A 57,671-nucleotide genomic window follows, 5' to 3' on the forward strand; every position below is an offset into this window, starting at 1 on the left:
GTAGAGACGAGCTCAGATATGCCAAATTTCACACAAGAACAGTTACAAAAGATCACTGCCGATATTTTTGAAGCACGGGGTGTTCCGAGGGCCGAGGCAGCGATTATCGCCGAATTGCTCGTCGCTTCAAACCTCGCGGGGCATGATTCACACGGCGTTCTCCGCATTCCGCAGTATATGAGTCTCATTGAATCCGGTCTAATTCAGCCGGGTGCTGCAATGGAAGTCGAGCGTGAATCCACCTCACATGCCCTCATTAACGGCAATTGGGGGTTTGGGCATGTTATCGCACAGAAGGCGATGTCGCTCGCGATTGAGAAGGCGAAGTCAAGCACGATTAGTGCGATCAGTGTCTATAACTGCAATCATATCGGGCGGATCGGCAGTTATCCAATGATGGCAGCCGAAGCCGGTATGGTAGGCATCACGATGGTGAACGCTGGAGGGACTGCGCTGTACGTTACGCCATTCGGTGGACGAGACGGAAGATTGGCAACGAACCCCATCGCAATCGCCACCCCGACACGCCAAGGACAGCCGATCCTGCTTGATATCACAAGCAGCGTTGTTGCGCAGGGAAAGATTCGGGTTGCCCTGAATCGCGGGGACTCCGTGCCACTCGGTTGGCTCATCAACAGTGAAGGTGAACCGACATCAAATCCACAAGACCTGATGGCATCTCCACCCGGTGCGTTGTTACCGCTCGGTGGGATTGTCGGACATAAGGGGTACGCCCTCGCCCTGCTGATTGACATTCTTGGCGGTGCGCTGTCTGGGGCGGGCTGTAGCGGTTCAGGGAACACACGGCTCCAGAACGGTGTCTTGATGATTGTACTGGACATCGCCAATTTTACGCCACTTAATGACTTCTATGATCATGTTGAAGGACTCGTTGCCCACGTGAAAGCCTCACCGACTGCACCGGGATTCGAGGAAATTCTGACCCCGGGTGAGATTGAGGCACGCCAAACGGAGCTGCGTTTACGCGAGGGGATCCCTATTGACGACGAAACGTGGCGACAGATTCAAGAAACAGCAGCGGAGGTCGGGATACCCGAACTTGAGTTTTGAGACAATTGAAACCGCCCGTTCAAGCCATCATCTTCGACTTTGACTATACGCTGGCAGACTCTTCTGAGGGGGTCATTGAATGTATTAACTTCGCACTTGACAGACTCGGTCTTCCACTCGCTGGGGATGCCGAGATTCGGAAGACAATCGGTCTATCACTACCCGATGCCTTGGTGATGTTAGTCGGGAAGGAATACATCCATCACACTGATGCGTTTATACGACTGTTCGTTGAACGCGCTGATGAAGTGATAACTGACATGACGGAACTCTTTGACATTGTTCCAGAAACAGTCGCAGCGTTGCAGAAATTAGGGATCCGACTCGGTATTGTTACACTGAAGTATCGTTACCGTATCGAATCGGTGCTCAGACGGGAGCAGCTGACGGACGCGTTTGAAGTCATCATCGGTTTTGAAGATGTGTCTGAGCAGAAACCGAACCCAACGGGTTTGCTGACAGCAGTTGAAAGATTGGAGTGTGTCCGCCAAAATTGCTTCTATGTTGGGGATAGTGTAACCGATGCCAAAACCGCACAGCAGGCTCATATAGACTTTATCGCTGTGCTGTCAGGTGTCACGCCACGCGCAGTTTTCGAGGATTATGACGTTTATGCTGTTCTTAAAGATGTGTCTGAGCTGCTAAATTTAGAGTCGGTGAGAAGAGAGCAACGCCGTTAACAACCAAAAAAGGGGCACTAATAATGCAAAATGGACAGATCACTATCGGTGAGTACCTTCTGAGAAAATTGCAATATTACGGTATTGATCACATTTTTGGTATTCCGGGTGATTATGTAGTGCAGTTTTTCGATATGATCGAGAAAAGCCCTATTCAACACATCGGTACGACACGAGAAGAAACTGCGGGATTTGCTGCAGACGCCTATGCCCGGACAAAAGGCATCGGCGCTGCATGTGTGACGTATGGTGTTGGTGGGCTATCGATGATCAACGCTGTTACTGCCGCCTACGCTGAAAAATCACCTCTCGTTGTGATTAGCGGAAGCCCGGGGATAGAAGAGCGTAGCGAAGAGGGACTTTTGCACCATAAAGGTAAAGATTTCTACACACAACAACGTATTTATGACGAGATAACCGTTGCATCCGCACTCCTTGATGAACCCTTTACCGCCTTTAACGAGATAGATAGAGTGCTCGACGCTGTGTATTGGCACAAGCGTCCGGGCTACATAGAACTGCCACGGGATAGAGTCGGTGTGCTCGGGACACTCTTCCAACGTCCTTCAACGAGAGACCGCCAGAGTGCCCCTGAGACATTAGAGGCCGCCTTAGCAAATGCAATTGCCTTCATAAATCAGAGCGAAAATCCTGTCATTTTGGCAGGTGCGGAACTCCACAGATTCGGCTACCAAAACAAATTACTCCAGCTTGCCGAAGAAAAACAGTTTCCCGTGGTGACAACGCTGCTGGGCAAATCGGTAATGCCAGAGGCTCATCCGCTCTACTTAGGTATTTACGGCGGCGCGATGAGCAGGGAAGAAATCACAGTACTCGTTGAATCTTCCGATTGTCTTATTACCCTCGGTGCATTTATGACCGATGTCAACCTCGGCATCTACACGGCAAACTTGGAGCGCAGTCGCCAGGTGTACGCAACCTCGGATAAAATCTCGGTCGGCTACTCTACCTATGAAAATGTCACCTTTGAAGATTTTATTGATGGCTTGTATTCTCCGGAACTCCATGAACGGGGGAACATAGATTTGGAATGGGTCATGGAAGTGCCAGAACCTTTCGAGATGATGCCCGACCAGCCGCTGACAATGCAACGCCTGTTCCAACAACTAAATCTACTGCTGTCTGAAGACATGATAGTTATCCCTGACATCGGTGACAGCCTCTGGGCGGCTTTAGACTTACGGCTTCCGGCACGTACCGATTTTATTGCGCTTGCCTACTACACCTCAATGGGGTTTGCAGTTCCCGCCGCAATCGGTGCCCAACTCGGCAAACCCACAGCCCGACCACTTGTCATCGTAGGCGATGGGGCATTCCAAATGACCGGCACCGAACTCTCAACGACGATTCGCTACCAGCTCAATCCGATTGTTCTGATTTTAAACAACCAGGGATACGGCACCATCCGTCCCTTTATTGAAGGCCCCTTTAACGATATAGAAAATTGGAACTACACCCATATACCCGAACTCTTTGGCGCAGGACGTGCATTTATTGCCCGTACCGAAGGCGAATTTGATGCTGCCATGAAAGCAGCACTTGCTGAGACGCAACATTTTGTCTTGATTGAGGTGGAACTTGACAAATTGGACATTTCGCCCGCACTTATGCAGTTGGCAGAACAGGTGTCTAAGAAAGTTTAAATCTGCCAGTGCGAGGTACTACGTTTAGAACCGGTGAAAAAATTGTAACAGCGTTAACAACCGTGCATTAGCAAAGGAGCGAGTCACACGATGAAAACGATGATTTTATCTATCCTCTTCGGGTTTCTGCTCGTTTTTACAGTCAATGCAGACTTTCTTCCAGAGGACAACAGCGATGCGTTTGGGTTGGAATATGGAGAATCCATCGCGGGGTTTATTCCGAACGCCCCCAAGATTGATGGAAAACTTGATGATTGGAAGTATGCCATCTGGGTCGCGTTTGACTCAGAGGATGAGCTGCTTCGGGGACAAGGCGCGTGGGAAGGGAAAGATGACCTGACGATGACTTGGTCGACCATGTATGACGCGAAAACTTTTTATTTTGCAGCGGCGGTGCGCGACGATATTTTCGCACCAGCGGCGAATGCCGGACAACCTTGGGTAGGCGATACAATTTTTCTGTACATCGACTGGGAGCAAGTCGGCGTCGGAGCCCCTGCGTGCAAGCCGAATTTCGCTTTTATTAACAAGAAGGCACTCGTTACTGATTTCAGTGCGATCAAAAATCCGGATCTCCCAAAATCCGATATTGCGATCGTGCCGACACCTGAATTGGGTAAAGGCGGTATGATTTATGAGGTGGCGATGCCGTTTACGTCGCTCACGAAGGTAAAAGTCAAGGAGGGAACCGAAGTCGGGTTTACACCCGGATATGAGGAAGGCACGGATGATCCGGAGAAGAAGGGTGGACTTGTGTTTATGGATTGGCACGGTCTGAATCCGGACGACTCCGCGAATCTTGGCACTTTAACGTTCGGCGGTCCCCTCGCCGTTGATCCAACAGGCAAGTTAACACTAACGTGGGGACAGTTGAAGAAATTTTCTCCATAATTTTGGTATGTCCACTTCGGAAGCGGGCATGATCATAAATAAAACTCACAATCACATAAGGAGGGTAACAATGGGCGGACCAGGCTTTGGAGAAGTCATATTATTGATGCTATTAGTATATCCGTTAGGGGCTATGTTGGGGGCAGTCATGATTGGTGTGGGTATTGCCCTGGGTTTCAGATGGGGTGGTAGATGGTTTTTGAAAATCATTTACAGCGATCCTGAATTTGAAAAATGGCTGAGACGGGTTCTTAACGCCTCTGAAAAATAAGATTATATTGATATAACTGAATTCTCCGTTGACGTTTGCAGACAAGTATCTATAGCACGCTGCCTTGTCAAAATCCTATAGATTGATTTGACAATCATCTACCGAAGTTGTTAAACTATCTAATAAGTCTGGCGTTCAGAGCAAGATTTGAAACTTAATGGGAGCAGATCAAATATGGAAGGATTAATAGGTGTAATAATAACCGTTCCTCTGGGAATAGCAGTAGGCGCGGCGACAATAGGACTCGGTATCAAATGGGGCGGCACTTGGCTGTTGAGAGCGATTTCCAATGATCCTGTGCTCGAAGATTGGGTAAAACGGGTTTTCAACAGTGAAAAATAAGGCCATAACCTAATACGCAACACCTCCGCTGATATTTTAAACCAATCCAATTAAACTATGTCTAAGAAGAACAAGGAGATGGAAGGCATCTTCCCACTCTTTACGGAATTGCTGGAAAAAGCCGATAGTCTACTAAACCGCTTGGACGCGCGTACGACGCTCACATCAAGTGAGTGTCTCAACGACTACATCGCCTTTCAGTGGCGAGCACAGAATGGAACAGGATATCTCATGCCTGTTAAACACCCGCATCTTGTTGATAGTACGGATCTCATCGGCATAAACTCACAATGTACAGCGTTAGATCGAAACACGCGGCAATTTCTACAAGGACTGCCCGCGAACCACGTCTTGCTATGGGGCGACCGTGGCACTGGGAAATCCTCGCTTGTTAAAGCGATGCTGGAACGTTACGCTGACGAAGGGCTTCGACTGGTAGGTGTTGGCAAAGAGGGACTTATCCATCTACAAGAAATTGCGGAGGTATTGTGGGAACGTCCGGAGTACTATATCCTTTTCTGTGATGATCTCGCATTCAACGAAGATGAACCCGAATACCGTGAGCTCAAAGCGATGCTCGAAGGCGGTATCTCCGCCTGTCCAGACAATGTTCTCATTTATGCCACTTCAAACCGTCGGCACTTGATGCCTCGACAAGTACGTGAAAACCAATATCCTCAGAACGATGAAGATGAGTTGTATCCGCGCGAAGCGACGGAGGAAAAGGTCTCGTTGAGCGACCGTTTCGGTTTACGCCTCGCTTTCCATCGAATTTCACAAGATACTTATTTAGAGATTGTCTCCCACTATGCGCGAAAACGAGGACTCTCTGTTCCAACGGAGACGCTCCACCGAGCAGCGTTAGAGTGGGAGGCATCCTCAAGTGGACGGTCTGGACGTGTCGCCTATCAGTTCGTTGCAGACCTCACAGGACAATTAGCACTCGAATCAAACACACACGGCAAAAAGTAGATACATCACGCGTGCCGTAACAAATAATCCGTACGGTTTTAACCGTGCATCTATGGAGGTTTTTATGAAAACCCGATCAATGCTCTACTTAGTACTCGCGATCTTTCTAAGCGGTGTACTTTTGATACAAACGACAAATGCTGTGCCGAAAAAAGGCACATTGCGGGTCAGCGGTGATAATACATGGGTTGCGTTTATTAACGGCGAAGAGGTCGCTGCAAGCGGAAATTGGCAAGCCCCCACGGTCAGTGAATTTAAACTGGACAAAGGCTTTGCCCAAATTGCCGTCTATGTCCACGATGCCGAACCCGGTGCCGCCGGTAGAGGCGGGTTCCTCGCCGATATTATCCTTGATGCCAAGCCGGATTACATCGGCACAGGCGAAGATGGCTGGCGATGTGATACCGGCAAACTCCTCGCTGATCGGAAAGATGGCTGGGAAAAGGTCGATTTCGACGACAGCAAATGGGAAGATGAACTCGAAATCTACGAAAAATTCGGGGAAGGTATTTGGGGATTTGGTGCTGCAATCATGGCACAAATTCTCAAAGACCCGGATTGTGAAGCAAACTGGGTGTGGTGCGGTCCCAACGATGCCGAAGATGATATCTATTTCCGATATACGATCGGCACACTTCCCGTTGAGCCGCAAGACAAACTCGCCACCACATGGGCGCGTATTAAAAACGACGCTATGTAACCGCGCGTGCCTGTCATAGCGTAAAAAAAGGAGAACACAATGAAAAAATTTCTTACCCCAACAATTTTGGTTTTAGTTTTTGCCTTAGTTGCTTCAGTGACCTGGGCAGCGACACTCCGTATCAATGGTGACAACTCTTGGGTCGGTTTCGTTAACGGCGAACAGGTTGCCGAAGGCAATAACTGGCAACAAGCCAGCATTACCGAATTTGACATGCCGGATGGTTACGCCGTTATCGGTGTCTATGTCCACGACGCGGAACCCGGTGATACCGGGCGCGGCGGTGCACTGTTTGATGTTATCCTTGACGACGGCACCTATATTCCTTCCGATGACACTTGGAAAGCGGATGCCGGTGCACCACTTGCAGATCGCAAAGACGGTTGGGAACAACCCGATTTCGACGATAGTGGTTGGGATAATGCGACACAACTTGATCAGTTTGGTGAAGGTATCTGGGGCTTCGGTGCAGACACGATGCGTCAAACTTTGAAAGATCCTGACTCAACGGCATACTGGGTCTGGGCGGGTCCGAACGATGTTGAAGATGATGTCTATTTCCGAAAAACCGTCGGAGACCCACCAACTACACCTGTTGAACCCGGTGGGAAAGTCACCACTACATGGGGTGCCTTGAAGGCAGCACAATAAATCTAACGCCTATAGGGAACAGCTTTCGCGCTGTTCCCTACACCCCTTCAATAACCCTCGCAATCTTCGCAAATACCGTCTCGATATCTGATTCATCAAGACATGAGTAGGCAATTCGCAATTCTGTTTCACCAAGTGCGATTGTGCCGATGCCGTGTTCAGCCAAAAGCCGCTGTCGAATGGTTTCCGCGTTCCCAGATTTAAGGTTCAGACACGTGAAATAACCTGCATGACTCGGATATACTTCCCAAAGCTTCGCATACCGCCCATCAGACGCGACCGCTTTCACTTTCAACGCACGTGCCTTAAGGGTTTCATAGTTGTGCTGTTTCTGCTCAGTATACCTCGATGCCTTCATCGCTTCAAGGATCAGCGTTTGGGAGACCTGTGCCGCGCCAGAGGTATTCGCTCGGATGAGTCCACTCAATTTTTGCGCGAGTGGCTCCATTGCTGTCTCTTCAAGTCCAAAGGTGATAAACGCCACACGTATCCCCCATGCGTATTCCTCTTTTGTGGCACCGTCTATTTTCACTGGCACCACATTCGGGTGGCACCCGACTAATAACCCGAAAAGCGATTCTTGCATGACCGTTGTATCGTACCACAAACCGGCGTAGGCATCATCAATCATAACAAGGATATGGCAGCCCGTCTCCGCCCGTGCCACAATCGCGTCCACAATCTGCTGTGCTTCTACGCGGGTAACCGCATAACCGGTCGGATTGTGCGGAAAATTCAGGAGGATTAGCAATTTTTCAGCAGTAGCGTTGGCGAGTGCCTCACGAAATCCGTGTGTGTTAAAATCGCTCGAAGCGTTGCAGAACGGGTAACTCTGGATATTCGCGCCCGCTTTGGTTTGGAAGATGAGTCGGTAATTTCCCCAGATCTTATCTGGTAACACAAGGGTGTCCCCACTATCTACGAAGAGTTCCGCGAGTAGACTAAATCCGTGCGTCATACCGCTTGTCACAATTGGAAGACTGAATGTTTTTCCCGCGAGTGCCGGATTCTCTTGCAAAAGATGCGCTTTCCACGCTTCCCGTAATTCTTGTTGACCGAGTACGGGCGCGTAGCCGTAGATACTTTCCAGTGTGAGTTCCGGTACCAGTTCCCGCGAGACCGGTAGGTGCATCATGTCGCCCGCATCCTCTGAAAAATCTAAGGCGATCGCGCGCGTCGCGTTGAACTGGTGTGCCTTCGTGTTTGCCTCTGCTGTCTGGCTCAAAATACCTTTCGGGAGGTAGATGCGTTTCCCTAACTCAGAGAGAAGTGCGAAAACCACTGGTGAGGCGGAGCGAATCTGTTGGTTTAAATCGGCTGCTAATGGATTTAAGTCTTGCATAGTTCCTAAAGCCGCGGAAAATGTAATTTCTGAAGAATTAATGACGTTTAAGTATCTAACAAATCAATAACAGGTGTATGACACACCGGATTTATAGTTGTGCGATGCGTCGCACGTTCAAAACCAGAGCATAATTCATCAGGACTTACGCAATTTTGACGATATGATGCTCTGTTAGCGGGCAAACTCTGAAAAAACAGAGACGTTCTCAGTGCACAGGCTAACGGTCTCCTATGCTACAAAAGAGCAACCTGCGTAAGTCCTATTCATTAAGCATCGCCTTCATGGTAGGGCAATCTATCACGCGTTGAACATAATTCGTTACCAATTTTCCTGTAATTGTGGACTGCTACCAACTTAATGTCAACAATTTTCCGCCAAGACTCGTTAGGTATTATACACGACGGAGTGGCGGGAATATAGTTCAGACAGGTTCAGCAGCGGAAACCAAAAGGAGCTATTTCTCATGAAAACTGAATTTAAAATGGTATACCCGTTAAGCGTTGTCCTTGCGATGTGCGGGCTGATGCTTTTTAGCTACACGGGCTGCGGCGGTTCTGATAGTGCTGACGAAGCGGAGAGTGCGTATGCTACAGACGGGTATACTTCGCAAGGCGGCACATCTTTCGGATTGCCTCCTCCGAGTGGTGCCGTCTTTAAGGATTACGGTACGAATCAATTTATTGATACAAGAAATGATCACCTTTCGACATTTGGTATGGATGTCGATACCGCCTCCTATTCCATCACGCGCAACTATCTTCGGGATGGATATCTTCCGCCCCCGGAAGCTGTTCGAGTAGAGGAATTTGTTAATGCTTTTGATTACAATTACCGCCCCCCATGGGGTGAAGCCTTTGCTGTGCACGTTGAGGGCGCGCCATCCCGATTTGGTGAAGGCGGGCACCTCCGATTGCCGCAAAATCGCAGACGGCTCCGAGTTCCCCAAGATGACGAACAACTCCAGTTGCTCCGAATCGGTATACAAGGGCGCGTGGTTCCCGACGAAAACCGAAAGGACGCGATGTTGACTTTCGTCATTGATGTCTCTGGTTCAATGGCCATCGAAAACCGGCTGGAATTGGTCAAAGGTGCGCTAACGCTTTTGGTTGAAGAGCTCCGTCCGCGGGATAAGGTGGCTATTGTCGCTTACAGTAACCGAGCGCGGATCGTCCTTCCGCATACCGGTATTGAGGGACGTGAGGGGATCCTGGCAGCAATCCATTCGCTTGTCCCAGAGGAGGCAACCAATGTTGACGAAGGACTCCGCCTTGGGTACAGCCTCGCCTTGCGCAATCCAAAGATTGACGGCATCAACCGTGTGATCCTCTGTTCCGACGGCGTTGCCAATGTTGACGCAACAGACCCTAATGTCATACTCAGAAAAGTTCGCGGGCATGTTGCGGAGGGGATTACCTTAACAACAATCGGGGTCGGCATCGAGAATTTCAACGATGTCCTTCTGGAGCAACTTGCTGATAACGGCAACGGTAGTTACGCTTATGTGGACACCCTCAATGAAGCGAAACGTGTCTTTGTTGAAAACTTAACAGGGACCCTACAACTTATCGCTAAAGACGCAAAGGTCCAAGTTGACTTTAATCCGCAAGTCGTCAGTCGTTTTCGACTGCTAGGCTATGAAAACCGTCGGCTCGACCATGCGGAATTTCGGGATGACAGCGCAGATGGCGGAGAAATCGGTGCAGGTCACAGCGTCACAGCACTTTATGAAATTAAACTCACTGAAGGTGCGAGAGGACATTTGGCGACTGTCTCTATACGTTACGAGGATCCGGATACCTATCGTCCCTCCGAAATTAGCGAGGAAATTTTCACAACACAGTTGAAGCGGACATTCCAAGCGGCATCCGCTGAATTTCAACTCGCAGCGATTGTAGCGGAATTCGCAGAAATTCTGCGCGAGAGCTTTTGGGCAAAAGATGGAAATTTGGCAGCCGTATCGCAAAGCCTTAGAGAGATCGCACCGCGTATCCACAATGAACAAGTCGATGAACTTAGACACTTGGTAAGCAGCGCCGCGCGCTTTAAGGCATCAGACCTTGACTAAACCATAGGGCTTACCCGAATCGGTGAGGCACCAAACTTCGTTAATCGTGTATGGGTAGGCATCCGAATTTTGCGTAAGCCTTAAAAAAAAACAGGACACACGGCGGCAATAGGAGCAAACATGAAAGCACTTCTGAAAAGCCTGACATTTATCATTATCTTTGTCGTTTTCGTCGGTTTCGGCTTTGGCGTTTATGTTTTTCAAGCACCACCCGTTCAGCAGACGAAGGTTCCAAAATTTCAGATTCACACGCGTACAGCAGTGCGCGGAAGACCAGTAGTCACTTCAAAACCGCTTGCCTACACTAAAGATGTATATCGCTTCAATTTGGATAGGCAATATATCAGCAACCTGAGCAGTGGTAAATTGGGACGTGAACTTCTGTTTAGCGCGGCATTGACACATCGTGCGCGTCTCAAAGGAGCCGCTCTGGACAAGGCGTTGAGAACAGAGATCGATTGGCAAAAGATGTTCGCGAATATGACAGAAAATATCCGCTTTGGTCCGAGTGCGCCGCGCCTTGAAGTTTTGATAAGCGGTGAAGAGTGGCTGCTCAGGAATGCGCCGGGTGCTGGGTATATAGTCACCAGAACAGATAACCAGATTGATGTCTATCTCCCTGACCTAAAGAACGCGTTTGACACAAACAAACTGGAACTTTCAACGGATATGGAAGTTTCTACCGGACAGACAAACAAACAGTGGTTCATTAAAGATAAGAAACACGGTCAGACTTATCGGATCACGAACGGTAAGGAAAACCTTATTGTCTACCAACAGTCCAAGTATGAAATTCTGACGTTGCTGTTTGAGGTTAGTTCAGCAGCGCAGGCTTCTCTCATCGAAGGCAAATTGTCTCAGGAACTGAGCCAAGGATTCAAAACAGCGAAAATACCGCTGGCGGGACGCGCAGAAGTATCAACAATCGAAGAGGGAGTCAGCTGGGAGGTAACCGACCTTTCGATGACATATAACATCCGAAGTGAGGACGATCGATTAAAGGTCTACCTTGATCTTGAAAGCAGATGGCTTCACATTAGGGCTGATGACAACGTAAAAGGTTGGGTACAAAGTGAGCGAGGTACTATTTTTGAACCACCGCCACCAATACCGAGTTCACGTCAGTTAGTAAAAAAACGGTTGCTCACATTCATTGAGACCTTAAAAGAGAAAGTCGGGATTTCAAATGAAGAAAATAAAACCCAAAATACTGCGTCCCGGTAGCCGTATCGCAGCGATCTCACTTTCTTGGGGAGGTCCGGGGACTGTCCGGTACCGGTACGAGATAGGGAAACGGCAATTTGAAGAAGAATTCGGCGTAACGGTTACCGAAACAGCACACGCATTGCGCGATGCGGATTGGCTTGCCAAAAATCCCGAAGCGCGTGCCGACGATTTGATGGCAGCCTTTGCCGATGAGACAATCGACGGAATTATCTCAACGATCGGTGGTGAAGATTCAATCCGCACGCTGCCCTACATCGACTTGGACCTGATTCGGAAGAATCCCAAAGTCTTTATGGGGTTTTCGGATACGACTATTTCGCACGCTGCTTGTTTTAAAGCGGGGATCGTTTCATTTTACGGGCCCTCGTTTATGGCAGGATTCGCTGAAAACTGCGGGATGTTTCCGTATATGGTAGATTCCGTTCGACGCACCCTCTTTTCCGCCGAACCGATTGGCGTTATTGAACCAAATCGAAAGGAATGGACGGTTGAATATCTGCCCTGGGAGAACCCTGAAAACCAATCTATTCGCCGGAAACTGAACCCGTGTGAGGGTTGGAGATTTCATCAGACAGATGGGATCGCTGAAGGTGAACTTTTTGGCGGCTGCGTTGATGTTTTGGACTGGCTTCGCGGCACTGACTATTTCTCCGCTGCTGGGGATCTTCAAGGTGCTGTGCTCTTCTTGGAAACCTCTGAAGAGGGGCTTCCGCCCTCATTTTTAGCACGGTTTGTGAGATGCCTCGCAGCAATGGATATTCTTGACGGACTTAGCGGTATTTTGCTTGGGCGCCCCGGTGGCGGTGTTGATCCTGATACGTTTGCTGAATACGACGATGCGCTCTGTAAAACAATCCGCGAGGAGTTTGGGTTAAACGACATGCCCATTGTCACCAATATGGACTTCGGGCACACGGATCCGATGTTCGTCGTTCCGATCGGGACAAAGGTGCGTATCGATTCTGCCAAGCAGGAGATCACCATTGACGAGGCAGGTGTCACTAAAAACTAATACAGATAGATCCTTGTACTGCTATTACCGATTTTCGGAAACCGGATAAAGTGTGAGTCTCGCTTTCTTACCCGACCCTTCGTCTGCAATTATGAGTGTGCCATCTGTAGTGAAGGTGATCCCTTCAGGTTGACGATGCCATTGGGCAGGAAACTGCCTGGCTGCAACGACCTGCCCCCACGGGGTAACCTCCGCGATTGCCCCCTGACGCGCAGCGATGACAAAGTAATTTCCTGACACAGGGTGTCGTTCAATGCCGGAAGGCTGAAATTCCTTCCCCTTAATATGACGTGTGAATTCAATGACAGGTATGACTATATGTGCATCTTCAATGAGTTGTTTCTTGTCAAGTGACCAACGGTATAGAACCAACTGTTCTTTCAGGTCTGCTTTACGAGAGCCTTTGCTCATCAGTAAGAGTGCCTGTTGACTTGCGTCGTACGCTAAACCCTCTATTTCGTAATCTCTACCGATGCCAGTAGTATAGCTATTATAAAGGACGGATTCCGCATCAGTTCCCCTATTGCCTTCGTATATGCGCCCTGAACTTGTGACCAAATAGACCTGATCGTTAACTATCGCAATACCCTCAAAATCACCGTTTACCGGGTCCTTCATATCCGCTAATTGGAATGCTTTTACGATTTCCCCATGCCGATAATCTATCTCGTAAATAACCGCCTTTTCATCATTGTGAGCCATGAGTCGATTGTCCAGAGTCATTGCTAAGCCAGAAATCTCATAGAGACGTCCGGGCAGCTTCCAATGCGTCGCGGTCTCTACTTTCAGGTCATAACTTTCAAGCGATATTTTCCTTTGTCCTACCGCCTTCGTGCCCGCCGAAAGGTGGTCAAGTATAGCGTTTGGATTCATATTTAGCAAATCTTCACTCAAACCCACTGGTGGATTCTCTTTATTCACTTGCTCTTCACCCAAATCTGTTGGTGAATTCTCTTTATTCACTTGCTCCCCATTCAAACTTGCTGATGGCTTCTCTTTATCGACCTTCTCTTCACGCAAACCTGTTGACGGATTTTCTCTATAAACCATCGACACTAAAAGGATAAGAAGGCTAAAAACAAGGAATCCTAACAAAAGTTTATTTCCGCGATTCTGCATGTGTGATTATCCTCCCCCGAGTTCTTTCCCCTTCAGTTTTACGTCGTTGATACACCCTCTTCCGTTTTCTTCAATATCCTGTATAAAGGAAGGCAAAGTGACAGATTTTTTTAGCCAAGCATCAAATACAACGATTGAAGTCCCATCTGTGTTTTCGACCACACCTGCTACCTGCCACCGTTTGGTACTGGATTCAAGAATTTGCACAGTTGATTTTTTGGCTACATTCACCTTCGTCGTGTACACTTCAATCTGAGCATTATAAAGGTTTTCGGTGGCAATGCCTCTTTCTCCAGGGGCTGGGCCCCATTTTCCAGAATTATCGATTCTCCAGCCAGAGAGTACTTCCGGTTGCGCGCCAAAATTGCTTTTCCATACAGCCAGAGTAATGATGACAAACACCACGGATGCCAGGTAAGCCACTAAAATAAGTTGCGTCCCCGCCGCGAGCCCTATCCCGATAGCCATAAGCATATATACGGAATCCATGGGTTCTTCAAGTGAAGTACGAAAACGGACAGCGGCCACGATGCCCGCTAAACTGAACGCAAGGGCAATACTATCCTTGACCAAAAAAACGACTAACGATATGGCAATAGGTATAACGAGCAAAGTGTGTGCGAAGGATTGACTGTATTTCTTGCGCGGTCGCGTCCACCGATATAACCACGTAATCGGGAGCGTAACCCAAAAAGCCATTGCCAGAGCAACCATAACCGGAATGGTACGCGCTGGATCCACAAATGTAACCATGAGCAGGACTTCTTTGATATTGCCTTCAACAAGCGTGGCAACCCCCTCTTTGATTTTCTCCAGATCACCTTGTTCTCCTTCAAAGAGGCGTTCACGCCCTTGGACCCGTTCACGCTCTTGCGAGACATAAATGAGAATTTGCGGGAAGAGGTGAAAAATCCCGCCGAGTGCTAAAAGCCAGGCAAGATAGTAAACAACGAGGCGTATAATTATGTTGTTGAGTATGCCATATATCTTGTTGAGCATACGCTATTTCTCCTATTTGATTGGCTAAAACATGAAGCCAGCGCGCAGATACACGCCCGTCAAGTCATCGCCATTAATGATCGCAACGCTCAAGGTCTGCTTACGTTTGAGAAAAGAGAGCCAGAATCCGCCACCAATACCCGCGTGCCACTTATCGGCATCGTTCGGATCTTCAGCGAAAAAGACCCTGCCGACATCAGCCGCAATGAACGCGCCGAACTCTCCGGGCACTATGACGTTGATGGGGAGCAGCACAAGTCGCAGTTCGGCATTCCCATACACCGAGGTGTCTCCAGCGAACCGATTTTTTCGGAAACCGCGTATATGACTATCCGATAGACCGGTAGCAGCAAAGCCGGGCCCGCCGAGGAAGGCACTTTCGTGGAAAGGAAAAGTCCCCCATACTTTCTTGGCACCTACCCTCAGAGCCAGGGTCGGGTTCGTCGGAATAGGAGCAGTAAGGTAAGTGTGCACTCTACCGTCTATACTGCCAAAGGGAAACTCCACATCCCAAGCTTCAGGGTAGACAGCTCCAGCAGCCCTGATCAAAAACCCACGAGTGGGATATGCGGGATTGTTTCGCGTGTCGTACTTGATTTCACCCGACGCGCCTACCTGACCAAAGTACCCTGTGCCATAATACACCGGACGATCCGGCGAGTAGATGAATCTGTCCTCGTTGGCATCTAATGGCGTGCTTGAATACTTGATGATCGGCCCCAGATGCCCGGTCAATACCGAGCGGAGCGGTTCCGCAGGTCCCCCAGGCACATCTTCCTCATGCGCTTTCTTGCGAAAATAGAGAGAGGGTGTGAAAGCGACATGACTCTGTTCCACCTTATAGAAGGATGACGATTCTGAAATCTGAGTGTCGTTGCCGAATCCGTTGAATCGGATTGTCTGGATACCAGAATACTTGAAGCGAACGCTTCCGTCAAGATTGGGCAGTACGCGGCGAAAGTCCCCGGTATAGGAGGCAAAAGGCTCGAAACCATTCGTGGCAAGTCCAACGCTGAAAGAATGCCGCGAAGCGAAAGGGGCTTTTCGATAGCCGAAATACATCCGGCTGTGGTGTGCCCTCAAGAACAGACCCAGATCCGGATTTACTGTAACGCTCGGATAAGTAAAGGTGTGCTTCCCCCAGTCCAGGGCATACCGGGCAAGTAAAATAGGGATCCATCCCGGAGGACGTGTGTAGGAAGTCGTATCGACTTTCGCGCCCTTGCCTTTGACAAACTGATTTTTTCCTCGAAAATCATAGAACCGAGTCTTTGAGGCACCAGCCTCGGAGGCGTTTGTAAACGTGTCGTCCCCACCGCCGCCATCTATACGAACGGTAATGCGCCCGGTTGTGCCTGATATTTCCGCACGGTCATCTCCACCCCGAAGGTATATTCGAACTTCTCGCGATTCTTTGGCAGCGAAGGTCCTCTGGAAATAGGGTGCCTTCCTTTCTCCATCGGGACCTTCTATGAGACCGATACGGACGACCAAATCACCACTCGGCGTATGCTCACATACGACGTACTCGTTCTGATCCGTCGCCTTGATTTCAGGCTGGCGGGTAATCAATGCATAGTACCTGCTGGCAAATTGCGGCAATGCGTCCCGTCTCGATTTGAGTGCCTGCGTCAGAGCCTCTCCAACGATGTCGTAATACGGCTGTGGAAGCCGCCTTACCGCTGCCTCTATAAGCGGGTCGGGTAGATCCTCGCAAAACGCTGTTACCACCGAGTCCCATGCAGCCTTATCGAGTTCAACAAGGAATTCGCGATCGAGTTCCCAACCCGTAATCGTCAAGCCCAACAGACTTGGATACTTATCCTCGAATTCCATGAAAACGGGGATACCTCTCCGCGCGACTGCCATGACGACCCCGTCAAGGTCGCTAAGAGCGTGGTCGCGATCCTCCGGTATCGGGACCCAGATATGCCCTTCACCATCGGGGAACCGCGCCCATCTCCATTGACCATCATGACGGTCTTTGTCGCCGATGAGAAAATCCATCAATCTCGCCTTTAGAAAAGCGGGGGCATCAACGCGGTTAGAAGGCGTTTCTTCCAAATGCTCCCACAACTTCTCGGTACCGCTGATCTGCCGGGAACCTGCAAAGCCGGGAGTGTTATCAACCCCTTCGGAAGGGTGTTCCTGTAGTGTTCCTATAAGACCAGCAAATTGCTCGCGGTACTCCTTGAGCCTCGGATCATCTGGAATAACGACAAGCGTATGCTTGGAATGGAGAATGCCGGTGGCTTCCATCAGCGGATCAATTACAAGTGCGCCTGTCGGCAGAAGCGCACTCACCATGTTCTGAAGGAAGTCGTCGGCAATCGTTCCCTTGAGGACTTCCCATATCCGTTTGGTGGGATCTTTGTCCAAGGAACGAACCGTATACCGGCGGCCATCCTCACCTGTGAAATGAAGGGATATGGACTGTCCGAATCCGCCAGTCCGAAGGGGTGTCAGCCCGCCCCCTACGCTGTCGAGGTCGAGGACTGCAACTTCGATTGGGGTGGTCCAGAGATCCCGATAGTCGCTGCCGTAGATCCAACGTTTGAACCCGCTGGCACTAAACCTTTCCCCCGGGACGACTACGTGGGTCCTGGCACCCTGTGGCGGAATAGATCGATGAATCCGGTATCCTGGAGGAGGTGAGTCCTTCTCAGATGCCGATACTGCTGGCACAGAAAGCGCAAGCACCAACGAGAGTAAAAGGGCATTCCCTTTAGAAAATATCATTAATAATATGCCTCCGTCTCTGTAGAAAGAAGAAAGGTCCATCATGCTTAGGCGCAGTCTCGGGAAACACCCAAGCAAAACACCTACACAACTCAAGATATTTTATCAAACTCATGTTTGCAAAAACCGTGCCAACGCTTCTAACCTTCCGATTTGTCATCGTGTTTCTACGGGTTCACATACCATACACCCTTGTAAAATCAGGGTTTCTAACATCTTATTAATTTTAAACCCAATGAGAACTCGTTTCGCTAACCCGTGTAAAACCGCAAAAATTTTTGTGGGACTTGCCAAAGTTTTTAACTTCAGAAAAGATTTTGGTTTTGCCAAAAGGAACGTTCCACATATTGGTTCACGAAGGCACCGAGAAGACAAATAGCACAAAGCGTTATAATAGGGCTATTTTAAATATTATTCAAGTGAAAATAATCAAGCCTATACCCAACTTTATACTATACGATACTTTACGACAAAAGCAAATTATACAGAACTATTTAGTTTTCGGTTTTTTCCTAATATTTTTCACATCTGTTAATATTGGGACATAAATAGATACAGCGTGACTTTTCACGCTGCATCAACTATAATTCACCGTAAAAAAATCTCCACATTTTTTGAGGTGAATCATGACAAGAAATGCCTCTGGTTTCCACTTACTTGATATATTACCAGAAGTGCCGGATCCACGCAATAAAAAAGGTGTCGCTATTGATGGAAATCAAGAGTTATGCGGTGTTGAAGACACAAAAACCAGATACAGGACACATTTACTCTCCGCTATAACTACGCCCTTTCGCGTCACCCTATCCATCGCGAGAAATATGAGTTCTGAATCTTCGTCCTGATTTTTTCATTGACTTGTGTATCTAAAACCTGTATCCTTATCAAAAACCAACAGGACTTACGCAAATTCAGCACGCGCTGGTAGATTTTTAAGTTTTTAACCCCCTAAATCCCCCTTATCAGGGGGACTTTAAGAGGTAGTGCATAAGTCCTAACCAACATGCTTCTCCCCGGAGGGTGCTATGAAGCATTACCCAAGAAGTCAACATACTATTTCGTCAGTTAAGCGATACCCTCATTAAAAAAATGAAAATCCTTTTCCTATCGCCTACTGTGCCGTTTCCACTCACCGATGGCGGACGTATTCGGGTTTTTAATCTCCTTAAACAGATTGCAGCGAAAAGCGATGTGACACTGCTCGCTTTGGAGACACAACCGACAGATGCGGCCGGGGTTGCCCAATTGCAGCAGTTAGGCATTCAGGTTCACCTCGTCCGCAACGCACCGACACTTCCACGCGTATCGTTCGGTACACTCGTCAACGCCTTCCTCAAACGGCAACCGATTACTATTGCCCGCTATGCCCTACCTGCCTATCGTCAGAAATTTAGGGAGTTAGTCGCGACGGAAGACTTCGATCTCGTCCATTATGAGATGTTCCATACAGCACAGTTTCGGACGGACACCGACCTGCCCGGTGTGCTTTCACAACAGAACGTCGACTCTGCGATCTGGCAGCGACTCTGCGATGAAACGACCAATCCGTTCTATAAATTCGCGTATTGGACGCAGCAGCTTGCATTCCAACGCTATGAACGCGTGCTAAGCCCAAAGTTCGACGCGGTCACGTGTACTTCTGACATTGATGCCGCCGTTTTTCAACGACACTGCGCGGCGGATACCATTGAGATCATCCCGAACGGTGTAGATGTCACGCATTACCAACCTGATTTTACGTCTGAAGCCTCTGCACACCTCATTTATATTGGGAGTATGGATTGGTATCCGAATGAAGACGCTGTCGCCTTCTTTGCCGATGCGGTATTACCACAAATACAAGAGAAGGTCCCCGATGTCCAATTTTCGATTGTCGGTGGCAACCCATCGGCACGTGTGCAAAAGTTAACCGAGAGAGCAGGCGTTATTGTCACCGGACGCGTCCCGGAGATCAAACCCTATTTCGCCGAAGCGACGGTTTTTGTCGTGCCGTTGCGCATCGGGAGCGGCACACGCCTAAAAATCCTTGAAGCGTTGGCGATGGGTAAAGCGATTGTCTCCACGTCAGTCGGTGCGGAGGGTTTAGACCTCAAAGACGGTGAAGAAATCTTTATCGCCGATGAACCGACAGTTTTTGCCGATGCTGTCACCCGACTCCTCACAGACCCCTCACTTCGTCGTAGGATTGGCGAAAATGGACGCGCCCGCGTCGAGCAGGATTATGATTGGCGCAGCATCGGTGGAAAACTCCATGCCCTCTACGAATCCCTTATCAAGACAAAATAGTTGTCAGTACTCAATTATCAGTTGTCAGCAAAGAGGGTTCTGATTAAACAGGTGCCCCTTTTCACATCCGTAAGCAGGACGATTTAGTTTTAAGGATTTATTGTGTTTCAGGTCTTTTTTTAAAGATCCGGTGCGGTTAGGAAACCGCACCTACCGGGTTTGGGGTCCGAAAATTTGGTAAGAAAATGGAAAACTAAATAACCCTGCATCCGTAAGCCCCAAAAGTTGATTTTTTTTATGGAATGTGTTAATATTTGGCTTAGACTTAGATCAACCCTCTAACTTCAATAATGAACCACTTAAAAGGAGCGATTCCGATGAAAGTCTTTACGTTATTTTTGGCGGTCACCTTTTTACTGATGAGTGCCACTTTAGGGATTACCGGCGAAGATCCAGATTTAGTGGCATACTACCCGTTTGATGGTGACTCAGAAGACGCAACAGGCAACGATAACCACGGCGAAATTACTGGCGGATCCAAGTGGGTTAAAGGTAAATTCGGGGACGCGATCGAACTTGACGCGACTGCTTACGTCGAGATGCAAGTCTCCGACTCACTTCACGGGGACATCTTCAAAGCAGACCCGTTCACAATTTCGGCTTGGGTTAATCCCAACTTTGAAGGCACCACATGGGAACATATCTGGCGGAGTCTTCCGGGTGCTTCTGGACACAATACCTTCTTTCTCAACAAAGACCAAGGGCTCCTCTCTTGGCGCGGACAGGTCGGTGGATGGACGGTCCTGTGTCAGAGCGACGGTGGGATCGTTGAAAAGGATAAATGGATGCATGTAGCCGTCACAGGCGATGGCGATAAATTCAAAATTTATGCTGATGGTGAGATGGTCGCCGAAACGGACTTCCAAGAGACCCGTGGTGAGAATGTAACCTACCGCATTGGCGGCACAGGTGGCGAGACTTTTGCCGGTTTAATGGACGATTACGCAGTCTTCATCCGTGCGTTAGACGAAGACGAAATCAATCTGATCATGGAAGGCGTTGAAACGTTCCTGCCCGTCGAACCGCGAGGTAAACTTGCAACACAATGGGCAGCCCTCAAACGCTAATTTCAGAACCAGTAGATGCGGTTTGCATTTGTAGAGATGGGTTACAGCGGGGCATCGTTGCTATCTGGAGCGAAAACATGTTTCTCATCATAATTGACCTTAAAACATAGCAGAATCTCCAGATGCCGCCCCTACGGGGCTTAGTTCTGTGAGGTCCCGTTTTTCTATACAGATGCCGTCGCTACGCGATTGAAGAGGTTTTTGAAGTCTTAAAGGTTTCTGCGCAGTATCCGGTTCGGTTAGGAAACCGAACCTACCGGACCTGGGGAACCGTATCGTCCTGTAGGTTGGGTTGAACGGATACCACCGAAACCCGTCAAATCAGAGAAAACACAACTTTCTCCAGAGACACAACTGCCCCCAGAAACCGAGTGAAACCCAACGCTTTGGATACCGTGAAGTTCCCGAAACCTTGACAGTGTAAAGTTGGGTTTCACTCCGTTGATGAGTAGATATAGCGGGATACTAACTTTCAGGTGCTTTTGGCATATCAACACCTGATTTCTCAACGCCGTTCAACCCAACCTACGGGACTAAGAGGGCTATGAATCTTCAAGGTTCCCTGGTAGTATACAGTTAGGTTGGAATGCAGGTCGCAAGAAACCCCCCAGCAAAACACCCTCCGTTATCCCCCTAACCTTCCATATCCCCTCTTATCAGGAGGCACGGGGCAGGTGAGTACACCGCAAAACCGAACCTACCGGGCCTGGGCCTGAGACGGTTATTTTTTTAAAATTGACATCTATGGTGTTCTGTGTTCATGGTTTTACCTCCTTGTGAAATGCTGCGAAATGCTCCCGCTTTAATTTGGATTTCTCCAGAATTATAACGTAGTATATCCCAAGTATTAACATCTATGAAAACACAACGCAAAAAATTTACAATTGAATGACTCTGCGGCTATCCCACATTTCCCTTGCACTCTTATCCTGTTTCTGATAGAATTGCCTGTAAAATCCAAACATAAAGGATGGAAACGCATGGCACTTCCAAAAATGACACGGATTCAACAGGAGTTTGAGGCACCCGTTCTCGCTGATCTCCCGGCAGCGATTCACGCAGAATTAGATCGGATTAACGCCTCGGCTATTGTCAAACCCGGTGAAACTGTTGCGATTACCGCTGGCAGCCGCGGTGTCGCGAATGTTGATATAGCTGTTAAAGCAACGGTTGATTATCTCAAAGGACTCGGCGCGAAACCGTTTGTGGTTCCAGCGATGGGGAGCCACGGTGGTGCAACCGCTGAAGGACAACGAAGCGTCCTGGAACATTACGGTATCACCGAGGAGACCGTCGGCGCACCGGTGAAAGCGACAATGGAGGTCGTGGAACTCGGAAAAACGGCAGATGGCTTGCCGGTTTTCTTTGATCGGTATGCTGCTGAAGCGGATCACGTCGTCCCGCTGAATCGTATCAAGGCACATACAGATTTTAACGGCTCCATCGAGAGCGGCTTGATGAAAATGATGGTGATCGGACTCGGCAAACAGCAGGGGGCAAACCTCTACCACCGCGCCTTCTTCCAGTATAGCTTTGAACACGTCATCACTGCAGTCGGCGGCTTCATTCTCGACACCGGAAAACTTGCTTTCGGTTTGGGTCTGATCGAAAACGCACATGAAGATACCGCGAAGGCGGTAGCGATGCCCGCTGCACAACTTCTTCAAAGCGAACGTGAACTGCTCGTTGAGGCGAAATCGCTGATGGGACGACTCCCATTCGATGAACTTGATCTGCTGATCGTGGATTGGACAGGCAAAAATATCAGTGGCACCGGTATGGATACGAATGTCATCGGCAGGATGATGCAGAACTTTGAACCTGAACCGGCAAAACCCGCGATTCTCCGTATCTTTGTCCGGGATCTCACTGAAGAGAGCGACGGCAACGCCACTGGTATCGGACTCGCCGATTTCACAACGACCCGCCTTGTGGAGAAGATTGATCGACACTCGACCTACATGAACGGTATCACCGCGCTTGGACCGCAGAAGTCAAAAATCCCCTTCTACTACGACACCGACCGCGAAGCGATTGAAATTGCATTGGACACCATCGGTCTCACCGAACCGGAAGATGCACGGGTTATCCGGATTGAAAGCACATTGAGATTGACGGAACTCGACATCTCTGAGGTGTTGCTTGAAGATGCGAAATTGCATTCGAGGTTAGCGGTTATCGGGGACACGAAGCCGTTTACGTTTGATGATGCAGGTAACCTGTTGCCTTTTTAAGCGGTCAGCCATCAGTAGGTGTCGCGAGCAAAGTTCGCGCCTACACAATGTGAGCGGTTTGCGGGGACAAAGATGCGGAAACTCAGAATTATCTTAGAGATGATCAAATTTGAACATACCGTCTTCGCGCTTCCGTTTGCTGTGATGAGTGCTTTTATCGCATCGGACGGCTTTCCGCCGCTCCGAAAACTCGGCTGGATTCTCGTAGCGATGGTAGGGGCAAGGAGTTGCGCTATGGCGTTTAACCGACTCGCCGATGCTGAGATTGATAGCATAAACCCGCGCACTGCCATGCGTGCGATTCCTGCGGGTTTAATCACAACGGGCGCGGTATGGTGTTTTACCATTGTTTCTGCCGGCCTGTTGGTTTTCGCGGCATGGCGGTTGAACCCGCTCGCTTTTGCTTTATCACCCGTCGCACTTGCTGTGGTTATGGGTTATTCCTATACCAAACGTTTTACCGCATTCTCTCACTTCTGGCTCGGACTCGCGCTCTCCATCTCACCCGTCGGTGCGTGGATTGCAATCAAAGGAAGCTTCGCGTTGCCACCGATAGTCCTGTGTCTTGTTGTGCTGCTTTGGACAGCCGGATTTGACATCATCTATGCGTGTCAAGATGTCAACTTCGATAGGAAACACGGACTACACTCCGTCCCTGCGAAAATCGGGATCCGGTGGGCGTTATGGCTCTCGTCTGGTTTGCACGTCATCGCCGTGCTGCTCCTTCTCGGTATCCCGCACCTTGTTGCGTTAGGGGTTTTCTATTATATCGGTGTCGGTATCGTCGTGTTAATTTTTATCTATGAACACGCAATCGTCAAACCGACAGACCTATCCCGTGTCAACCTCGCCTTCTTCACACTGAACGGCATGATTAGCCTTGTCTTGATGGCACTCTCAATTGCCGATATTTTACTGTTATAGTTTTCAGAGGAATGGATGTCTCTTAAGATAATCCCAAAACCGGTAGTCCGTAACGAAGTGGCGGACGGATTTGAGAAACGCACGTTAAAGTTCAAATGTCCGTTGTTTCTCCGCAAGGTAAAATTAAAATATGAAACTTTCACTTTCCGTACGCGTCGCGGAAACAGCATCCAAAAGAGACGCTACACATACTTTCACACAACTGACCGAACTCGCTGCCGGACTCGGCTACGAAGCGGTCTGCATGCGCGCCTCCCAAGTCGGTATCCATTCACCTTTAGAGCAGATTACCGCCGCGCGTAAACAGGCAGTATCACTGAATTTAAAAGTCTCAATGATCACCGGCGATTTTCCGGTGCCACTCAACAACGAGCAAGGCCCCGATGGACTCCGTAGTATTACCCCTTACCTCGATTTAACGGAGCTGCTTGGCGCAGACCTCATCCGCATTGCGATGAAGGTTGAGGAAGACATCCATTGGGCACAACGCGCCTCCGACGAAGCTGCAGAGCGCGGTATCCGTCTCGCACATCAATCACATACGCAGAGCCTATTTGAAACAGTAGACGGATCGGTCGATGTCCTGAAACGCGTGGGCAGAAAGAATTTTGGGATCATCTACGAACCCGCCAACCTCGACCTCTGCGCACAAGATTACGGGGTCGAGACGCTCAAGCGGTTTTCGCCGTATCTTCTCAACGTCTATCTTCAGAACCATATTCGCCGACCAGACGGAAAGACGCGACTTCTGACGTGGATTCAGGGAGAAGTTCCGCACGATCCGATCCGTCTACAAGACGAAGGTGGTATTGATTTTCCACGGGTATTTGAAGGTCTGGAAGCGATCGGTTACGACGGTTATGTAACGGTGCATCAGGCGTTTCGAGAGATTATGGAGCCAGAAGACGCAGCGGAACAGAGCTACACTTACCTAAAACCGTTTTGTCCGTAATCTATAATTCGCTACCTTCATTCAAAATAGAACGAACTTTACCATAGATAATTTGCCAACCCTATTCGGTGCGATGAATTCCGTCTTCAAATCAATACAAGATAGTAAAAGCTGTTAATGTCAAGAGCAGAAACATCTATGAATACACAACGTCCGAATATACTCATTATCACAACTGATCAGCAGCGGACAGATAGCCTGAGCTGCTACGGGTCAACGTTCACGGATACGCCGCATCTGGATAAGTTCGCGTCTGAAGGGGTCTGTTTCGAGCGTGCGTATTGTGCGAACCCGGTATGTACGCCTGCTCGCGCCTCAATCTTTTCTGGACGGTATGTGAGCCGCCATGGTGCGTGGAATGTCGGTATGAACGTCCCTGAAGATGAGCCGATGCTCTCGCACCGACTGGGTGAGGTTGGGTATCGCACGCACTATATCGGCAAGGCACACTTCCAACCGTTCGGTGCCTCCGCAGAGCAGTCCATCGAAACGCGTAACGATACGACACGCTACCCCGATTTCCGAGGTCCCTATTACGGATTTGAAACCGTCGAATTAGCACTTGGACACGCGACTTACGGCATCGCTGGACATTATGGCGAATGGGTACGTTCGCAGGTCTCTGAAGAGGCGTTCGAGCGTTACAGTAAAGCGACACGTCTCAGTGAGAGGGGTTTCGGTGGCGAGGCTTACGACTGGGATATACCGCTGAAATATCACAATAGTGTCTGGACGGCGGATCGGACGGTAGATTTCTTGTCGAACCACGATGCGACACAACCGTTTCTGCTGGCAGTCGGTTTCCAAGACCCGCACCACCCGCACTGCGTCCCGACTGAATTTGCGGCGCGTGTCGATCCTGCACAGGTCCCGCTTCCCGATTTTGTTGAAGGCGAATTAGACGATAAACCGCCGCATTTTTTGGAGGCGCGATGCGGTGAACTTGAAAAGTCAGAGATACGCGGAAGGTTTGCCATTGCAGGACAGGGTGGCGGTGCTGACTATCGTAAAGTCTCGGAAGAAGATGCACGACTCGGTAGGGCATATTACTACAATATGGTGAAGATTATTGACCAGCAGATGCATCGGATTCTGGAGTGTCTGGATACCTCTGGACTGGCAGAAAACACGTTAGTGCTCTTCACGACGGATCACGGTGAGTTACTCGGTGACCACGGTCTCTGGATGAAGGGACCGTTCCACTATGAGCAGCTTGTCCGTGTGCCGACGTTGATGCGGTTTCCTGCGGCTATCCCTGCTGGGCAACGCACACAGGCACTGTTCAGCCACGTTGATATTGTACCGACGGTGTTGTCTGCGGTCGGTTTGCCGCTCCCATCAGATACAGATGGCGTAGATATGATGCCGATGCTTACCGGAGAGACAGCATCTGTCCGAGATTCAGTGTTAGTTGAGTGTGTGGACGATCCACGCGGTTTGCGGCTTAAAACGATTGTAACCGATACACGGAAGTTGACATGGTATTGTGGGCACGCCTACGGCGAACTCTATGATCTGGAAAAGGATCCGGGTGAGCGGGAGAATTTGTGGAATAATGCTTCGTACGCCGACGACAAGGCATCGCTTATGCGTACTATTCTTGAGACAATGGAGCCTTTGGAGAAACGGGTTGAGCGATTATCGTATGCTTAAAACAGGGATGCTAATTATGTGGTGGACTTTCTACTAAACAAGGGATGTTTCTCAACGCCGTTCTCAGAACATCTCGCAAGTTGTTTCGGGCAAGGAGTATTCAATGAAGTTTAGATTGCGTGAAAAGTTGAAATATATGTTTTTAGGTGGATCGCTGACCCTTGCTGGTTTTATGTTTGGTCACATGAACAGTGACACCACAGCACAATCTGGATATGAAACGATTGATAAACTGACCGTTCAAGAGTTAATCGTGCGTAAGGATATAACGGTAATGCGTGAGGGTATGGCTCCTCAAGTTCTTATCTCTTCGGACAGAAATGGCGGGCGTGTGATCACTTATGGACCAAAGGGTCCACAAGGGATGGGTGCCGCTTCTCTTTTGGTCAGGGAGGGTAACGGCGTTGTGACAACTCAGGGATCAAAAGGGAAAACTGGTGCTTCTCTCATGGTTAATGCGGGCGGCGGGGTGCTATCGCTTTTCGCGCCTGATGGCAAAGCTAAGATTGTCTTAGGTATAGCTGAGGGTGAGGGTGTTGCTTACTTAGTCAATAAACTTGATGAAGCGCGTGTATTGAAACCTTAGTTACAACGTGTGAACACAACGATTGAAGATACCGCAGAACCAAATGGTGCTGGATTGTTCTGTTTTTATGCTTGCTTTTAAGAAAAAGATTCGGTATCATTTAGGTAGAAGAAATTAAGTGTGTTCAACCTCGCTTTGACGCTATCATATCCTACGTTAAAGAAGTGGGACAAACATTGGGGACATCCAGATGGAGCCTACGCTATCCATTGTGATTCCGATTTACAACGAGGTCGCAAGCCTAATAAAACTTTTGCAACAGGTTGTCAGTGTTGAAATCGGTATGAAAAAAGAATTGATTCTTGTTGACGATTTTTCAACAGATGGCACGCGCGATATTTTAGCGGAAATCGAAAGTATTGAAGATATTCCAAACGAAATATCCAGTTACCTCGAAATAACCGAGATGCCGATAGACGTAGATGCGGGAAACATAGACGAGCTATCGATAAAGGTCTTTTATCACGATGTGAATAAAGGGAAAGGTGCAACACTCCGCACGGGTTTCCAACATATTACAGGCGAGATTACGCTCATTCAGGATGCCGATCTGGAATATGACCCGCAAGACTATCCGAAATTGCTGAAGCCTATCTTAGATGACGAAGCCGATGTCGTATACGGGTCTCGGTTTATGAAGGGTAAGCAGTCAGGGTTATTACGGAGTTATCTCGCGAATCAATTTCTCACAACCCTCGCAAACATCGTCAACGGTACAAAACTGACTGACATGGAAACTTGCTACAAGGTCATACGGACATCGATTCTAAAAAACATTTCGCTCTACTCGGACAGGTTCGGTTTTGAACCGGAAATCACAGCGAAACTCGCCAAGCGGAAGTGTAAAATCGTTGAAGTCCCTATCTCCTATCACGGGAGAGACTATCACGAAGGGAAAACCGTTAGTTGGAAAGACGGCGTTGCCGCAATTTTCCACATTCTCCGCTTCCGGTTCTTTTCGTAGCGGATAAGCGTACACCGTAAAAATATGCCAAATTTGCAGGATTTGCTTAAAAAGGTAGATGCCATTCTGGAGTCGGTTGATGTACCAGAACCGGTGCAAAATTCTGAACCACCGACGGATCCGCTTCTGGAATCACTCAATACGCACTTCGGTTACACATTCTTCCGTAAGGGTCAACGGGAGATTGTTGAGGCGATTTTAGATGGCGAAAACGTGTTCGCTGTATTCCCGACAGGACATGGAAAATCGTTGTGTTATCAACTCCCTGCCTTGATGCTCGATAGCATCACAGTTGTCATCTCCCCGCTCATCTCATTGATGAAGGACCAAGTTGATGCTTTACGCGAACAAGGCATCAATGCTGTTTCCGTCATAAACAGCACACAGACATGGGAAGAATACCAGAATGAATTGGCACGTCTGCGGCGAAACGAGATAAAATTACTCTATGTCTCCCCAGAACGCCTGCGAAGCCGACGGTTTTTGGACATTCTAAATGCGTTCCCTATTTCACTATTCGTTATAGATGAAGCACACTGTATCTCGCAATGGGGGCGCGATTTCCGTCCCGCCTATCTATCACTCAGAGATACGATTGATGTCCTTCAGCCGCGCGTTATCTCACTTTTCACAGCAACAGCACCACCAGAGATCCAAAAAGACATACTCAGTGTGCTAAATATACCGACCCCTCGTATCCTCATCCAAGGGATTGAACGGCCCAACTTGAAACTGAGGGTCCAACACAATGAGGATAACAAGGAAAAATATCAACAACTCGAAACATTTCTTAGAGAGCAAGAAGCAGCGAACTCTGGAGCCCCGCGCGCCTTACCGAAAAATGGGATTATTTATGCCGGACGGCGGCGCGACACTGAAGAGATCGCAGATTTTCTCCAAAGGCGTGGGTTTCGAGCAGATTTCTATCATGCTGGACTTGAACCGCCCGAACGTACACGTGTGCAAGAAGCCTTTTTCGATAACAGCGAGAACGGATTAGACATTGTCGCTGCCACAAACGCCTTTGGCATGGGGATCGACAAACCGGACATCCGATATATCGTGCATTGGACACTCACTGGCACGCTTGAAGAATACTGCCAAGAAATTGGCAGGGCAGGCAGAGACGAAAAGGATGCCCACTGTGTCCTGCTTTTCTGCCACGAGGACCGCGGGCTGCACGAATGGTTTATCAGAGAAAGCGCGCCGGATAAACAATTCTTGCTAAAACTCTTAAAGGTCGTTGAAAATTTCAAGGGCAGCGGTACCTACCGCACAATCTCCAGCGAGGAATTAGAGTGGATGAGCAGCGGCAATGCGACAAAGATTCTTGTCAGCCTCAGTTATCTCGAAAAACTTGGATTTTTGAAACGGTGGTATAACGTTCCGTCTCAACTCTCAGTGAGATTCCGCGGACTCTGGACCGAAGAAACAGAGCCAGCAGATGCCGCGCAGCTGGAACTTCTCCGTCAATTGCGAAGCGGGGTAAAAACGATTCTGGAACTCTGCGAAGCTACTGGGCAAAATCCGAAGATGATCATGGAGGCCCTCGCTGAGCTGCAAAGCGACGGTTACATTCAGTATTGGGGGCAGGAAGACTTACTACTTATTGAACTGCTTGAAGACAGTCAAATGCTCAGTACGTTGACAGATGAGCAGATTGAAGTCGGCGATTATGTCCGTCGAAAACAGAGCCAGATTGATCAGATGATTGTTTATGCATTAGAGACGACTTGCCGGATGCGCGTGATTCGAGACTATTTCGGCGAATCTATTGATGAAGGTTACCAATGCGGCACGTGTGATTTGTGTCAAACGCAAACCATCAGCCATTAGCCATCAGCCTTCGGTCATTTAATTTTCGGTGCGGAGTGCCTCAATTGGCGAAAGTCGCGCCGCCCGCATGGCAGGATAGACACCAAAACTAATACCCATAATGAGAGAAAAAACCACAGCAGTTAGTATCCACGGCAGAGAGAGTACCACGGGCCACTCTGGTACAATCGGTACGATGCGCACCGCAAGCCGTGCCATCCCGTGCCCAGCCACCCAACCGCCTGCGACACCGAGTACACCGCCACAGAAACAGAGGCATATCGATTCCGTTAAGAATTGATAGAAGATGTGAATCCGTTTCGCGCCTACGGATTTTCGCAAGCCTATCTCCCGTGTCTTCTCCCCCACAGAGACAAGGCATATATTCATGATACCGATGCCGCTGACAAACAGCGAGAAACCTGCAATGCTTCCCAAAGAGATTTTTATCATCTTTTCGATGCGTTCAAGTCTCCTGGCAGACCGTTTAGGGACCCAATATCCGATAAAATCGTCCTTCCCGCGATGCCTTTTTCGCAGAACATCCTTAACGGAATCAAGGATCTCGTAAGCATCAGCATCTTTTTGAAAAAAGATAATGAGATCTTCAATATAGCGAGTGCCTGACATCCGTTGTTGATGCGTCGTCAACGGGATACAAACAGTCTCATCTAAAGAGTACCAAGTGTTGATACTACTGCCTTTCGTTTTCATGACCCCGACAACCCGTACTCTTACTGGCGGTTGCCGCCAATAATACCGAATTTTTACCTCTTGCCCAAGTGCGGAGGCTTCTCCAAAGAGTTCAGTGGCAGTGTCCGCCCCCAGGACGCAAACTTGCTTGGCATCTTCAACATCGCTTTCGGAGAGGAATCTGCCAGCCCGAACTTCCCAATGGAGACCCCGAGCGTAGTCTGGTGTGACACCTTCGAGTGTATGACGCACTTGGCTACCATCTGCACTGGTAACCAGAGGCCTGTACCCTTCATTTTTAGGTAAGACAAACTGCACCTTGGGGCATTCGGCTTCAATAGCATGAACATCCTCAAGGGTGTATCGTTCGGTTGTGCGGCGGAAAAACCGTCGATTTTTCCAAATATAAGAGCGCGTCCAGAGTCGGAGTTGGTTGGCACCGCCGAGTTTCTCAATGTCTTGGGCAATCATAAGTTTTGCCCCGTCACCGATTGCCATCATGCAAAGCACACTGGCAATCCCGATGAAGATACCGAGAATGGACAACCCAGCGCGAAGCCTATTTTGAGCAAGGTGCGCAATACCTGCAGCAATAGCATCTCGTATTTTCATGTTGTAAAGGTAATATACTCCGTATCGTTCCTCGGTCAAGCCGAGCACTTAGCGTCCGCTGAAATTGACGTTTATACTTGAGTCTTATAGGCTCCAACTTCCTATCATTAGTGACACAATTTCGACGCGGAAAGGGTGCATAACCTTTAAGTTGACCTCATGTTAGGATAGGTTTCGGTCACAAGCAGCCAAAAGGTTGCGTAAAACAGCGTCAGGTTAATTGCGAGAATAGTCGGTTTGTAGAAACTTCCACTTATACGTACATTTGGATGCACTCTTGGTGGGACAGCATTAGATTTTAACTGTTATAAAGAGGATGATTTCGGGCTAAAGGGTTTAAAAAAGGAAAATAAGACTGTTACAAATCAGATAACTGTTAGATTTCTGACGGATGCGGCGTAGAAGAGATAAAGAAACATTTTAGACTTCAGAACGATTTACAGTGTCAACAGAACTGAGGTTACTGAGTGCTTCTGTATAGACTTGTCGGAGTGGGACGTTGTTTTGTTCGGCGAGACGTTTGCAGTCCTCATATTCAGGGATGGTCTTGATAAGCGTGCCGTTGAAGTATCCGCGTTTTGCTTGGATTGTGCCCCATTGTGTTTCGACTTGGACAAAATCACGACGGAGTTTGATCCGGTCAGCAGAAGAGAGCCTCACGCCAAAAGTGGTGGTTTCGGTGAGGAGGCGTTCAATGAGTTTGTCCCGATGCACAGTCGGACAAAGCACAGTAATTTGTGTTGCGGGTCTGCCCTTTTTCATCAAGGTCGGCGTGAGAAAAACGTCGAGTGCTCCGTGTTCAAAGAGTTGGGTCGTAACATAGCCGGTAATCTCCGGTGACATATCGTCTACATTGGTTTCAATAATATCAACACTATCAGTTTCAGTGTGATGGTGGTTCGTCTTTGAACTGATGTCGGACGTTTTTTCACCGAGACAGAGGCGGAGAAGGTTGGGACGTTGTTCGAGATCGCGAGTACCGGCACCGTATCCGACGCGGTTGAGCCGCATCTGTGGCATGACTCCGAATTCTTGCGATAGTGTCGTAATGAGTGCCGCGCCGGTTGGGGTTACCAATTCTTTCGGAATGTCGGTTTGATGGATCGGCACACCTTGTAGGAGTTCCATGGTGCCGGGGACAGGAACAGGCATGAGTCCGTGGGCACATCGGACAAAACCTCTGCCCAGAGAGAGCGGAGAGGCGTAAACAGCATCAACATCCAAGTGTGTAAGACCAATGACTGACCCGACGATGTCTACGATCGAATCAATCCCGCTGACTTCATGGAGATGCACTTTATCTTTCGTTGTATTGTGAACCTTTGCTTCTGCTTCAGCGAGTCGGTCAAAGACGCGTTTTGCGGTATCGCGAACCTCTGCCTCTAAATCGCTATCGTCAAGCAGCTGGAAAATATCGGAGAGGTGGCGGCTGGGTCCATGCTCATGATGATGGGAATGTTCATGCGTATGCGTATGGGAGTGTTCGTGCGTATGGGTATCGGAATGCTCGTGCGCCGATTCTTCGTGTGAAGGTGTGTGTGCTGGGTGTACCTCTACAATCGCTCGCGTGCCGGTGATACCGTGTTTTACGGATTTTTCAAAGTGCAGGCTGAATTCAGCCTCAAGTTTAAGGGGCGCCAAGCCATCCGTAAGTATTTCGGGTGGCACCCCGGCATCAACCAATGCCCCGAGTGTCATGTCGCCACTGATACCTGAAAAGCAGTCAAAATACGCGATTTTCACCGTAGTTATACCTCTTTTGGACCTTTGGTGTCGCATAGGGACAGCATACGGCGTGTGCCTACGACTATGCCAAGATCAAATTAAGAGTTGACGGTCACCTCGTTGAGATGACCGTCGCTGCGCTCACGATTTTAAGAGACCTGGAGCAACTCTTGGAGTAACTCTGTTGATTCAAGGTGTTTCTTAAGTTTGTCAATGGCTTCAGTCTCTATCTGCCGTACGCGCTCCCGACTGATTCGGAGTTTGTCTCCAATATCCGCCAAAGTGTATTCAGTGCCATCAATCAACCCATATCGTAAGATAACGACCTGTGTTTCACGTGGGTTGAGCGTCCGGTTGAGGATCTCAGTGATAACCTCAATTTTGGCGTAATCGAGCAAGTAGTTCTCTGGCGTAATTTGAGATTGATCCGGGATGAGTTCAGAAAATGAACCGTCAGGTGAATCTTCATTAATAGGTGCATCAAGCGGTACAGGATCCCGGGTAGCGTTGAAAATTTCGGAGACTTTTTTCTCAGTGAGTTCAACTGCACTCGCGATTTCGGTTGTCGTCGGTTCGCGTCCGAGTTCGGTCGTCAAATCTGATTGTGCCTGCTTAATAGCACGTCGGGCTTCACCGATATAGCAGGGAACACGGATCATCTGCCCTTGCTGGTCAAGTGCGCGTTTAATGGACTGCATAATCCACCATGTTGCATAAGTGCTGAAGCGAAATTTGAGGGTATGGTCGAATTTATCCACAGCGCGCATCAATCCGAGGCTGCCTTCCTGCATCAAATCGAGGAAAGTTAATGATGTTTTGCTGAAGTGATGTTGCTTCGCGATGCTGGCGACAAGTCGGAGATTCGCCTCAACGATTTTCAGCTTCGTGCCGTGCGTAACCTGATCCGCGGTTTCCAATTGATCGGCTAACCATTTGATATGTGCAAATTCGTTTCGTAAGTCTTCAAGAACGAACCGTAATGCGCGTAGCGAACGCGTAGCGGTCCCGTTGGGTAACATATCAGGTGGCAATTCCTCCAAGAGTGTCTCAATTTCACAACGAATAACGTCGTACTCTTGAAAAGCGTGGAATTCCTGTTCCTCGTCGAAAGGTGTGAATGTGACACGCGCAAAGTCGCGTATCGATGGTATTTCTGTAAGTGGTGTCTCACGTAGCTGCTGCCTCGATTTCGCCATTTTTTCGTTAAAGGTACTAATGCTGCGGCGAATCGTTTGTCGGGCATAAGTACGGAATTCTGCCCCGCGTTTTGTATCGCCATCGTCAATAGCTTTTAAAAGTCCAAGACTTCCCGCCTGCATTAATTCAGGCGGCGAGGTCTCATCAACATATTTTTTAAGGAGATGCAAGTTCCCTTCAAAAATTTTCCAGCGTGCTTGCTTTAGTAATTTCGCCTTCGCCTCTAATTTGTCCAATAAAACATCGAGTGCTTGGATTTCGGCGCGAATTTGGCTTATGATTAACCCGTGTTCCGATTGTTGGGGTTCAAATTTGTGTTTGTTGTCTGGCGCGTCATCTTCAGCGATGTCAAGTGAAGCGAACATCCACTTCGGAAATTCATTTAATTTAGTGGTGAACATCTGGAGACCGTCTTGATATTTTTCAAAGAGGGCGGTTTCCTGTTCAGGGTCCAACAAAGGGGTCTTGGCTATCTTTTGTAAGTATGCGAAGGTCTCATCCCTCGGAGACTCTACTGGGTCCTCGTCCTTCTCTTCTTCCTCTGCAAAAAGTTCAGGTTCTACCGGGTATGCCGGGTAATAGTTTCTCATGTCCTCACCTCATTGTAGTCTCGATCTCCAGACCGAAGTGTTTGAATTTGCCTCACACAGCAAAAATTATGAAAAAAGGTTTAACTTTTTAGTAGGTATGTGATATGCTATTAAGTGTAATCTTCTAATATATCTTACAATCTATCTCATAAATCGTAGGCGGGGTTTGTAACCCCAATCTACCACCCCCGCACTCAGGTGAATTGGGACAAATTGTATTTATGAGACAGACTCTAATATTAGCTTGCAAGTTTAGGAAGCCGCATAGGCGAAAGATAAAGCGAATTCGGTATAACCATTGGAGGCAGTTAATGGCTCAACTCACACAAAACGAAATTGTAAAAAGATGCCAAGCCGGTGAATCCTGTTCTGGTGAAAATCTTGCAAACCTTGATTTAGCGAACCAATCGCTCGCGGGTATTGATTTATCGACAGCAGACTTGAGCGGTACCGACCTACGGAACACGGACTTAACGGACGCGAATCTCAACGATGCGAATCTCACCGGTGCGGATCTTTCGGGTGCTATACTTCATCGAACGTATCTGGTCGGTAGTAATTTAACGGACGCGAACCTTGAGGAAGCGAATTTACGTGGTGCTTTCCTGAGCGGAAGCCTGCTCTGTGGCACAAACTTCAAGCGTGCCGACCTACGCCGTGCCACTCTCGGTTGCCCAAAATGTGAGGTGCCGGGACCTTTCGGGTCACTCACGAGTTTTGAGAATGCGAACCTTGAAGAGGCAATTTTTGGTGAAATCAAGCTGAAAGGTACCGTTTTGCTCGGTGCTAACTTCAAAGATGCGTATCTATATGAGGTTGATCTCTCTGAAGCCGTATATCGCGAATCCGATCTCGAAGGTGCTATCACCAAAAAAGGACGAAATTAGGCAGCTGATCTCTTCTTTTGCAGGTTTCCGAAACTTGTTATTCAAGGGTCGTCCGAGTACTAACTGGCAATTCTGCTTTATAGTCTCAATCTATGGGTTGTCCTTACGACTCCGAGATTAGGACTAAAATACTTAATAGCACTTCCCCTCTTTCCTATTATATGTGACGTTAACATAACACAAGAGGTTTACCTAAAATGCATTTTTTCTCGCATGGGATAATTCGCGGACGATTTTCTAAGCAAGTTTGAATATTAAATATGCACATTTTACATCAATGACGGGCGGGGAAAACCCTGGGGGAAACACCCAAGCAAAAACACCCTACGAACTCGGCATCGGCTCACATCAATGACGGGCGGGGAAAACCCGCCCCTACGAACTCGGCATCGGCTTACATCAATGACGGGCGGGGAAAACCCGCCCCTACACTATCTTCTCAACTTCCAATCTTCCAACTGAACCAGTTAACTGAGTTGCATCTCACAGAATTTTTTATACAACCCGCCCTTTGCTAACAGTGTTTGGTGTGTTCCGGTTTCCAAAATCTCTCCATCCTTGATAACAAGGATTTTATCAGCCCGGACAACCGTTGATAGCCGATGTGCGATAATAAAACTGGTTCTTCCTTCCATCAGGTTTGTCAACGATTCTTGAATGAGTGCTTCTGACTGCGTATCGAGTGAAGATGTGGCTTCGTCTAAAACGAGAATCGGTGCGTCTTTTAGGAGTGCCCGTGCGATAGAGAGGCGTTGCTGTTCGCCACCGGAGAGTTTTACACCCGCCTCCCCTATTGGCGTAGCGTAGCCCTTCGGAATTTTTGTGATAAACTCGTGTGCGTTTGCCTTCTGCGCCGCTGCAATAATCGCTGCGTCGGTAGCACCCGGGCAGCCATAACCGATATTTTCCAAAATCGTTCCGTCAAAGAGGAACGTGTCCTGCGGAACGAGTGCAATACTTTGTCGCAAGGACTCAAGTTTTACTTCAGAAATAGACACACCGTCAATCAAAATCTCCCCTGAATTGACTTCATAGAAACGCAGGAGCAGATTGAGGAGCGTCGTCTTACCACTGCCGCTGGGTCCGACGAGTGCGACGACTTCACCCGGTTTCGCCTCAAACGTTACGTTATCAATAACAGGTTTGGCAGGTGCTTGCTGGGTCTCTGTATCTTGCGAATAAGCGAAGGTGACGTTTTGGAATGTGACGGATCCGTGGATATTCTGGAGTTCGATAGCGTCTATCGACTTCTCCGTCAAGCGGTCGCGTTCACCTGCCGTATTTTGCTTGGTTGCCTCGGCTCCGAAATCAAGGAGATAAAAAATACGTTCTGCAGAAACAAGGCATTGCTGTAAAGCAGTGTTGACGTTGCCAATCGTCTTAATCGGTTTGAACATGTAGCTGACCATACCGATGTAACTGATGAACCACCCTATAGAAAGCTGACCATTAATCACTTGCCAACAGCATAACCCAAAAACCGTTGCAATCCCAATAGCCCCCAACCATTCAATCAGAGGAGGGAGGAGTGCTGCGAAACGGGCACGCCGAATGGCTGAGCAGTATTGACTCCAATTAATGGTTCGGAAACGTTCTGTTTCCGTCTGTTCAGATGTAAAACTTTTAATAATTTTGATTCCGGAAAATGTCTCTTTGAGTTGTGAATAGATGTTTGCACTCTGCTGTTGAATCTCTATGCTGGCACTACGAATTCGCCTACCAACAAGCGTAATCAGATAAGCGAGGAGCGGCAGGAGCAATAAAACAAAGAAGGTAAGTTTGAAACTATCAATTAGCATCACAGAAACGAAAGAGACAACAAGAACAACAGCCCGTATGATCCCCGCCATAGCGGCAACAAGCGTCTGCCAGACTCGAACATCTTCCGTGATCCGTGTCATGAGGTCGCCGGTGCGTTCTTCGCGTAAAACACCTAACGGTGCCGAAACAATTCGCTCGTAGAGGGCATTGCGTAACCGAAAGGCGAGTTTATGCCCGACACGCGCCATCACATAATCGTTGCCGTAAACAAAAAAACCTTTGATGAGAACGAGAATAAGCATTCCACCGAGTAGCGATAAAAAGTATTTAAGCGCGTCGTCAGCATCTACTAATACCACCTCAAAACCATCAAAAGCGAACATTCCTTCATTGCCCTCGCGGTGGAAGTAACGGACAGATACAGGTTCGTCAAACGAATTGCCACTGACAGCTTCAAGAGCGTTAACCGCATCATGCAAAACAAGTTGAAGGACACCTAAGTCACACACGGCACCGACCAATGCGAAAGCCATCGCCAAGAGAATAGAACCGGTGTAAGGTGTGTGATACCACACAAACCGTTTAAAGATTGGGTTTTTTGTGAGGGTTTCTTTGTCCATGCCTAATCCTGACCGTTGGGCTCCGTTCGGTTCACCCCAGCCTGCTTGCTTGACCTTAACTGATAATCGCCAAATTGAATCGCACACGCCTGTTTTACAGCATCAGTTTTGCAACGGACACTAAGTTCTCGCTTTTGGAAGTCCACAGCCTCAATGATTCCGATCACGTAGGTATCCCCAGTGCTATCGATTAATCCAACCAAGCGGCGTTCAAAGTAGGTAGAAACTTCGACTGTAACGCGCGTCAGACTTAAATAATTTTTAATGCGGGTGATAATCGCTTTGGAAAGATGCTGCGACCCAATGAAACATAAGGTGCGATTTCCCCATTCGGCATGGTAAACTTGCGTCTCTGCAAGCCCGGCGAGAATTTCTAACTCTTTCTCATTTGCGGGACGCCCTATAAAAAAAGGAGTGCGCCCCCCACGAACCTGTTCAAAAGGAAGTTGTTGGACGCAACTCTCAGAGAAGTAGGTATCAAATCGGTCCTTTCGGTACCCACTTCGTGTATTACTATTTTTCAATCGAGCATTCTGGTGTGGCAGGAGATAATGAATATTGAGCCACGCCTGTTGACTGTAGCAGGCTGTTATCTGCTTGAATTCGATGGAACGCCCGATGCAAATGAGGTGGTTGGGTCTGATGAGTTCAATCTTATGCTGTTTGAGAATGACTGCGGCGGGATCATGAACATAGCCGGTGGTATCAACAATAATGAAATCGGCATCGGCTTCACGTGCGTTATCTACCATCAGACGTGTTCCTGTGAGGGTCTCAAGGAAATGTCCTTTCGGCGACACATCACCGACGAAATAGAGCCGGTCCGCGGTGCCATCAAATACAATATTCTTTTCTACTCGGTTTTGTCCGCTTTCTAAAATCGATTCCTGTTCTGATGGTAATTGGATTTCACTTTGCGGTCCGAAGGACTTCACACCGATTGTGGTAGGAGGCCCGATTTGGGACTGACCGATATCTGCATCTACGCAAGCGACTTTAAACCCCTTTGCGAGTGCAAAGTCGGCTAAAAAACGGCAAAAAGTCGATTTTCCTGTATCGGTCGCGCCTATCACAAGTACAATCTGTTGCGGCTTGACAACTCGACTCGCAAGTTTTCGCCAGTCAGGGTTAACTTGGTAGGTGTCATCCATCTTCCTGTCTCATCATGCGGAGAATTTAGTCACCAAGGCTCATTTGATAACGGAAAGTGACACCCGGGGGACTGAACATCTCATCAAAAGGCGGCATCTGTTTAATACCGACGAGTTGTTCAAACAGCGATGTTTTCCTTTCCTTACGTAGCACCTTAGGTTTCCCCTCGATGCCTCCCAATTCTCCAGCGATTTTGATTGCATCAGGTAGGTTGCCGAGTTGGTCGATCAGTTTTGAATCCAACGCCTGTTTTCCAGAGAAAATCCGACCATCTGCGAGTTCGGCGACTTCCGCCCGGGTTAAAACGTTCCCGCGCGCCTCAGCGATGGTATCCACAAATTGATTGTAAACATCATCGACAGTGGCTTGTAGCACCGCCCGTTCCTGCTCCGTCAATGTGCGGAAAGGTGAGCCTGTGTCCTTAAATTGGCCGCTCTTAATGACTTGGTGTTCTAATCCGACTTTGTCGTATAAGCCCTTCATTCGCGTGAACTGCATAATAACGCCGATGCTACCGGTTAATGTGCCGGGGTTCGCGAGGATTGTGTCGGCTGCACAGGCAATATAATAACCGCCTGATGCTGCGCTGCCGCCCATTGAAGCGACTATCGGTTTTTCTATTTTTTCCAATTCGCTGTAGATTTCCTGGACAGGGGCGACACTCCCACCGGGTGAATCAATTCTAAGAACGATCGCTTTGACACTCGGGTCATCGCGATAGGCGTGAATGCGTTTAATCGTTGCATCGGATTTGGAGATAATTCCTGTGACATCTATCACAGCGACCTTATCTCCAAGTGATGCCCCGCCACCTATTGAACGTAATACAATGAGCATCAAGCAGAACAAGCCAATGATCGTGCCTAAGATAATAAAAACTCGTCTATTTTTCATATTTTGGAGTTGTCAGTTGTCAGTTGTCAGTTGTCAGTTAAAGAGGCTATCAGTTATCAGCAGCCAACAGGGAAGAAAAAAAGTGTAAGTCTATCGTCTAACGATGACGACCCAAAGGGTTTTTAACAACCATCCTATATCAGAGGCGATGCTCTGTGTTGCGACATAGTGAAGATCCAAGGCGAGTTTTTTGGGCATCAACTCTGTGATGTAATAATGCTCCGCATCCTGTTGCCCTTTGAGTTTCTCCTCTTCATCGCGGTTAGCGAGTTGCGAGGGGCCGGTCATTCCCGGTTTTACCTGCAGCACCTGTTTCTGTATTTCCGTATAGTGTTTAACGTAATCAGGAGCCTCAGGACGTGGTCCGATGAGACTCATCTCTCCTTTGATAACATTGATTAGATTCGGGAGTTCGTCAAGTTTTGTCCATCTCAAAAACCTGCCGATGGGTGTAATCCGTGTGTCTCGATAGGTTGTCAAGCTGCCGCCGAGTGTATCCGCGTTGACGATCATAGTCCTGAATTTATACATTTCAAAGAGAGTTTCGTGCTTGCCAACCCGCTTTGCTTTGTAAAACACAGGTCCCTTGGATTGCAACTTCGCGAGCAGGCTACCGAGAAAAAAAAGGGGGGACAGCAGTAGGAGTGCGATAATCGCAAACACGAGATCAAATGTCCGTTTCACCCAAGCAGACTTGGATGCGATAATGACATCTGGGGAGTCTACAGTTTGCGACATGTGATTACCCTACCTTATAGCGTTAGCGGCGATTTGCGGTAGCGGTTTTCGTTTCAGCGGGGAACTGAACAATCTCAGACCCGCTCTCCGTATCCGTCTCTGTAATGAACGCCCGGTTCGGTTGATATGTTGGCACCAATTCTTGGAATTTGGCGACAATCCCTTCTGCGTCAAGTCCATCTGCGAGCTGCGAAAGTTCATCAATCTGAGAAAGGAGTTGATGTTCCTCAATCCCTTCCAATTGTGCTACAAAGATACGCTGATGCTTTGTCGCTGTAACGCCTTCTTTCGGTGTAAGGAGTTCTTCATATAACTTCTCGCCGGGTTCCAACCCCGTAAATGCGATCTTGATGTCTCTGTCCACCTCAAGCCCAGAGAGTCGGATGAGATCTTGGGCGAGGTCAAGAATTTTAATAGGTTCCCCCATGTCCAACATAAGAATTTCGCCACCATTGCCCATAACCCCTGCTTGGATGAGCAATTGGACGGCTTCAGGAATCGTCATAAAATAGCGAGTCGCCTCGCGATGCGTAACCGTGACGGGACCACCTTTAGCAATCTGGCGTTTGAAATTGGGGAGGACACTCGCCCGGCTACCGATAACGTTTCCGAAGCGGACAGCGATAAACCGAGTCCCGTTTTGTCGTGCCTTACACTGAATCAATTTCTCTGTTACGCGCTTGGAGGCACCATAAACGCTCGTTGGGTTCACGGCTTTATCGGATGAGACGAGGATAAACGCTTCAACGTTGTGTTTAATTGCGGCATCAATCAGGTTCTGGGTGCCGAGAATGTTATTTTTCACGGCTTCGTCAGGATGATTCTCCATAAACTTGACATGTTTGTGTGCGGCGGCGTGAAAGATAATATGTGGACGATATTTGCGCGTAATTTGGGAGACCTTTGCGTTATCTCGGATGTCGCCGATAATCAAAGCACGGTTCAGTTCGGGTTCAAATTCTCGAAGTTCTATATCTGTATGATAGATACTGTTTTCACCGCGTCCGAAGAGGATAAGGAGCTCAGGGTCCAGTTTCGCCACCTGTCGGCAGAGCTCGGAACCGATAGAGCCGCCGGCACCGGTTACCATGACGCGTTTACCGGAGAGATATTTGGAAACTTCGGCGATGTCCATTTGGGAGATCGAGCGATTGAGCAGGTCCTCAAACCGGACTTCCCGAATCTGACTAACACTTGCGCGTCCTTCAAGAATTGCGTGAATGTTCGGGACAATCTTAAACTGGCATCCCCGATACTCACACTGTCGAATAATGTCTCGGATTTTTCCGCCGGGTGCCGACGGGATAGCGATGACGACTTCGTCCACTTCCCGCTTCCGCGTAATATAGGTTAGGTCCCGGGTCGTGCCGAGTACTTCAAGCCCAGCAACAGTTCTCCCTATTTTATGGGGTGCATCGTCAATGAACCCTATTGGTACATACCCTTTTTCAGGATGGTTCCTGAGTTCGCGGAGTACACCGATACCTGTTTCACCGGCACCGACAATAAGGACTTTCGTCGGCGGTTTTCGGGCGGGCAGACTCGACACGGCGTTTATACCGTCTGAACCTTTAGTGTCCTGGGAACTCGTGACGACCACGCGTCTATCTTTTTGAAAGATTTGCTTAGAAAATTTGGTAAATCCGATGAGTGCAAAATTATAGAATCCATCAATCAAGAATAGCACCCAAGCGATTTTCAATAGTATAGACACCCCGATGAGTCCCAGAGTCGCTAATATGATTGCGGCAGTTAGTTTTCGGAATTCCTGCGCAGCAGCGTGTTGCCACATGGGTTTGTAGAGATTAAACCCTAATAATAGACCGATGCGGACGATCGTGACAACAGCGGCGATACCTAAAAAATGCTGAGAGGCGGATAGGTCTGCACTCTGCAATATGGCAAAGAGCGGCGTTGGCTGTTCTAAAAAGTCAAAACCGAATTGCAGACTGGTCAGATAAGCAAATAAAAACGCAATATTGACGAGAAGGACATCAACAACAACTATAAAACTCCATTTTATTTTCGGTTTATCCATACTACCTCCCTAAAAATTTACAAATACGGGGTTTCGCTTATTTTTCTGGTCACTCTCTGAATCGTTAAGTTTTCTGGCGCGATTGCGAATCTATTTTCTTGGACTTGGCATCTGTGCTGCTTGTGCGTAAACATGTTCCAAACGGTCTCCAATAGCCTCCCAACTATAATTGGTTTCAACGCGGGTTCTGGCAGTCTGCGCGAGTGTTTTTCGTAAACTCTCGTTATCAAGTAGACGAATAACCTGCTCAGCAAAGTCTGCGGATGTATCAGCGACGAGGAGTTCCTTGCCGATGTCCGCTTCTAAACCCATAGCACCGACAGAAGAGGTAACAACTGGCACTCCCATCGCCATTGCCTCCAAATTTTTGGTTTGTATCCCCGATCCGGCGCGTAACGGCGCAACAAAAACAGATGCCTTCTCAAAATAGGGGCGGACATCCGGGACATAACCGGTAACGACGACCCCTTCCTGATCTTCAAGCCGTTTCACAGGTTCCGATGGATGATTACCGACGACATAAAAGCAGGCTTTCGGATGCCGTTCTCGGATACGCGGGAAAATTTCATTACAGAAATAGGTCGCAGCATCAGCGTTCGGAAAATAGTTCATCGTCCCTGTAAAGAGCAAGACAGGTGCGTGTTCCTCTATCAATTTCGGCTGAAAGTATCCGAGGTCAACGCCCATCGGAACAATCGATAGATTCAAGGTATCGTCCTGTTTCAGCAGATAATCGCGGTCGAAGCGGGCGACAACGGTGCCGCAATCAAAAGCCTTCATAATATCGACTTCGTAACGCTGCACCCGCTTTTGCTCTAATTTTACCAAAAAACGCTTTGGAGTGCAATCTAATTTAATTTTTGCGAGCCAAGGATTACTTTCAAGTTCGGCGCGGCGACTGAGATTCAGTGCTAATGAATCACACAAATCCAATACTTTAGCGGGGCCTTGGACGCCTGCCACATATTGTCCCATGCGAAAAAGTTGCGCATGAATCAGCTCAAAACGTTCTTTCGCGAGGAGCTGGTCAATCTTACGTTGCATCTGCGGTGCGTACCAGTAGTGCAGTTGGAGCGGATGCCGCGATAAGCAGTGAAATCCGGTATTCAGGTATGCAAAAGCACGGTGGAACCGTACCCACTCTACGCGTTCACAAAAAGGTTCTAAATGTTTCGCCGATTCAATATCGGTTTCGGACTCAGCAAAGTAAACGAGTGTTATGGCATGTTGTTTCGAGAGTTGTCTAATAAAGTTGTAAGATCGGATCCGATCACCTCGATGTGGTGGATACGGACACCGGAGGCTCAAAAATAAAATCTTCATTAGCTCGGTTCTTGGTCAGGCAATTCTGCTTCATCAATGAGCATCACGGGGATACCGTCGCGAATAGGATAGCGACGCTGACACTCACCGATACATACCAGTTTCTGTGCCGTTTCATCGTGTACTATTCCGCCTTTACATGCCGGACATGCGAGGATGTCAAGTAGCGTTTTCGAGAGTCCATAAGCGTTTTCAGTGTTCAAAGGCGTTCTCCATTATTAGTTATCAGTTATCAGTTGTCAGTTGTCAGTTAAAGAGGTATCTGATTAAACCGGACCCCTCTTTAACCGAAAACCGATGACCAGTAAAAGAGGTTTTGATAATCACAAAGTCTCTTTTTCTCACTGCGAAGCAAACTGAAAGATTTTTTCGGAGAAAAAATCGTACTGAAAACTGACAACTATGCGCCGTGGCATCGCTTGTATTTTTTACCGCTACCGCAAGGACAGGGTGCGTTTCTGCCGACCTTCGGCACGTTTCCCATCGCCTGCTGCGAAGCGAATTCGGCATCATCGCTGGCTGAGGTGGCACTGTCCGCTTTGGCACGTCTCGGTGGCTGTCTACGCGGTTTGCCTGTGCGTCGCCCGGGGACACGGCGCGGTGCTTCGGTATTGACCCGAGATTTGAAGATAAATTCGCTGACCTCTTCCTCAATGTGTTGATACATACTCTCAAAAACAGCGAGTGCCTCGTTTTTGAAGACGACAATTGGATCTTTACCACCGTATCCCGCCCCGAACCGGATCCCTTCCTCGATGTAGTCAATATTATAGAGGTGTTCTTTCCAGTGATCGTCAATTCTATCGAGCAGGAGTAGGCGTTCAAGGAGGCGCATTACCTCTGGTCCGAGTTCGGTCTCGCGTTGCTCATAAGTCTCGCGGAGGACCGCCAGTGTCTGTTCCTCAACATCGTTCGCATCCGCTTGCGCCAACGGCGTTTTCCAGATCGGTTTGACGGGGAACTTATTTGTCAACCATTGCTCATACCTGCCCGGATCTTCGAGAGCGTTTCCACCCTTTTCCGGTAGATTGTCATCAATCGCATCTTCAACGACTCTCTCAATCATCTGCCAGATTGTCGTTTTGAGGGTAGCCGGTGTTTTGCCACCTTTTTCAGCGAGTGCTGCAAGCCCCATCTCCTCCGGCATGTTCCCGTTTTCTGGGGATTCCGATGCGTCCGTTTCTGGTGCATCTTCGCCTGCAGACAATATTGACATGTCGGTCGCCGATGCCAAGACGGTATCGCGTAAGGTATAGATCGTATCACGTTGCGAATCCATGACATCGTCAAACTTCAGGAGGTTCTTCCGAATTTCAAAGTGCATCTGCTCAACACGCGTCTGTGCTTTTTCAATGGACTTGGTAACCCATGGGTGCTCTAAGGGTACCTCTTCTTCCATGCCGACCCGTGTCATTAACCCTTGCAAACGTTCGGATCCAAATTTCCGCATCAATTCGTCTTCAAGGGAGAGGTAGAACCGAGATGAGCCTGGGTCGCCCTGTCTCCCGGCACGTCCGCGGAGCTGATTATCAATACGACGCGACTCGTGGCGTTCTGTGCCGACGATATGGAGTCCGCCTGCGGCTAAGACCTTTTCTTTATTTTCGTCACAAATTGCTTCTGCTTTTTCGAGTGCTGCCAGGAATTCTTCGGACTCTGGATGGACTTCCTCTACTTTTTTTGTTTTCTGCTTGCGGAGCATCTCCTTCGCTAAGCCTTCAGGGTTACCGCCGAGTAGGATGTCTACGCCGCGACCTGCCATATTCGTAGCAATCGTTACAGCCCCCGGGATCCCCGCTTGTGCGATGATGTCGGCTTCGTGTGCGTGTTCTTTGGCGTTCAGAACTTGGTGTTTGATGTCCCGATGTTTGGTTCTGAGCATCTTACTGAGTTTCTCAGAGGTTTCAATCGAGACTGTCCCGACGAGTATCGGGCGCCCTTTTTCGTGCTGTTCGACGATGTCGTTCAAGACGGCATCATATTTCGCATCTTCGGTCGCATAAATCTGGTCGGGGTTGTCCATTCGGATCATGGGTTCGTTGGTAGGGATAACGGCGACCTCTAACCCATAGATGTGCGCGAATTCGTTTGCCTCTGTGGCGGCGGTACCTGTCATACCGGCGAGTTTATCGTACATGCGAAAGTAGTTCTGGTAGGTAATCTTGGCACCGGTTTGGCTTTCCTGAACGACTTTAACGCGCTCTTTCGCCTCAATGGCTTGGTGGAGTCCTTCACTTAACCGTCTCCCAATTTGTTTCCGTCCGGTGAATTCATCAACGAGGAGCACTTCGCCGTTTTCGACGAGATAATCGACATCGCGTTTGTAGAGGTGATGTGCGGTGAGTGCCTGATTGACGTGATGCACCATAGCGATATTGGTATGTTCGTAGAGATTCCCGACACCGAGACGGCGTTCAACTTCTTCGACCCCTTCATCTGTCAGGGTTACAGAGCCGCGCGATTTCCCTTGCTGGTCAATCTGGAAGTGTTCTTCCGCTCGGAGATGCGTGACGACGCTGTTAACTTGCCTATAGAGTTCGGCGGGTTTACCGGAGGGTTCTGAGATGATGAGCGGTGTCCGTGCTTCGTCAACGAGAATGCTATCCACTTCATCAAGGATGGCGTAGACGTGCCCGCGTTGCACCTTGGTGTCAAACGAAAGGGCTTTGTTATCCCAGAGGTAATCGAACCCGAATTCGCTGTGTACGCCGTAGGTGATGTCTGATTTGTATCCGAGTCTTTTCTGTTCATGGGGCATCAAACTGAGTGTGAGTCCGACGGAGAGTCCGAGGAAATTATAGATTTTGCCCATCCACTCTGCGTCGCGGCGTGCGAGGTAGTCGTTAACGGTGGCGAGATGTACGCCTTTTCCGGTGAGTGCGTTGAGATAGACGGCAAGCGTTGAGGTGAGCGTTTTACCTTCCCCCGTCCGCATCTCTGCGATGCTGCCTTGATGGAGTGCGGCACCGCCCATAATTTGGACATCGTAATGACGCTGTTTCAACGTCCGTACTGCTGCTTCTCGGACAATAGCGAATGCATCTGGTAAGAGTTCATCAAGCGATGCGCCTGCGTCCAATTTTTGGCGAAATTCTGGTGTTTTGGATTGCAGTTGTGCATCAGTGAGTTTTTTGATGTCCGTCTCGCGTTGGTTGACCGCTTCGACGATGTCACGAAATTTTTTGACATCCCGGTCCTCTTTACTACCGAAGACTTTTGTTATCACTTTTTGGAACATAGTTGCTATCCTGTTTATGGGTTATCAGTTTTCAGTTTTCAGAAATTGGGTTCCTTCGGCCGGTTCCGGGTTAAACGGCTCTAACAAATTGTGTCCATCAATTTTCTTACGTAAAATCGTATAAATCACTGTATTTCCGGCGGAAGCGATTGAAAATAGGTGTGCGATTACCAGTCCAGCCCCCATTAGCAGCGTGGTTGTGAGAAAAATAGCCGTCACTGTCGTCATGAAAGTAGATGGCTCTTTCATGGCCATGCCGATGTTAAAGACACCCAAACTGTTAACGTATGGCAGCATTGCTAACTTTTCGATAGCACCACCGAGCCATAGGTTTGCACACGCCGTGATGTGCTCCATCTGCCCGGTATGTAGAACAGACATCGGCAGCATCACGATTGAAAAGCCTGCGAGGCAAAAAAACGCCCAGATCGGTACAAAGATGAGTTTTATCAGCAACAACATCGCTTCATAACACACTGTGAGCCACGATTTGTTCCAAACGATGGCAAACTGCTGATAGATGGTTTCAAACGTATCGGCACCTGTCGTGGCGACAACAGCGGGTACAAAGAGCAGGCTGACAGAAAAAACCACGGCGATTAATGCCATTAGCACACCGAGAAAGAATCCGAGCGGCATGAAAAGTGAAGCGACCATGAGAAACGGTTTTCCGACGACCGGTAACTTTCCGAGTCCGGCAATGCTAAGGGGTATGAGGGCGAGAAATATCTGGATGAGAAGTAATCCGATGAACGCGCCCAAAACAGATTTCCAATGCCCTTTGAGAAAAGTTACGGCATCACCGACCGAAAAGAAGAAATCCCCGCGGAACTGTTCGATGGTAATTTTGGAAGCCACAGTGCTTGATAGGAAGAAGATGCATGCGAAGCTTATCACTCCTATCCACATTGCGATCTCAGTTATCTGTGCGAGTTCAGCGTTACTGAAAGGGGTGACGGGTAGGAGTGCGTATGTATTCCAAAAATCCTGAGCAGCAGCACCACCCTCAACGAAAAGACTGAGATATACCAAAAGTTCATAAATCAGATACGCGATGACGAGTCCAATGAAATGAACAGCGATCTTGCGTCCACTGAATCCGTAACGGATAACTCGGAAAATATCCCTGAAATCGAAGTATCGTTTTTCCATGAAGGATTCTTCTGCTTTTTTACGGGTGCTTATGTATTAATGATACTACAATTTACACGATTTTGTCAAGTGGGAATAGTTATCAGTTTAGAATAGTTACCAGTTACCAGTTGCCAGTTACCAGTTTAGAATAGTTATCAGTTTTCAGTTTAGAATAGTTATCAGTCATCAGTTTTCAGTTTTCAGTTACAAGAGAATTATCATTAGAATAGTTTTCAGTTGGCAGTTCCGAGTTGGATGAAGCCGTAGACGGGGATGCGGATGGGTAGTGGGTCTGCTGTAGTTAGGATTTGGATTTCCTCACGCAAAGGTTCTGGCGCGTCTGGAACATGCCATACGACTTTTAGTCTTTTCTGGTGCTGTTTACCGGTGTCGCTCATAATACTAACCTCCAAAACGGTAGGAGTTTCAACTTTCAGCACCTCAAAACGGGATTCAGCAGAGAGCGTGAATTCTAACGATGGCTGTGTGCCTGCCACTGCCACGCCATAGGAGAGGGTTTGTGGGTGTGCCGTAACGGGTGCCATGACTTTAGCAGTGACGGGGAGCGTTAACGTCCGTTCGTTGGGGAACGCCACAGTGAGTAGCGATGAGAAGGTACCTCTGTCTTTGCGCGGCGCGAGTTGAACGGTAACAAGAAATGATGTGTCTGTGTCAGGGTCAGGTGTCATTTCCCATGTTAATCTCGAATGGTTTGATGGTAAGAGACGGAGGTCTGATGTGTTGAGTGGCGCGTTCACAATGAGTTTGAGTTCTTTTTGATGCGTCGTTTCTGGGCGGATATTTCCGAAATCGCAGACATCAGGATTCAGGGTTGCAAACCGTTTGGCAGCCGCGACGATTGTCAGAGAAACGCTTGGGGTTTTGAGGCTATCGGTGAAAATGGTGGCGGTTGCCAAGGTCTGGTCAGCGGGCAGGATTTCTGGGTTGATGTCTATATGGAAGGCTGCTGCCTCATTGGGTCGGATCTGTTCGGGTGCTGTAATCTTTGCGTAACTACAACCTGTGTGAACATTTTGGATGCGGAGTGTGTTTTTGCCTACATTTCGGGCTGTCACGGTTCGTGTGACGGGACCGTCCCATTCAGGGAGAGTTCCGAAGTTGATATGTTGTCGTTCCAGCAGAAGTTCGGGAGTGGGTTCCTGCGGGTTATTTCGGAGAAAGATGATTAGCCCGGCAATTAGCAGTGTGGGGATGATGATGTATGTGAGGATTGTGCGTTTGGACATGGTTTTATTATAGCGTTGATGACCTATTCTCTTTTGATCGTGGTTAGGGTAAGAATGTAATTGTAATGGGTCTGCCTCTAATAACGTCTGGTCCCTCTTTAGGATCTCGATTTGAGGGTTGGACGAGAAAAACGTCTTGATCTTTGCATCTTAGATATTCAACAAATTTTCGGATTTCTTCAAAAGGTGATTCTGTTTTTAGGAGTTCTCTGAGTTTCTGTTCATCTTCTTCGGCAAGTGGGTCGGGTTTTTCAATTTCCCCGCCAAAGTGTGTGAGAATTTTTATTGTTTGAAACAGGCCATCTTCCTTTTCGAGTTCGTCGAGTGGGATTGCATCGATGGTGTTTCTGACGGTTTGGATAATTTTGAGCATTGTCGGCATGAGTTGGCGAGCCTTGTCTGGTTCGGCGTTTTCAAGTTGTTGGGTACATTTTTCGTAGAGGGTATCCAGCTCCTTGACGACGTTTCGCGGGTGGCGGAGGTAACTATCGTTGTAGGTGTTGAGGTATAACTGTTTGTGTGTCTCAAAGAGTTCCGTGAATTTTTCGGGCATTTTTCCGTTTTTAGGGTTGAGTGTCCAGAAGTTATGGGAGAGGTAGCGTCGGATTTCGCCTGCGCCGTATTTTTCTATGTCGGCGGCGAGTTCGGTTTTGAATTGTTCCATGACAGCGGTGACAACATCGGTGGGTTTCATGAATTGCGCAAACTGGATGACAGCGAATTCTTTGTGTCGATTTGCGAGCCTGAATTTGAGGTCTTTTCGTTTTAGCACAGTTTCCTCCACAGATATAAGTTAACTATTTGTTAATTTATTTTACCATCGTAGACAATGGGTTTTTAAGCGGTAAATTATGAACATTTCGTGAACATGGCACGGAATTTCATGAACATTCATGAACATTGGCGAACTGTTCAATTTTTGTGTTCATGATGTCATGGATGATAAATCCACTTGGGACACGGGTTTGTGGCGGTCATCGATTCGGTGCGTGATGCATTCTTTGGCATTGTGTTCATTAATGTTCATGAAATTGTTCATGATTCTTTTTTATTTTCTGTAAAGGGCATAAACTTAGTTAGCATACGGGTTGATGGCGTTGTTGAATTCTGGATTTCCGTAATTTTTGTGAACAATTGGGTAATTTTAATTTTTGTCAATGCTTTCCTGAAGTGCCTCAAATATAGTGTATCATTGGCTCGGTGGCGTTTGTTGGATGCGGTTCGTTTTTAGGTTGTTCATAAAATGCTAATTTTGTTGGTTAACGTTTGTTAATTTATGTGGTCTACATCTCGTGTTTTTTCAGAGCGTGTTCGCTACATTATGTATGATAACCTGTTTATATATGATAACATATTTGATTTGGGAAGTCAAATTTATTTTTTCTCTGAATCGCGGATTACACAGATTACGCGGATTACGCTGATTTTAAGAGGTTTTCTGTTAGTTCGGGGTGCTATTTGTCTGAATCAGGATTTACTGGATTAGAAGATTTTCAGGATTATTGATCTTTTGGGATTACCGGCGTTTGCCAACCTCAAAATAGAGATGAAATATTTCTGAATTCCCATTTCCGCTTGACTTTGCGATCACCATATGTTATGTTAACACAAGTTTGATATAGGACTCATTTGTAGATTCGGTTGAGAGGATAGAATTATGATAAAAGAACAAATTGACGATATACGTAACAGGTTAAAAAATAAAGAATACCCAAATGAGCAGGCGGTTCGCCAAGGAATTGTGGATCCGTTACTCAGAAACTTGGGTTGGCCACTTGAAGAAACTCAAATTGCTTATCCTGAATACACTGTAGGTTCTGGGAAAGTAGACTACGCCCTACTGGATCCGCAATCGAAGAAACCTCGTGTCTTCATTGAAGCCAAGCAAGTTGGGAACATTGAAGGGGCAGAGGAACAATTGTTTGGATATGATGCTCGCATAAGAGTACCAATCGCGGTCCTCACCGATGGTCAGATATGGCGTTTCTTTCACCCAACGGGAGAAGGAACATGGGAGGAACGTAAGATCCGCGAGTTAGATTTCATCACAGGAGACAGCGCGGAAAGTGCCGAGTGCCTTAGCAAATACTTGAATTACGAGTCAATTTGTTCAGATAAGGCGGTTGATGCAATCAGAGATGACTATAATAACCGTGTCCGACAAAAAAAGATTCAGAGTGGTTTACCAGAAGCATGGCGCGCCTTGGTAAAGGAAGCAGACAAGGGTCTGATCAAAGTTGTGGTGGAAAAAACTGAAAACGTGTGTGGACATCGTCCCGACGATGAACAAGTGATCGCCTTTTTAAGAAAGGAAGAGTTACCCTTAGTACAACCCCTCGCTCCAGATCCTCGTGAGAAACAACCGGTCCAACCTAACGCTCCAACACCACGCAAGAAATCAACACGTTTGCGCGTTACAATGCCTAATGGAGAAGTGGTTGAACGTCGCCATGCAAAAGCCACATTCATTGAGACACTTGAAAAGTTAGGAATAGAAAAGGTAATGAGCGTTCACCCATCTACCGTACGAACCGATCCTCCAAAATATTTTAGAGTTGAATATGGACAGTATTACATACATCATTATGCTGATACTCGTGGTAAAAAACGTGCTCTTGAGGAAATTGCTCAACTTCTAGGTGTCCAAATCACAGTAGAAATAGTTGAGAAATAGTGAAAATCGATCTCACTTTCCAATAGACCTGCTGTTGTGTCTGTCCGTTATCACCCTATTGTGAAAATCTTTTGACAAATCTTTCAATCCAAACCGGTAAAGACAAATATGTATTAAAATAAAACGCAGTTAGTAGTTTGGGGGATGGTTAAATTAGATTTCACGTTATTACTGCCGTTAGTTGTTGGTATGTATTGTAGCATATCAGAAATGTTTAAGAAAAAAAACGCGAGACCGAGGTAGGTGTCGCAAAACCCCGTGAGACAGAGTAGGGTGTCGCTGGTTGTTTTTTATACCTCAAGATTAGTTGATCTAACGTAATTGTATTCGTATGTATTGGATAATCTCGATCAGAAAAGGGGAAGGCTTGTACTGCCTACCGGGTGAAGAAATGACTTGAAAAAGGCTTTGGAAATCCGCTGAAATACTGTTCTTGCTTGGGTGTTTCTTAAGCCAAAACACCAACATTTGTTAGTAGCAACTTGGGTTAAAATAGTTAAAACTGATAAACCTCTCGCAAGGTAAGTAACACTTTCGCTCACTAGCATAGGTTTACTTGTCTACAGATTGTCAATGAGGAACACTATTTTGGAATAATCTCTACTTTCATCGTTGAAATACCAAGACGCTCGGCAATCCTCTCAAGGAGTTCCTTTTTGCGTTCGTTTCGCCAATCACGTGATATGTACCACTCCCCTCGCTTGCGATAATTTCGGCTACTGTCAGATAACTGAAATCGCGAGATAAGCATATTCTCGTGGTCTACACTTAAGACGCGCTCGGGACCAAGTGTAAAAATAACCTCTTCTACAGTATCCGCTGCTATGGGACATTCAATTACCTCTCCACCGGGCATCGTCACTCGAAGTCGCGTGTGTGGGTTATTCATAATAACTGTCTCCTATAATTACTTTCCTAAATGTTAGTGATACCCGTCGTTCCCTACCATGCCTCTCACCTTCCCATTCGTCCCATCCCCTTGCTGGAATACTGTGTAACCACTGATACCTCGCTTCCCCTTCCATGACAATAAGACTTCTCGGTTCGAGCCAGACTGGGATACGCTTTGCTTTATCTAACTTATTTGTGAAATTCATAACACAATTGGATCCCAAGCTTAAAGAAACAATGGTATCCTTGAAACACGGTTCACAATCAATATGCGCTGAAATCCCTTGCCCAGGCAGATATTCATTGACAATCACCTGATCCGCGACTTCTGGCATGTACTTATCCCAATACAGTTCCTTGCTCAATTTTTCCAACCATCCGGGCAACTCACCGATGTGCATATCATAATTTACCTTCCGTGCCCTGTAGTCATACTTAAAGCCGTAATGCTGGACGCGTCGCTTAATGTCGTCAAGCCATAGTTGTTCGTCAACGTGGGCTAATAACTTATCATGTCTCTCTGCTGTGATATAGTTTTTTATACACCGCAACCCCGGTATCTCCATCGATATCTCTTTTTTTTCACTGGGTTGTGGTTGAGGGGCTTGCATATCCCGATCAAACAATTCTAATTGTACTGCTCGTTCTGCCATGGTCAATCTCCTTTGAGGTGTTACCGGTTATAAAAATAATCGTAGGACACATCATAAGGGTGCAGCGTTCCTTGCATTAACCGCTTATATTTTACACGCATGGTTGCCGTGTCATTTTGACCCATAAAAGTAATATGGCGAAAAGCGTTAATAATCCTATTTTTGAGTTCCCTCCAATTTCTATCACCGCCGCTGATATTCTGATACATCATGGCAATTTTATAGTCGAGGTTCGCTTGAACAATATTGAGGAGCGCGTTGATTAACGCATTGATATTTCCTCGGAATGTCATAGAAGCAAGCACGTAACTAAAGTTAAATAGTATCAGCGTATCTTCAGGATTACCTCTTTCAATACTGTTCAAATACGCTGGCAAGTTATTGAAGTTACGTCCAAGGTGAAAATTTTTGTAAAAAGGCTCATCAGAATTGCCAAAGGGGCCCGCAGTGTTTATTTCCGCTGCCTTATTAAGCATGTGTTCCGAAATATCAACACCTATATAAGTGATATTGCACTGTCCTGCTACAGTCCAAAACGCAATACCTGAAGTTAATGGTCCACAACCAAAGTCGATAAAGACTACGTTCTCACTTTCGATTACGTGTCTGTGCCCTCTATAAAAATGATAAGAACTATAGAGGTGCATAGGCATATAAAAAACACCATTGAGTAACACCTTATGTTCTGGTGTATAATCCTTACCGCGCCATGATGATGGGGCATCGAAATCTGTCGAACCTCGATTCAGAACACTTATCCTTAGCCCGTTTATATAATCTGAATTGCTGTTGTAATCTTCAAATTTATTCGCTTCCTCTGGAAGTGATTCTCTAAATGGTGTTATTACCGTATTCTCAAATAAACTGTATAGACTATCGCTGGGTTCATAGCAATTGTAACCTGAATTGTCCGTACCAGTGTAGTGAATATATTGCAATTCAAAACTCCTTTGATAAAAGCATTATACCACAGACACATAAGTGTGTCAACGAAGTATGATTGTCAGTGTCAGGGCGTTCGCTGCGCTTCCCGTCCCTAGTAACGAGTGGGGCCCCTGTCGGCAGTTAGCCTTTTGTCGCTGGCATTATATCTTTCACATTCAAACGTAAGACGCGTCGCGACCGAATTGACGGTGTTTCGTTCTCCTGTGGTTTCGATCAAGGGTTAAATCTAAACTTTCACCGAACTGTATATTAAAGACAATTTTTTTATCCCCTTTTCGTGCATAAAATGAAAAAAATGTGAAAAAAAGTGAATTTTATTGGTAAATCCGAAAATATGTGGTTGTCATGACGGCTACACTCCCGAAAATCCCTAAATCCTATAAATCATGGTTCAGACAATTATCATAATTGCTTCAAAACACGCGCCCGTCTCTGATAATCCCCTTCTCCGCAAAGCGCGGCAGGATGCGGTGTTTCTGGCTGATATGCGCCGGTTTTGCTGACTCGCTATAAGAGCAGTGCAGCCAGACCTACATCTCATTTCGTGTGAGAGCCTCTTCTTGTACAATGACGGCAAACCGCTGCAGCTTCTGAGTTGCTATGGGTGACTTCCCGACGCAATGAAGGTAGACTCAGATAGAATCTCTTGTCAGCTTCGTCCGGATGGTCACGCGGACGAAGACAAGTATCTTCAAGACGAAATGCTAATTGCTAATAGACATTAAGCAAGTTTCAATATTAAATTTGCACATTTCCCATCAATGTCGGGCTACGGGGGTGCCTGCGGAAAAATCGAAAAATTGATACTTTATTATTTAATATTGCTTAATGATTTAACCGTTTTTACAATGCGGCTAATCCGCAATAATTGTCTTTCATGTAATGTGAAACAAAAATAGAGGCTTCATATTACTGTAACGCGTATGTTAGGACGAAAGGTTGCATAAAATAGAAATTAGACATGATAGTGGGTGAATTGTGTGTCCTTATTCATATTTTTGCTTAAAATGGCAGAAATGAGGACAACTCGCAAATGATACCGCTAAAAGACAACAAAACAACGTGAAATGTATCCTAAGCGTTAATTCGCATAATATGTTCTTAACGTGAGTTTGATAAAAGCATATTGTAGCGTAAACTTCCGAGTTTGCGCATATACCACACAAACTGGATGAAGATTAAGAAAATAGATCGGTAACAAAACGGGCAATAATGCACTTCGCATGAATCAACGGTATGAATGCCTTATGGGCATTCCCCGGGGTGAGTACACCGCAGAATTGCCCTACTACAAACAGATGGGTTCGTAGTAGTCAGTAGAAAGAATGCAAGTGGCGTTTTGTTCTCCTACAGGGTCATTCAGTTTTAAATAAATTATCGGATTGTCTCAAATTTTGAATCCTCTTTTTTAAGTCCTGTGCGGTTGCAAACCACACCATAGTGTCAATTTAGGGATTTTTCGTGCCATTCTCGGCAGAGTAAGTCTGAACTGTGATTTCTGTGATTTTTCTGATTTTTCTGATAAGATCTCTGATAGAAAATAAGATGCTGATTGTGGGGTTGAAGTTTCTACAAAGATGGCGTTCCTGGGAAACTGCTGAGCCGTCAGGACTCGGTTTTCAGTTTTCAGTTGCTTGTGATGGGTTTTCTTATCATGAGTATCATAGCAATCAGAGAAATCACAGTTCAGAAATTAAAAGTGTAAAGCGTTAGGAGACCGACCGTCTCGGTCTGGATGCCGAGGGTGTTTTTGCGTGTCGAGAGGGTTATTTTTCTAAAATTGACACCTATGGTTCGGTTGGGAAACCGAACCTACCGGGTCTGGGTCTGAGACAGTTATTTTTTCCAAATCAGAGCTATTGAATTTTTGATTTCTCTTTGACTTCAGAGACCTCTATATGTTACACTTTTGAAGGTTTCTATGATGAATGGAATTGGTTTTTATCTGGTTTATGAAAAGGAGAAATAATTTGGTGTTTGTAAAAAGGGTTCGCGTTGGACTGGTGTTGGTGCTTTTATTCCTCTATGCCTCGATTGCTGCAATGGCAGAAACTGTGGCGTATTATCCGACGGATTTGGGGAACATTTGGGTGTTGGAGACTGAGGATGGGACTGAACGGGTTACTTATACGATTGAAGGCTCAGAAGAACGTATTGCGGACAAAGAGATCGCACTCTTCAAAAGAACAGCAGAAACGGCAGGTGCAGACGAGACTACGGGTGAAACGTATTTTGTGCATTTTGATGACGAGGGCGTAAAACTGCATAAAATTGTTGCGGAACTCGGTTCAATATTCGGTACAGCAACAGCCATATTATCGCCGCCTGTCCTCTTTGTCCCAGCGTCATTAGCACTTGGGGATTCGTGGGAGTTTATGTTGGAAACAGAGGTTATACTCACGGGTCGAGTTTCAGTTACTTATACTTACG

45 protein-coding genes (1 of these 45 running past the window's edge) are annotated in these 57,671 nt (G+C 47.6%); 24 read left to right on the top strand and 21 right to left on the bottom strand.

Going from position 1 to position 57,671, the window contains the following annotated elements; translation table 11 throughout:
- The 9 genes from OXH00_23770 to OXH00_23810 all read left to right on the top strand — a co-directional run.
- The coding region (locus OXH00_23770) for an Ldh family oxidoreductase (protein MCY3744042.1) at nt 1–1,071 on the top strand (1,071 nt) is incomplete at its 5' end.
- Complete coding sequence (locus OXH00_23775; protein ID MCY3744043.1) at nt 1,068–1,751, top strand: HAD-IA family hydrolase; 684 nt, start codon at nt 1,068–1,070, stop codon at nt 1,749–1,751. The genes OXH00_23770 and OXH00_23775, both read left to right, overlap by 4 nt.
- Nucleotides 1,752–1,774: 23 nt before the next feature.
- On the top strand, nt 1,775–3,415 hold the full coding sequence (locus OXH00_23780) for a thiamine pyrophosphate-binding protein (protein ID MCY3744044.1): 1,641 nt from the start codon (nt 1,775–1,777) through the stop codon (nt 3,413–3,415).
- A gap of 90 nt (nt 3,416–3,505) precedes the next feature.
- Complete coding sequence (locus OXH00_23785) at nt 3,506–4,306, top strand: hypothetical protein (protein ID MCY3744045.1); 801 nt, start codon at nt 3,506–3,508, stop codon at nt 4,304–4,306.
- Nucleotides 4,307–4,376: 70 nt separating this feature from the next.
- A complete protein-coding gene (locus OXH00_23790) occupies nt 4,377–4,577 on the top strand; it encodes a hypothetical protein (protein ID MCY3744046.1) in 201 nt (66 codons plus the stop codon).
- A gap of 174 nt (nt 4,578–4,751) precedes the next feature.
- Nucleotides 4,752–4,919: a hypothetical protein gene (locus OXH00_23795; GenBank protein MCY3744047.1), complete on the top strand. Its 168-nt coding sequence runs from the start codon at nt 4,752–4,754 to the stop codon at nt 4,917–4,919.
- Nucleotides 4,920–4,997: 78 nt separating this feature from the next.
- Nucleotides 4,998–5,891, top strand: a complete 894-nt coding sequence (locus OXH00_23800) for an ATP-binding protein (protein MCY3744048.1) — start codon at nt 4,998–5,000, stop codon at nt 5,889–5,891.
- A 64-nt stretch (nt 5,892–5,955) separates the two neighbouring features.
- Nucleotides 5,956–6,591 (top strand): hypothetical protein, encoded by a 636-nt coding sequence (locus OXH00_23805; GenBank protein ID MCY3744049.1) that lies wholly within the window; start codon nt 5,956–5,958, stop codon nt 6,589–6,591.
- 39 nt (nt 6,592–6,630) lie between these two features.
- Nucleotides 6,631–7,242 (top strand): hypothetical protein, encoded by a 612-nt coding sequence (locus OXH00_23810; protein ID MCY3744050.1) that lies wholly within the window; start codon nt 6,631–6,633, stop codon nt 7,240–7,242.
- A 37-nt stretch (nt 7,243–7,279) separates the two neighbouring features.
- Here the strand turns inward: OXH00_23810 and OXH00_23815 are convergent, their stop codons facing one another.
- Complete coding sequence (locus OXH00_23815) at nt 7,280–8,584, bottom strand: aminotransferase class I/II-fold pyridoxal phosphate-dependent enzyme (protein MCY3744051.1); 1,305 nt, start codon at nt 8,582–8,584, stop codon at nt 7,280–7,282.
- 466 nt (nt 8,585–9,050) lie between these two features.
- Between OXH00_23815 and OXH00_23820 the strand changes: the two genes are divergently transcribed.
- From OXH00_23820 to OXH00_23830, 3 genes are all read left to right on the top strand, one after another.
- A complete protein-coding gene (locus tag OXH00_23820) occupies nt 9,051–10,652 on the top strand; it encodes a von Willebrand factor type A domain-containing protein (protein ID MCY3744052.1) in 1,602 nt (533 codons plus the stop codon).
- Between the two features lie 120 nt (nt 10,653–10,772).
- Nucleotides 10,773–11,876: a hypothetical protein gene (locus tag OXH00_23825; protein MCY3744053.1), complete on the top strand. Its 1,104-nt coding sequence runs from the start codon at nt 10,773–10,775 to the stop codon at nt 11,874–11,876.
- Nucleotides 11,839–12,891: an LD-carboxypeptidase gene (locus OXH00_23830; protein ID MCY3744054.1), complete on the top strand. Its 1,053-nt coding sequence runs from the start codon at nt 11,839–11,841 to the stop codon at nt 12,889–12,891. Before OXH00_23825 ends, OXH00_23830 begins: the two co-directional genes overlap by 38 nt.
- A gap of 24 nt (nt 12,892–12,915) precedes the next feature.
- On the opposite strand, the gene OXH00_23835 is transcribed toward OXH00_23830, so the two are convergent.
- The 3 genes from OXH00_23835 to OXH00_23845 are packed head-to-tail and all read right to left on the bottom strand — an operon-like array spanning nt 12,916 to nt 17,748.
- The gene (locus tag OXH00_23835; protein MCY3744055.1) at nt 12,916–14,010 is read right to left on the bottom strand and encodes a hypothetical protein; all 1,095 of its coding nucleotides are present in this window, start codon (nt 14,008–14,010) and stop codon (nt 12,916–12,918) included.
- Between the two features lie 6 nt (nt 14,011–14,016).
- Nucleotides 14,017–15,009, bottom strand: a complete 993-nt coding sequence (locus OXH00_23840) for a DUF4956 domain-containing protein (GenBank protein ID MCY3744056.1) — start codon at nt 15,007–15,009, stop codon at nt 14,017–14,019.
- A 24-nt stretch (nt 15,010–15,033) separates the two neighbouring features.
- Nucleotides 15,034–17,748: a BamA/TamA family outer membrane protein gene (locus OXH00_23845; GenBank protein MCY3744057.1), complete on the bottom strand. Its 2,715-nt coding sequence runs from the start codon at nt 17,746–17,748 to the stop codon at nt 15,034–15,036.
- A 1,089-nt stretch (nt 17,749–18,837) separates the two neighbouring features.
- On the opposite strand from OXH00_23845, the gene OXH00_23850 reads away from it, so the two are divergent.
- The 9 genes from OXH00_23850 to OXH00_23890 all read left to right on the top strand — a co-directional run bounded on the left by OXH00_23850 (nt 18,838) and on the right by OXH00_23890 (nt 30,250).
- Nucleotides 18,838–20,034, top strand: a complete 1,197-nt coding sequence (locus OXH00_23850) for a glycosyltransferase family 4 protein (GenBank protein ID MCY3744058.1) — start codon at nt 18,838–18,840, stop codon at nt 20,032–20,034.
- 317 nt (nt 20,035–20,351) lie between these two features.
- Nucleotides 20,352–21,101, top strand: coding sequence for a LamG domain-containing protein (locus tag OXH00_23855; GenBank protein ID MCY3744059.1), 750 nt, complete (start codon nt 20,352–20,354; stop codon nt 21,099–21,101).
- A gap of 980 nt (nt 21,102–22,081) precedes the next feature.
- Nucleotides 22,082–23,335, top strand: a complete 1,254-nt coding sequence (locus OXH00_23860; protein MCY3744060.1) for a lactate racemase domain-containing protein — start codon at nt 22,082–22,084, stop codon at nt 23,333–23,335.
- 72 nt (nt 23,336–23,407) lie between these two features.
- Nucleotides 23,408–24,259, top strand: coding sequence for a putative 4-hydroxybenzoate polyprenyltransferase (gene ubiA / locus OXH00_23865; GenBank protein MCY3744061.1), 852 nt, complete (start codon nt 23,408–23,410; stop codon nt 24,257–24,259).
- Nucleotides 24,260–24,389: 130 nt separating this feature from the next.
- On the top strand, nt 24,390–25,211 hold the full coding sequence (locus OXH00_23870; protein MCY3744062.1) for a sugar phosphate isomerase/epimerase: 822 nt from the start codon (nt 24,390–24,392) through the stop codon (nt 25,209–25,211).
- Between the two features lie 138 nt (nt 25,212–25,349).
- Complete coding sequence (locus tag OXH00_23875) at nt 25,350–26,864, top strand: sulfatase-like hydrolase/transferase (GenBank protein MCY3744063.1); 1,515 nt, start codon at nt 25,350–25,352, stop codon at nt 26,862–26,864.
- A 103-nt stretch (nt 26,865–26,967) separates the two neighbouring features.
- On the top strand, nt 26,968–27,450 hold the full coding sequence (locus tag OXH00_23880; GenBank protein ID MCY3744064.1) for a hypothetical protein: 483 nt from the start codon (nt 26,968–26,970) through the stop codon (nt 27,448–27,450).
- A gap of 190 nt (nt 27,451–27,640) precedes the next feature.
- Nucleotides 27,641–28,414 carry a glycosyltransferase family 2 protein gene (locus OXH00_23885; protein ID MCY3744065.1) on the top strand — a complete coding sequence of 258 codons (774 nt, stop codon included), beginning with the start codon at nt 27,641–27,643 and terminating at the stop codon, nt 28,412–28,414.
- A gap of 24 nt (nt 28,415–28,438) precedes the next feature.
- The gene (locus OXH00_23890) at nt 28,439–30,250 is read left to right on the top strand and encodes a RecQ family ATP-dependent DNA helicase (GenBank protein ID MCY3744066.1); all 1,812 of its coding nucleotides are present in this window, start codon (nt 28,439–28,441) and stop codon (nt 30,248–30,250) included.
- An 18-nt stretch (nt 30,251–30,268) separates the two neighbouring features.
- Here OXH00_23890 and OXH00_23895 read toward each other — a convergent pair whose 3' ends face one another.
- The 3 genes from OXH00_23895 to OXH00_23905 form a co-directional block, all read right to left on the bottom strand.
- Nucleotides 30,269–31,534, bottom strand: coding sequence for an ABC transporter permease (locus OXH00_23895; GenBank protein ID MCY3744067.1), 1,266 nt, complete (start codon nt 31,532–31,534; stop codon nt 30,269–30,271).
- A gap of 420 nt (nt 31,535–31,954) precedes the next feature.
- The gene (larC, locus tag OXH00_23900) at nt 31,955–33,277 is read right to left on the bottom strand and encodes a nickel pincer cofactor biosynthesis protein LarC (protein MCY3744068.1); all 1,323 of its coding nucleotides are present in this window, start codon (nt 33,275–33,277) and stop codon (nt 31,955–31,957) included.
- Between the two features lie 131 nt (nt 33,278–33,408).
- Nucleotides 33,409–35,046, bottom strand: coding sequence for a sigma-70 family RNA polymerase sigma factor (locus OXH00_23905; protein ID MCY3744069.1), 1,638 nt, complete (start codon nt 35,044–35,046; stop codon nt 33,409–33,411).
- 311 nt (nt 35,047–35,357) lie between these two features.
- Between OXH00_23905 and OXH00_23910 the strand changes: the two genes are divergently transcribed.
- The gene (locus OXH00_23910) at nt 35,358–35,933 is read left to right on the top strand and encodes a pentapeptide repeat-containing protein (GenBank protein ID MCY3744070.1); all 576 of its coding nucleotides are present in this window, start codon (nt 35,358–35,360) and stop codon (nt 35,931–35,933) included.
- Between the two features lie 467 nt (nt 35,934–36,400).
- Here the strand turns inward: OXH00_23910 and OXH00_23915 are convergent, their stop codons facing one another.
- From OXH00_23915 to OXH00_23965, 11 genes are all read right to left on the bottom strand, one after another.
- The gene (locus tag OXH00_23915; protein MCY3744071.1) at nt 36,401–38,314 is read right to left on the bottom strand and encodes an ABC transporter ATP-binding protein; all 1,914 of its coding nucleotides are present in this window, start codon (nt 38,312–38,314) and stop codon (nt 36,401–36,403) included.
- Between the two features lie 2 nt (nt 38,315–38,316).
- A complete protein-coding gene (locus OXH00_23920) occupies nt 38,317–39,465 on the bottom strand; it encodes a Clp1/GlmU family protein (GenBank protein ID MCY3744072.1) in 1,149 nt (382 codons plus the stop codon).
- Nucleotides 39,466–39,490: 25 nt separating this feature from the next.
- Nucleotides 39,491–40,360, bottom strand: a complete 870-nt coding sequence (sppA, locus tag OXH00_23925) for a signal peptide peptidase SppA (protein ID MCY3744073.1) — start codon at nt 40,358–40,360, stop codon at nt 39,491–39,493.
- Nucleotides 40,361–40,450: 90 nt separating this feature from the next.
- Entirely contained in the window at nt 40,451–41,098 is a 648-nt protein-coding gene (locus OXH00_23930; protein MCY3744074.1) for a sugar transferase, read from the bottom strand.
- Nucleotides 41,099–41,120: 22 nt separating this feature from the next.
- Nucleotides 41,121–43,136 carry a nucleoside-diphosphate sugar epimerase/dehydratase gene (locus OXH00_23935; GenBank protein ID MCY3744075.1) on the bottom strand — a complete coding sequence of 672 codons (2,016 nt, stop codon included), beginning with the start codon at nt 43,134–43,136 and terminating at the stop codon, nt 41,121–41,123.
- A 90-nt stretch (nt 43,137–43,226) separates the two neighbouring features.
- Nucleotides 43,227–44,459 carry a TIGR03087 family PEP-CTERM/XrtA system glycosyltransferase gene (locus tag OXH00_23940; protein ID MCY3744076.1) on the bottom strand — a complete coding sequence of 411 codons (1,233 nt, stop codon included), beginning with the start codon at nt 44,457–44,459 and terminating at the stop codon, nt 43,227–43,229.
- On the bottom strand, nt 44,459–44,662 hold the full coding sequence (locus OXH00_23945; GenBank protein MCY3744077.1) for a Trm112 family protein: 204 nt from the start codon (nt 44,660–44,662) through the stop codon (nt 44,459–44,461). The genes OXH00_23940 and OXH00_23945 overlap by 1 nt, the downstream gene beginning before the upstream one ends.
- Nucleotides 44,663–44,859: 197 nt before the next feature.
- Entirely contained in the window at nt 44,860–47,697 is a 2,838-nt protein-coding gene (gene secA / locus OXH00_23950) for a preprotein translocase subunit SecA (protein MCY3744078.1), read from the bottom strand.
- A 24-nt stretch (nt 47,698–47,721) separates the two neighbouring features.
- Nucleotides 47,722–48,849: a hypothetical protein gene (locus OXH00_23955; protein ID MCY3744079.1), complete on the bottom strand. Its 1,128-nt coding sequence runs from the start codon at nt 48,847–48,849 to the stop codon at nt 47,722–47,724.
- Between the two features lie 215 nt (nt 48,850–49,064).
- Nucleotides 49,065–50,078 (bottom strand): DUF1573 domain-containing protein, encoded by a 1,014-nt coding sequence (locus OXH00_23960; protein ID MCY3744080.1) that lies wholly within the window; start codon nt 50,076–50,078, stop codon nt 49,065–49,067.
- 43 nt (nt 50,079–50,121) lie between these two features.
- A complete protein-coding gene (locus OXH00_23965; protein ID MCY3744081.1) occupies nt 50,122–50,850 on the bottom strand; it encodes a hypothetical protein in 729 nt (242 codons plus the stop codon).
- Between the two features lie 885 nt (nt 50,851–51,735).
- On the opposite strand from OXH00_23965, the gene OXH00_23970 reads away from it, so the two are divergent.
- Nucleotides 51,736–52,752, top strand: coding sequence for a type I restriction enzyme HsdR N-terminal domain-containing protein (locus OXH00_23970; protein MCY3744082.1), 1,017 nt, complete (start codon nt 51,736–51,738; stop codon nt 52,750–52,752).
- A gap of 583 nt (nt 52,753–53,335) precedes the next feature.
- On the opposite strand, the gene OXH00_23975 is transcribed toward OXH00_23970, so the two are convergent.
- From OXH00_23975 to OXH00_23985, 3 genes are read right to left on the bottom strand one after another with little or no spacing between them, the layout of a single operon-like run.
- Complete coding sequence (locus tag OXH00_23975) at nt 53,336–53,641, bottom strand: hypothetical protein (protein MCY3744083.1); 306 nt, start codon at nt 53,639–53,641, stop codon at nt 53,336–53,338.
- Complete coding sequence (locus OXH00_23980) at nt 53,634–54,296, bottom strand: alpha-ketoglutarate-dependent dioxygenase AlkB (GenBank protein MCY3744084.1); 663 nt, start codon at nt 54,294–54,296, stop codon at nt 53,634–53,636. The genes OXH00_23975 and OXH00_23980 overlap by 8 nt, the downstream gene beginning before the upstream one ends.
- 20 nt (nt 54,297–54,316) lie before the next feature.
- A complete protein-coding gene (locus OXH00_23985; GenBank protein MCY3744085.1) occupies nt 54,317–55,234 on the bottom strand; it encodes a hypothetical protein in 918 nt (305 codons plus the stop codon).
- A 1,980-nt stretch (nt 55,235–57,214) separates the two neighbouring features.
- Here OXH00_23985 and OXH00_23990 point away from each other — a divergent pair.
- Nucleotides 57,215–57,671 carry the 5' portion of a hypothetical protein gene (locus OXH00_23990; protein ID MCY3744086.1) on the top strand. 365 nt of this gene lie beyond the right edge of the window, so 457 of the gene's 822 nt are visible here — the first part of the coding sequence; the start codon lies at nt 57,215–57,217; its stop codon lies beyond the right edge, outside the window.

The sequence above is a fragment of the Candidatus Poribacteria bacterium genome (assembly GCA_026706025.1).
Lineage (GTDB): Bacteria > Poribacteria > WGA-4E > WGA-4E > WGA-3G > WGA-3G.

Coding starts and splice junctions, on each gene's coding strand:
- OXH00_23955 (MCY3744079.1), bottom strand. CDS start 48,849: ATGGAAAAACGATACTTCGATTTCAGGGATATTTTCCGAGTTATCCGT.
- OXH00_23805 (MCY3744049.1), top strand. CDS start 5,956: ATGAAAACCCGATCAATGCTCTACTTAGTACTCGCGATCTTTCTAAGC.
- sppA (MCY3744073.1), bottom strand. CDS start 40,360: ATGAAAAATAGACGAGTTTTTATTATCTTAGGCACGATCATTGGCTTG.
- OXH00_23880 (MCY3744064.1), top strand. CDS start 26,968: ATGAAGTTTAGATTGCGTGAAAAGTTGAAATATATGTTTTTAGGTGGA.
- OXH00_23915 (MCY3744071.1), bottom strand. CDS start 38,314: ATGGACAAAGAAACCCTCACAAAAAACCCAATCTTTAAACGGTTTGTG.
- OXH00_23815 (MCY3744051.1), bottom strand. CDS start 8,584: ATGCAAGACTTAAATCCATTAGCAGCCGATTTAAACCAACAGATTCGC.
- OXH00_23935 (MCY3744075.1), bottom strand. CDS start 43,136: ATGGATAAACCGAAAATAAAATGGAGTTTTATAGTTGTTGTTGATGTC.
- OXH00_23820 (MCY3744052.1), top strand. CDS start 9,051: ATGAAAACTGAATTTAAAATGGTATACCCGTTAAGCGTTGTCCTTGCG.
- OXH00_23780 (MCY3744044.1), top strand. CDS start 1,775: ATGCAAAATGGACAGATCACTATCGGTGAGTACCTTCTGAGAAAATTG.
- OXH00_23795 (MCY3744047.1), top strand. CDS start 4,752: ATGGAAGGATTAATAGGTGTAATAATAACCGTTCCTCTGGGAATAGCA.
- OXH00_23970 (MCY3744082.1), top strand. CDS start 51,736: ATGATAAAAGAACAAATTGACGATATACGTAACAGGTTAAAAAATAAA.
- OXH00_23885 (MCY3744065.1), top strand. CDS start 27,641: ATGGAGCCTACGCTATCCATTGTGATTCCGATTTACAACGAGGTCGCA.
- OXH00_23825 (MCY3744053.1), top strand. CDS start 10,773: ATGAAAGCACTTCTGAAAAGCCTGACATTTATCATTATCTTTGTCGTT.
- OXH00_23810 (MCY3744050.1), top strand. CDS start 6,631: ATGAAAAAATTTCTTACCCCAACAATTTTGGTTTTAGTTTTTGCCTTA.
- OXH00_23870 (MCY3744062.1), top strand. CDS start 24,390: ATGAAACTTTCACTTTCCGTACGCGTCGCGGAAACAGCATCCAAAAGA.
- OXH00_23960 (MCY3744080.1), bottom strand. CDS start 50,078: ATGTCCAAACGCACAATCCTCACATACATCATCATCCCCACACTGCTA.
- OXH00_23890 (MCY3744066.1), top strand. CDS start 28,439: ATGCCAAATTTGCAGGATTTGCTTAAAAAGGTAGATGCCATTCTGGAG.
- OXH00_23845 (MCY3744057.1), bottom strand. CDS start 17,748: ATGATATTTTCTAAAGGGAATGCCCTTTTACTCTCGTTGGTGCTTGCG.
- OXH00_23800 (MCY3744048.1), top strand. CDS start 4,998: ATGGAAGGCATCTTCCCACTCTTTACGGAATTGCTGGAAAAAGCCGAT.
- OXH00_23910 (MCY3744070.1), top strand. CDS start 35,358: ATGGCTCAACTCACACAAAACGAAATTGTAAAAAGATGCCAAGCCGGT.
- OXH00_23835 (MCY3744055.1), bottom strand. CDS start 14,010: ATGCAGAATCGCGGAAATAAACTTTTGTTAGGATTCCTTGTTTTTAGC.
- OXH00_23785 (MCY3744045.1), top strand. CDS start 3,506: ATGAAAACGATGATTTTATCTATCCTCTTCGGGTTTCTGCTCGTTTTT.
- OXH00_23940 (MCY3744076.1), bottom strand. CDS start 44,459: ATGAAGATTTTATTTTTGAGCCTCCGGTGTCCGTATCCACCACATCGA.
- OXH00_23850 (MCY3744058.1), top strand. CDS start 18,838: ATGAAAATCCTTTTCCTATCGCCTACTGTGCCGTTTCCACTCACCGAT.
- secA (MCY3744078.1), bottom strand. CDS start 47,697: ATGTTCCAAAAAGTGATAACAAAAGTCTTCGGTAGTAAAGAGGACCGG.
- OXH00_23855 (MCY3744059.1), top strand. CDS start 20,352: ATGAAAGTCTTTACGTTATTTTTGGCGGTCACCTTTTTACTGATGAGT.
- OXH00_23790 (MCY3744046.1), top strand. CDS start 4,377: ATGGGCGGACCAGGCTTTGGAGAAGTCATATTATTGATGCTATTAGTA.
- OXH00_23830 (MCY3744054.1), top strand. CDS start 11,839: ATGAAGAAAATAAAACCCAAAATACTGCGTCCCGGTAGCCGTATCGCA.
- OXH00_23975 (MCY3744083.1), bottom strand. CDS start 53,641: ATGAATAACCCACACACGCGACTTCGAGTGACGATGCCCGGTGGAGAG.
- OXH00_23875 (MCY3744063.1), top strand. CDS start 25,350: ATGAATACACAACGTCCGAATATACTCATTATCACAACTGATCAGCAG.
- ubiA (MCY3744061.1), top strand. CDS start 23,408: ATGCGGAAACTCAGAATTATCTTAGAGATGATCAAATTTGAACATACC.
- OXH00_23840 (MCY3744056.1), bottom strand. CDS start 15,009: ATGCTCAACAAGATATATGGCATACTCAACAACATAATTATACGCCTC.
- OXH00_23920 (MCY3744072.1), bottom strand. CDS start 39,465: ATGGATGACACCTACCAAGTTAACCCTGACTGGCGAAAACTTGCGAGT.
- OXH00_23980 (MCY3744084.1), bottom strand. CDS start 54,296: ATGGCAGAACGAGCAGTACAATTAGAATTGTTTGATCGGGATATGCAA.
- OXH00_23930 (MCY3744074.1), bottom strand. CDS start 41,098: ATGTCGCAAACTGTAGACTCCCCAGATGTCATTATCGCATCCAAGTCT.
- OXH00_23895 (MCY3744067.1), bottom strand. CDS start 31,534: ATGAAAATACGAGATGCTATTGCTGCAGGTATTGCGCACCTTGCTCAA.
- OXH00_23905 (MCY3744069.1), bottom strand. CDS start 35,046: ATGAGAAACTATTACCCGGCATACCCGGTAGAACCTGAACTTTTTGCA.
- OXH00_23860 (MCY3744060.1), top strand. CDS start 22,082: ATGGCACTTCCAAAAATGACACGGATTCAACAGGAGTTTGAGGCACCC.